The organism is Desulfitobacterium sp., assembly GCF_982384815.1.
Genome location: NZ_CEVWNY010000014.1, coordinates 1 through 40,803, shown reverse-complemented (window position 1 = coordinate 40,803; position 40,803 = coordinate 1). Strand labels below are relative to the sequence as shown.

Sequence of the window (40,803 nt, the reverse complement as noted above, 5' to 3'; positions counted from 1 at the left end):
AAGAAGATGAAAAGGTAGAAATGCGCCAACAAGAAGAGGCAGTAATGAGCCAAATCGGCCTTTTGCGGTGAAATAGTGAAACAAGGGGACAGGTACTCTGTTTCATGCATAAGTGAAGTGAAACGAGGAACCTGTCCCCCTGTTTCAGTTAGGAAGATTAATGTGGCAAAATCTCAAAAGAAAAGTTCTGAATGGCAAAGCTTTCGGGCCGCTTTCCGCGGAATTTTCTATAATTGCAAAACCCAGAGGCATTTCCGCTTTCATTTGGTTGCCGCGGCTATTGTTATCATAGCAGCCGCACTACTTAAAGTGGAACGATGGGAATGGGTGATTTTACTCCTGACCATCGGCAGTGTGATGACGGCGGAGGCCTTTAATACAGCTATAGAAATCGCCGTTGATTTAGCCGAGCCTAATTTTAATTCCTTAGCCGGCCTAGCCAAGGATGTAGCAGCCGGTGCTGTCCTAATTACAGCCATCATTGCCGTTATTGTAGGTTTAATTATCTTCCTCCCTCACCTACTCTGAAAAGTTGAGACGTGACTGCAAGGCTACTACACTCGGTCGCACCGGTGCTACTCACTTGCGGCTACACGACCAAGACATTTTCTATAGTCTGATTTGGCGAGAAGCGGCATGGGGTAACTCTACAGTATGTTGAAAGGAAGGTTACTGTGGAAAAAACACAAGATATTTCCCCTGAACAAGTCCAAGAATTGGTCCGACTTGCTCAAGAAGCATATAGAGCTGCTTATGTTCCCTATTCTCATTATCCGGTAGGGGCAGCCACCTTATGGGAATCAGGGCGTATTATCACCGGTTCCAATGTTGAAAACGCCAGTTATGGTCTAACCCTTTGTGCAGAGCGTAATGCCGTTTTTCAGAGTATCCACCAGGGGGAACGCAGCCTCAAGGCCGTGGCGGTTGCTGTGCCCACCGAGGATTTTCCCTCGCCCTGCGGTGCTTGCCGACAGGTTATGCGTGAATTTGCTCAAGATTGTTTGGTAATTTTAGTCAACGATAAAGGGCAAACTAGGAAGACTAGCCTCAGTGCCTTATTACCTGATTCTTTTGGGCCGGAATTTCTCGACTAAGCCTGGTAGCCACGGGGACGTTTCCCTTGGCATATTACATTGAAGTCAGGGAATCTTCCACTTGGCCCTTTGAAACAATGTACCTGTCCCCCTGTTTCACTGAGGCTGTCGATTAAACATGAGGAAGTGATAATAATTTGCTAAATAAAGAGCTTAATAAAGATTTTCGATCGGGATTTGTTACGGTGATTGGACGTCCCAATGCCGGAAAATCAACCCTACTTAACCAACTTCTTGGCCAAAAAATCTTAATTATGTCCGATAAGCCCCAGACCACACGGAATAAGATTCATTGTATCCTTACCGAGGAAAGAGGTCAGGTAATTTTCTTGGATACGCCGGGGATTCACAAACCCAAGCATAAGCTGGGAGAGTTTATGGTGGATTCCGCTTTAGAATCCCTCCGGGAAGTTGATCTGATTCTTTATATGGTGGATGCCTCAGTTGATTTTGGGGCCGGTGAAGAGTACATTTTAGAAAATCTTAAACAGGTTAAAACCCCTTGTATCCTATTGTTGAATAAAATTGACTTAATCGAAAAAGATAAATTATTAAAGCAAATAAAAGATTACTCCGAGTTAAAAGACTTTTTAGCGATCATCCCCATCTCCGCCAAGACGGGGGAAAATAAGGAAGATCTTCTGAAGGTGATCTTTGAGGAACTGCCGGAGGGTCCCATGTATTATCCTGAAGACGAAGTTACCGATCAACCGGAGCGTTTTATTATGGCGGAGTTGGTACGGGAAAAGGTGCTGCACCTTACACGGGATGAAGTGCCCCATTCAATTGCTGTTGTGGTGGAAAGTGTAGAGGAGAAGAAGACCTTAGTTAAGGTACGAGCCCTCATCGTAGTTGAACGCGATTCCCAAAAAGGAATTATCATAGGCCAAGGAGGCAGGGTCCTTAGGGAGATCGGTAGATTGGCACGGCAGGATATTGAAACCCTATTAGGTAGTAAGGTCTTTCTCGAGCTCTTTGTAAAGGTCGAAAAGGACTGGCGAAACCGGGGTGCAAGTCTCCGGGAATTCGGCTATTCGGAACGTGATAGCAAAGGAGGAAAAAGGTAAAATGTCGAATTTTGAGGGGGTACGCCCCCAAATGATTGATCACACCTTACTTAAACCGGATGCTACGGAAAAGGATATTGTGAATTTATGTCATGAGGCAAAACAGTATAAATTTGCTACTGTCTGCATTAATCCTGCTTATATTTGTACGGCAGCGAAACTCTTGCATGGGAGCGGAGTGGGGGTGGCTACGGTGATTGGCTTTCCGCTAGGGGCAACCATGACGGAAGTTAAAGTCCAAGAAATCTTTGCTGCTAAAGCCCATGGGGCACGGGAAGTGGATGTGGTGATGAATATCGGCTCAGCGAAATCCGGAAATTGGGAAGCGGTGGAAAAAGATATTTCGCGGACTATTGAAGCAGCCCATTGCTGTGGAGTTATTGTAAAGATCATTATTGAAACTTCATTGCTCACTGAAGAGGAGAAACGTAAAGCCGCTGAGATTGTCAAAACAGCAGGGGCGGATTATATCAAAACATCCACCGGTTTCGCCGGTGGGGGGGCCACAGTGGAGGATGTACGCAATCTTAAAGCCTGGGTAGGGGAATCCGTCAAGGTTAAGGCTTCCGGCGGCATTCGTACCCGTGAATTTGCTTTACAACTGATTGAGGCGGGAGCGGACCGTCTTGGGACCAGTTCAGGGGTACAGCTTATTAACGGCTGAATATTTTAGGGATAGAAACTAGATATTTACAAAGACTATGAGGTGAGGATGTGGGAGTTTACCACGCCGATGCTTTGGTGATTAGAAGCCGGGAGTATGGGGAATCAGACCGTTTGCTCACACTGTTTTCGCGGGAATACGGGAAAATCCAAGCCGTTGCCAAAGGGGTGCGTAAGCCCAAAAGCCGCCAAAGGGCGGGTGCGCAGCTGTTCACCTACGCGGAATACTTAATACATAAGGGCAAAACCCTGGATACGGTAAATCAGGCCAGCCCCAAAGAGAGCTTTCCCCATCTGTGGGCGGACTTGGATATGAGCATGGCTGCAACGGCAATGGCGGAACTTCTTGATTTGGCAACAACACCTGAGCAGCCCTATCCGGAATTGTTTACCCTTACCTTTTCAGCTCTTTTCCTCATGGAAAGCAGTGATCCTGCCCTTATTCAGAGTGCCTATGCCTTAAAGCTTATAGCTCACCTCGGTTATCGGCCACGTTTGCAAGAATGTGCAGAATGTGGGCAAAAGGTTCAGGGTGAACGGATCTTTTTCAGTTCGGAATCCGGTGGAGTGGTTTGCAGCCAATGCCATACCCGGGCAAGTACCCCCATGGTTGGCCGCTGGGTAAGCGGGGGAAGTCTGGGGCTGATGGGCCGGCTTCTCCAGGGGGAACTAACAAAACTAAGTCGCCTACGTTGGAATGAATGGATGAAGAAAGAGATCCTTGATACCTCACAATTCTATTGTGAACAAATCTTAGATAAAAGGTTAAAATCCTGGAGCATGGGGAGCCGCTTGGTAAGCGTGGGACAAAATCCAAGCGGAAAGGATGATTTGCAGTATGAGCGAAGCGATGTGGACCGAACTGGAGAAGGTTGATATCTTGTGTGACCGGTTAAATTTAACTTACGATGAAGCGCGGCGCGCTTTACAGAAGGCCAATGGAGATGTGATCCAAGCCTTGGCAGATTGCGAGAAAGAGCTGGACCTTGAGGGAGGAACAGTCGGCAAAGTGTGGAATGGTACCAAAAACAGGGTCGGCCGTTTGTGGCAGACTCAAGTGAAGCTCAAGCATAACGACCGTACTGTTTTCAGCATTTCTGCCCCCTTGGGGATTGCCATTGGCTATATGGTATGGAAACGTCCGGCACTCCGAGTTCTCGGTTTGGTGGGGACAGTAGCCGCGGTTATGCAGAACTATGAACTTGAACTGGAATCAATGATGGATGATGAAGAGCTTGAGCCGTATTATCATGCATCTTACCCTGCGCCTTATCCGTCAGAGGAAATCGGCCTTCAATAGGCAACAGGCTTCGAAGACTTATTCTTCGGAGCCTGTTTTTATATTTTAGAAGGAAAGACTTTGTGAAACGTTGAATTAAACTGAATTTATTGACAATTACTGTTCCCTATGGCAAAATGTTATCTATAATTTCAATTAAGTTGAAAAGTTTAACAATCCTGAAATTTAATTCACATATACAACATTAAAAACCGTTATTTTTCCCTTTATTACATTTACTATAGAAAATTCCCCACCTATAAGGAGGAGGGAATTGATATAAAACAGAGGATAATAATTGAGGAGGAGAGAAAATGGAAGTAACCCGCCGTGGGTTCCTCAAGCTTTCCGGGGCATCCTTGTTTGCCTTGGCTTCCGGTCTTGGATTTGATCCTGAGATCGCCCAAGCCCAAGGCTTTAACCTCAGAATTGAAGGAACCACCAAAATTCCAAGCATCTGTCACTTCTGTTCCGGCGGATGCGGCTTATTGCTTCACATCAAGGATGAGAAGCTGGTTTACCTTGAGGGCGATCCTGACAACCCGGTAAACAACGGGACTCTTTGCCCGAAAGGTGCAAGTCTGAGTCATGTTGCCCATGCGGAAGATCGACTCATGAGGCCCAAGTATAGAGCTCCCGGTGCCAGTGATTGGCAAGATATTTCCTGGGACGAGGCGATCCAGAAGATTGCCTCCAAAGTCAAGGAAGTACGCGATAATACCTGGGTAGCTACGGAAGAAGTCGGAGGTCAAACCTATAACGTAAACCGTGCCGATGGTATCGCCGTTATTGGATCAGCGGAAGTCGATAATGAAGAATCCTATATCATCAAAAAATTCTCGGAGATTATCGGCACACCCTATAACGAACACCAGGCCCGTATATGACACGCTCCTACGGTGGCAAGTTTGTCACCTTCCTTTGGTCGTGGTGCAATGACCAACTCTTGGCCGGATATGCAGCATACAAAGTGCTTCTTAATTGCCGGCAGTAACTGTGCTGAGAACCACCCTATAGCGATGCGCTGGATTAACAAAGCCAAAGAAAAAGGGGCCAAGGTAATCGTAGTTGACCCTCGATTCACCCGAACCGCTTCTCAGGCAGATATTTTTGCTCAAATTCGCCCTGGAACGGATATTGCCTATTTAAGCGCAATAATTAATTATATTCTCCAAAATAAGCTTTATGATGAAGATTTTGTCCTAAACCACACTAACGCTCTCTATAAGATAAGTAAGGATTTTAAATTTGAAGATGGACTATTTTCCGGTTTTGATGAAAAAACCAAGAAATACAACTTTGACACCTGGGCATACCAGCTGGACGCAGATAATAAGCCTATAAAAGCCACTAGTTTGGATGATCCGGACTGTGTCGTAGGTAAGCTAAAGGAACATTTTTCACGTTATACACTGGAAACTGCCGCAGACATCAGCGGTATTCCCGCGGAAAAAATTAAAGAAATCGCCGATACTTTCTGCAACACCAGACCCGGCAGTATCCTTTATGCTCTGGGCATGACCCAACATACAACCGGCGTTCAGGGAATTCGTTGCTATGCTATTATTCAGTTGCTCCTGGGTAACGTAGGCAAAGCCGGAACCGGTATTCAGGCACTCCGCGGTGAGCCCAATGTTCAGGGCTCTACCGATATGGCCAATCTCTTCAATAACTTGCCGGGTTATTTGGCGGCACCGGTTCATACAGATAAAGACCTGCGCAGTTATCTGGTTCGTAGTGGATCAGCATTTGAAAGACATATCGTTTCGCAACTAAAAGCTTGGTTTGGTGAGAAGGCTACCAAGGAAAACGATTATTGTTTTAATTATCTGCCCAAATATAACGCTACGAAAAACTACAGCATGGTAAAACTTTGGGAATATGCCAATGCGGGGCAGTTTAAACTATTGCTCAATTTTGGTTCTAACTCCATGGTATCAATACCCAATCGGCAAATTGTTCGTGAAGGGTTGGCTAAACTTGACATGTTGGTCATAGCCGACGTTTATGAGGTCGAAACAGCCCAATTCTGGCGTGAAAAAGATCCCACAACCGGCAAACTCCTAGTAGATCCGGCAAAAATCAATACGGAAGTCATTCTCCTTCCGGCTGCTTTTTCTTATGAGAAAGCCGGTACCTTATCTAATTCCGGACGCTGGATTCAGTGGAAAGATCCCGCCTTGAAGCCTCCCGGTGAATGCTTGCCGGATTTAGATATGCTGGATCGCATTTACAAGAAACTTAAAGAGCTCTATCAAACCAGCACCGATCCCAAGGATGCACCGATTCTCAATGCTCGCTGGAATTATGGGGAACATCCGGATCCCCTTAAAGTTCTCCAAGAACTCAGCGGCTATGACGAGACCACCGGTAAATTGTTCCCAACTTTAGCTGACTACTTAAAGGCCCCAATTGGCACCGGCTCTTCAGGCTGTTGGATTTATGCCGGTGTCACAGGGAACGGAAACCTGGCGGCCCGCCGCGATAATTCAGACCCATCAGGACTTGGTTTGTATCGTAACTGGAGTTTCTCCTGGCCGGGTAACATCCGCATCCTCTATAACCGTGCTTCCTGCGATATGAACGGTAAGCCTCTTGATGAGAACCTCAAGCTTATTTGGTGGGATGGTGCCAAGAATTCTTGGGAAGGCAACGATGGCCCCGATGTCCCGGATAAAACCAAAGGACCGGATACACCGGAAGGAAAACAGGTTTTCCGCATGAACCCGGAGGGAGTAGGACGACTTTTCACTGCCAAGTATTTCAGTGGAATTCCCGCAACACCTCCCGCCGATGGTCTGCCGCCGATGGGGGTGCGACCTGCCGGTCAATGTAATGACGGACCATTACCGGAATTCTATGAGCCTGTCGAAAGCCCCACCGACAATGTTTTGCACCCAAATGTAAACTCGAACCCGACGGTTCCTGTCCCGAACTTCCTGCCCGGGGTTACCAATGTGGGAACCAAGGAAGAATTCCCCTATGTATTGACAACCTATGCTGTCGTTGAACATTTCTGTGCCGGTGGAATCACCAGAAATAATCCGGTGCTTAATGAATTGATGCCTCAACCTTTTGCTGAGATCAGTAAGAATCTTGCCCAGAAGATTGGAGTTAAAGAAGGGGATATGGTGGAAGTATCCTCTGCTCGGGGAGCGGTCAAGGTCGTTGCGCTGGTAACCGATCGGTTACAGACCTTGAAAGTCAACGGTAAGGATGCAGAAACTATCGGTATGCCTTGGAGCTGGGGATTTGCCACACTTAACCCGGGACCAAGTGCCAACAACTTGACCATCGGTGCTATTGATCCGACTGCCGGCACACCGGAATATAAGTGCTGTTTAGTCAACATAAGGAGGGCGTAGACGATGAGTAAAAAGATGATTTTAGTCGACACCTCTAAGTGTACCGGCTGTAAAGCCTGTTCCGCAGCCTGCAAGGAATGGAATCAACTGCCGGCGGTTAAAACTTCCCTTGTTAAAAGCTATCAATCGACAAAAGATTTTGATCCTGACACCTACACTTATATCGCTTTTGATGAAAAGTATGAAAATAGTAAAATGCACTGGCTAATGCGCAAAGCCCAATGCTTTCATTGCGCAGATGCTGCTTGTTTAAAGGCCTGTTCCTCGGCAGCTATATCGAAAACAGATACCGGATTTACAATCATTGATGAGGACAAATGCATCGGCTGTGGCTACTGCGTCACTAACTGCACCTTTGACATAGTTAGATTGGATAAGGAGACCAAAAAAGCCAAAAAATGCACCGGTTGTGCGGAACGGGTAGAGAATGGTCTGGAACCCGCCTGTGTGGCCATTTGCCAACCGGGAACACTTACCTTTGGTGATGAACCGGAAATGATGCAAAAAGCCGAACAACGCTTAGCGGAACTTAAGCAGAAATATCCCAAGGCAAATCTCTACGGAAAGGATATTGTCGGAGGAACACTTTATAAGTATATCCTCTTGGATGCGCCAGAAGCTTATGGCTTACCGGCGAATCCCACCGTTCCTTTCACCTTAACCCTTTGGAAAGATATCGCCCGCCCCTTAGGGGCAGTTGCCATCGGCGGTGCAGCTGCCGCTGTCCTTGTGGGTACCTTGGCCAATGCTGTGAAAGGCAATTATAGCAAAAAGCATTTTGCCGATGAGGACACCCATGGGAAAGGAGGGGCACTATAATGGCACAAAATCCTAAACAAGTCCCAGCCGGAAAGGTTTTGAGATTTACAGGCGGGGAGCGGTTCAGTCACTGGGTCCATGCAATATCCTATTTAATTCTTCTTTTTACGGGCTTGGCTGTTTTGTCTGTAACCTTCCGTCCAGTCATGGCGATTGTCGGGGGCATTGATAATGCCAGAATAATCCATCGTGTTATTGCTGTAATTTTCGTTGTCGTTGTGGGATCAAAGTTCATTATCGGGGATACTAAACATCACTGGCAATGGTTACGTTCCGCCTTTACTTGGACTAAGGCTGATGTTGCGCATGTAAAGGCCTTTGCCGCGGAATTCTTTGGCGGCCACGGAAATTATCCACCCCAAGCGAAATATAATGGTGGGGAAAAAATCAACTCTTTGTTTACTATATTTGGCTCCATTTTTATTACTATCAGCGGTTTGATTATGTGGTTCCCACAATACTTCCCCATCGGACTTGTGCATATAGCCTATCCGATCCATGACCTAGCAATGATCTTTATGACCACTGCCTTGATTGGGCATCTGTACCTTTCGTTATTGCACCCGGAATCACGGGTCGCGTTACAGGGTATGCTCAAAGGTTATGTTCCAAAAGCTTTTGCCAAGGCCCACCATGGTGCTTGGTATGAAGAAATTCAAAAGCAAGAAAAAACGGGTAAATAGTTAGTTAAATTAAGAGGTCTGTTGCAAACCTAACTCCGGAGCTTAACAGGGTTTGCAACAGACTCCCTTTGACTTAATAAGAAAGTAAAAGCTGCAGGCGCATAATTCTGGTTTTCTTTGAGGAGGGTAAAAGATGCAGGAAAATATTGAACTAAAAGAGCAGCATTTGGCTATAGTCAGGGAAAATTATCTTAAGTTTCAGGCTGAAATAAAGTTATGGCAGGAGGAGCAAGGCCCTCTAGTGGCAGCCAGCGTTCAGCTGGCTCATAGCTCTCCCCTCTTTACTTTGGATAGTTTACCTGAAAAACTTATTATTGATTTGTGGCAAAGGCTGAATCGGGTTGCAGGTGAACCACAAGAAGCTAGTGACTTGCTCACTCTCCTCCGGAAATTTAAAAATAACGAGACTCTGGATAACTCTTTAGCGGCCCGGTTGCAATTAGCTTTTTCAGGTGTTGCCGAGCTGGCTTGTCAACAGTTGATCCCACTTCCGGGAGAAGATAATCAACCGTTTGGAACCTGCCCTGTTTGTGGTGAGAAACATTTTATGACGGTCCTGGTTCCACCGGTCGGCAAGCGTTACCAAAAGTGTTTAATATGTAGTTATCAAAGACCTGTCAATGTGTCAGGCTGCGCTAATTGCGGCAGCGAAGATGCTAAAAAGCAAACCTATTTAAAATTTGAAAAATATCCAGGTCTTGAGGTGGCAGTCTGCTCTGACTGCGGTTCGTATTTTAAACAACTGGATCAACGGAAGTTGAATGCCGGCGATCTGGTTTGGGAGGATATACGCACCATGCCCCTTAATTATGCAGCCGAAAAATGGCTTGCCGGGCAAAAAGGATGGAATTAAACATTTTTAATTATTCGATTTTACTATAAAGAGCTGCGTTGGTATGATATAATCTATGCATGGGAACGGATGGATCCCGGTGGGTTCTGCGGACTTCAAATCCGTTGTCGGGTGGGTGATCCGGCCGAGGTAGGTTCGACTCCTACACGTTCCCGCCAAAGTTTATTTGTTGGAGTTAAAAATTTTTTATAATAGATAATTATTGGACATGAGAAGAGCGGATGTGTTTCTGCTTAATCATGTCCCTTTCATTAAACTACGGCAAAAATAAGAAGGAGGCACTTCATTGGAAGATAACTGCTTAAAGGCACTACGGACTATTGCCCCTATGAATGAAATCCTAGACCATGTGGATATTGCACCGCTGGCAAATGATATAGGCAAAGCTTTGCTTTGTGACAACATCGCCATGGCTATAGATGAATATAGAGATCAGCTCCGTAATGATACCTCCTTCGCTGCATCCATGTCACTCCTTACTCGTGAGGAGATTACTTCATATTTAGTGCAAAAACTTAAAAATAAGATTTTTAAGGAGCAAAATGCCAACTTAAAAAGAGTAATCAACGCTACGGGAATCGTACTTCATACGAATTTGGGTCGCGCTCCTCTACCATTTCAAGCGCTTGGCCTGATGCAGGAAGTTAATGAAGGTTACAGTAATCTTGAGTTTGATCTGGAAACCGGTAACAGAGGCTCCCGTCACGCTCATATAGAACCCCTGATCTCGAAGTTAATCGGGGTCGAAAGTGCTATGGTCGTAAATAATAATGCAGCTGCGGTATTCCTTAGCCTTAATACCCTTGCCAACCAAAAAGAAGTTATTATTTCTAGGGGACAGCAGGTGGAGATTGGCGGAAGCTTCCGAATACCGGATATTATCACTCGCAGTGGCTGCCATATGATTGAAGTTGGTACAACCAATAAAACGAAGCTGCAGGATTACAACCGTGCTATTTCTGAGAGTTCGGCTGTTTTATTAAAAGTACATACCAGCAATTATAAGATCTGTGGTTTTACGGAAGAGGTTCCTCGTGAGGACTTAGTACGGTTAGGCAAAGAAAAACAACTTTTAGTAATGGAGGATCTAGGCAGCGGCTGCCTTTATGACCTAAAAGAAATCGGACTGCCTTATGAGCCAACGGTACAGGAAGTCATTGCAAGTGGAGTGGATCTGGTCACTTTCAGTGGGGACAAGCTTTTAGGCGGCCCGCAGATTGGGGTGATTGCCGGCAAGAAGGCTCTCATCGATCAGATAAAAAAGAACCCTCTCGCTCGTATTGTTCGTTGTGATAAAACATCAATTGCTGCCTTAACGGCGGTATTGAAAATATATATGAATCCGGAAAAAGCAGTTGAGGAAATTCCCATTCTGCAAATGCTCGCCTTAACGGAAGACGAATTAAATTACAAGGCCCAAGAGCTAAGAAGACAGCTTTTGGCTGCATTTGGCGATCGGTGTCAAATGGAGATTGAGGATGTAAGTGATGAAGCAGGAGGCGGTTCTTTACCGGATGTTCAGTTAAAGGGCAAAGCCCTATCCCTGGTGATCAAAGGTTATTCGGCAAACCGGCTCCAGGATCGCCTTAGGGAAGGGGCAATTCCTATTATATGTCGAATCCATAAAGATAAAGTCCAGTTAAATGTTCGAACCTTACCGGAAAAAGAATTTCCCCTGATTACGCAAACCTTGAAAAGCATCGTGGGGTGAAGAGATGAAAAAGATTGTTTTAGGGACTGCCGGCCATATTGACCATGGCAAAACATCACTGGTGCGAAAAATGACCAATGTGGACACAGACCGTTTAGAAGAAGAAAAACGCCGGGGCATGACTATTGAACTGGGCTTTGCTCCCTTGACACTTCCCTCAGGTCAGATCATTTCCATTATTGATGTTCCCGGTCATGAAAAATTCGTTAAGACTATGGTTGCCGGTGTCACCGGCATCGATCTGGTAATGCTGGTGATCGCCGCTGATGAGGGCATCATGCCCCAAACCAGAGAACATCTTGATATACTGAATTTGCTCAATGTCAAATCCGGCGTGATTGCCTTGACTAAGACCGATCTTGTTGACGAGGATTGGCTGGAAATGGTCATTGAAGATATCCAAAATACACTCCAAGACACGACCTTAGCGGGAAGCCCGATTATTCCTGTTTCTTCTGCTACAGGGGAAGGTATCAATATATTGTTGGAAACCCTGGATCGGCTTGCTTTGAAGGTACAAGAGAGGGAGGGTCAGGAACTTTTTCGCCTGCCTATCGATAGGGTGTTTTCCATGACCGGACACGGAACCGTAATAACCGGGACCATTGCTAATGGCAAGGTGAGCAAGAACGATTCTTTAGAAATTTTCCCCTCCGGACTGATCGCGCGAGTCAAGGGAATTCAAGTGCATAATACCAGTGTTGATGAAGCGGCTGCCGGAGATCGATGTGCTCTAAATCTTACGGGAATCGAAAAATCAGAAGTTCGGCGTGGTGATACCATTGCCCCGGAGGGGTCCCTAAGCCCTATCTGGATTGCGGATGCTGTACTCTATATTGTTAAAGGGAAGGGCAGTTTGGTCCATAATCAGAGAGTCCATGTTCATACAGGGACGAAGGAAGTGTTGGCCAGGGTTAGGATTCTAGGAAGTGATGAGATCCCGGAGGGAAACAAAGGTTATGTTCAGTTACGCTTTGAAGAGCCGGTTGTAGTACTGAGAAAAGACAGGTTTATTATCCGCAGTTACTCACCGGAAATCACGATTGGCGGCGGTTGGATTCTCTATCATCTAACGAAGAACCGACGGCGGTTTGCTGCGGAAAGTCTAAATATAATGACCAGCGGTGAAAATGGCACTTTGGCGGAATTAATCCCGATTGTAATAGATTCCTTGGCAAAACCCCTTAGTCTTGATGAATTATGGCGGCTACTTAACGAAGATAAGAATAGACTCCTGGAAACTCTGGATAGGGAAGTGTTATCCGGAAAGCTTGTATTATTCAAGGAAGTAAATAAGTATCTGAGCACCGGCCTAATTGCCAACTACTCTGATAAAATAAAACAGACCTTTAAGAAATTGTACGAAAATTATTCCTATCGCTATCTGATCGATAAGGAAGAAATGAAGAGCGGAGTTTTTCCGGATATAGATCCCAAAGACTTTGGGGCTCTTATTAATTATATGGTTAATAAGAAGCGTTTGCGTATGGAGGGGAACTCCCTTTCCGAACCGGATGGCATTGCCTTAGAAAGAATCCGGGCCTTAAAAGAAATTACTTTAGTGGAGGAAAAGTTTTTGTCCTACGGCATAGGCACGGGAACTATTCAGCAAGTCGCCAGGGATACGAATATAAAAGTTACTGCTATCGAGGAAATCGTTAAATATTTGCAGAAGTCAGATAAACTTTTGGACCTGGGACAAGGCATTCTCATTCATCAAGAACCTTTCCAAAAGGCCTTCGCAGTAGTTCGTTCCTTCCTTGATACCAATGGAAGCATTACCGTCGGGGAAGTAAGAGATTCCCTAAACGTTGGCAGGAAAATAGTGATCATCTTTCTCGAGTATTTGGATTCTCAAAAAATTACCCGAAGAAAAGAAGACCTTCGGGTACCGGGAGTTCGTTACGAAGAGTATATAAAAGATAAATAGTGGAAAAGGCTTCGAAGAGATGTTCTCCTCGAAGCCTTTTTAGCTAACCAGACTTCCATGCCCCTTTGGAGCTTATATTTCCGGGACAGAGAGTTTAATTTTCGGAAGTGGCATTAAGATGGGATGGAGTTGGCAACCAGAGCTTTGTATTGCTCTTCCGTCAGGTCACAATGATAGAACAGCTTATAATACCGGGCTGTTTCTTCGTAAAGATTGTATTGTGCTTGCTCGGGATAGAGAAGCTGGGTCATCCAGATCATGCCAATATAGCGATTGACTGAAGGGGGGTTGCCCATCCAATTATAGGGGCCGGATGGAACTTCATAGTACTTGCCGTTTTTAATGGCTTTTAATTGCTGCCAAGCTTTATCCTTAGACGCCGTACCGTAGATACTATCCGGTGCGAAAATTATTACGTCAGGATCCCAGAGGATGATCTGTTCCATATCTACGGGGTTCCCTGTCCCTTTACTGGAGATATCATTAACAACGGCCAAATTATTGCACATTTGGTCGAGGATTTCAGTATGAAAAGACCCCTTTGCCAGTACATTCAGGCCATTCTCACCGACACAATAGAGCAAATTGATTTTTCCCTCTTCCCCGACCTTGGCCATAATAGCCTCGGTCTCTTTAAAGACTTCTTCACAATACTTGGCAAGAACTTCAGCCTCTGCCTCGCGATTCAGCAGCTTACCTAAGGTTCTATAGGCATCGGGCATAGTTTCTGTGGTCGCTTCGATATGAACGGTGGGAATCCCCACTTGATTCATTATGTTATTCATATCTTCGGCAATACTTGATTTCGATTCTCCTATGTCAATGATGATCTGGGGATCTGCCTTAGCGATTTCTTCAAGATTAAGATCGCCTTTACCATAAAATTGTCCAAGTACCGGTAGGTTAAAATATTTTGGATTCAGATATTGCTCCGCGGTGGGATCCCATTTACCGGCTAAGCCCACAAACAGGTCGGCGGCTAAGGGGAAGAGCACTATCTGTGCCATAGTACCCGAGGCTGCAACCCGAGTAATATTGCCCGGAACTTCAACAGTACGTCCTGCCGAATCGGTAAAGCTGATCGCTTCGGCTTTGGCAGGATTTGAGGCTGCAGGGATGGATTCGTTGTTGTTAGGGGTCTTTGCGTTGGTGCTGCAGGCAGTTGTGAAGGTTAATAAGAGTGAAACCGCCAGGAGCATAGAGATAATCTTTTTCCGCATAGTGTGAATTATGCCTCCCTTTATTTATATTTAAGAGCAGTTCTCGCGGAGATAATCCGTTTTAACGATGCCCTTTGGGATACAGACTCTTACTTGATCTTCGTAGAGACTCTGAATCTCTACATCCACTCCGTAAAGGGTTTTCATCAGGTTTTCTGAATATATTTTATTAGGTTGTCCGTAGGCGAGCACTCTGCCATCCTTCATAGCTAACACCTTGTCGGAAAAAAGAAAAGTTTGATCAGGGTTGTGGGTTGATTGCATAACAGTGTACCCGTCTTTGGCCAGAGCCTTTATCTGGTTTTGAACGCGGATTTGATTGCCAAAATCCAGGTTTGCCGTAGGCTCGTCGAGAATGAGTATTTTGGCTTCCTGAACCAAGGCCCGGGCAATGAGCACAAGTTGTCTCTCCCCGCCGCTTATCTGGGTATAGCCTCTATTCTTAAGATGGGTGATTCCCATCCTTTCCATGGCTGCCTCCGCTAGATCAATTTGCTTTCTTCCGGGTCTGGAGAGGGTGGAAATTTGTATGGCAGTTCCCATCAGCACCATTTCGGATACGCTGTAATTAAAAGAAGGGTAATGGGATTGTGGGATATAGGCTACATATCGTGCCATTTCCTTAACGCCCATCCTTTTTATGTCCTGGTTATTCAAAGTGATATGCCCCTTATACCCTTGGAGCAAACCGAGTATACAACGAAAAAGCGTGCTTTTCCCTACTCCGTTTGGGCCTAAAATCGATAACAACTCGTTATTCTCCGCTGAAAAACTAATATCGTTGAGGATAAGACGTTGATCATAGCCAAAAGTAAGGTTGGATACTTTGATGCTCAATAACTCTCCCCCTTTCGGGTAATAAGGTAGATAAAGAAGGGAGCCCCGATAAAGGCGGTAAGAATTCCTAAGGGAATCTCTGTTGTAAATAGATTCCGGGAAAAGTTATCGACAATAAGGAGAAAGGTTGCACCAAAAAGCATTGTGGCAGGCATTAATGTATGGTAGTTATTCCCCACAAGTTTTCTGGCAAGATGGGGAATGACCAAGCCTACCCAACCGATCATGCCGCTTACAGAGACACTGGCCGCCGTAACAAAGGTGGCGCAGATAATGATCAGCAGCCGGATTAATTGTGCATTTACTCCCATGGTTTTAGCCTCATCATCACCGAGGGTGAGGACGTTTAGCCGCCAACGGAGGAGAAGTAAGGGAGTCAACCCGATGGCCATAGGGATAATAGCGAAAGTAATATCGCTCAACTTTGCTCCGGTTAAGCTGCCCATAAGCCAATAGGTAATTGCCGGAAGCTGATCATTGGGGTCCGCGACTAATTTGATAAAAGATGTACCTGCTGAAAAAAGGGAACTAACCATAATTCCCGCCAGGATCAATCCGAGTACGTTTTTTCCTTTCGCTCTTTTACTGATTAAATAGACTATAGCGACGGTTAGGAGGCTGAAGCAGAATGCACTAAGGGCGATTAGGGTACTGCTTCCGTGCTTAAGAATAGCCAGGGCAGCGCCAAAAGCTGCTCCTGCCGAGGCCCCCAAAATATCCGGAGAGGCCATCGGGTTTTGAAAAACCCCTTGATAGGCAGCCCCGGCGGCCGAGAGGCAGCACCCGACTAAACAGGCCAAAAGAATCCGTGGTAAACGAATGTTTATTAGTACAATCTCTAGGCGGTCGGCCCAAAATTGCTCAATAGGCAAGATTTTTGAAAAAAGAATCCCAAACAATTCCTTTGGTGGAATAGGGTAACGACCAAGCTGAAAGGAGATGAGTATGGTAATCAGTAAGATAATCCCCAGTCCCATGACGATGGAGATACCTTTGTCTGCATGCTTCATTTTTTAACCGCCTTCTAAATAGTGAAATTCTGATTGAGATTTTTTTCTTTAATAGAAATAGGAATGGACTAGGAATACGGCTTGGAAGTATTGGCTTTTATTTTAATAAGATTATACAAGTATAAAAAACTTAAGTCAATAGATATAAACGAATTAGAACTAACATAAATGGACTGAGATAAGGTAGAATTTAGGTCTATTTAGTTGTAAGATATAGATGAGTATAGTTATATTCGGTCCATATATCTTATTATGTTTTTATTATGCCGGGAGAAGGGAAATTGTACTGGGCAAAGAGAATAAGAGGAGGTTATTCAATGAGACTTATTAATGTGCTGAAAAAGTGAAGATTTATACTACGGGACAGAAAGTGAGCCCGAAAAAATAAGCGGGGAGGAACAGGGATGAATTTCGACTGGAATGAGAGCACGGTGGGGTGGTATAGGGATGCTGATAAGTACACCGGCTTCTTCAAAAATATCGCGGAGCTGGTTGCACCCAAATTATCGGGATATACTACCCTTTGTGATATAGGCTGCGGTATAGGACTGGTGGATCTGGAACTAAGCAAATACGTGGAAAGGATCACCTGTATCGATATTCATCCTTATGCTGTCGGCGCGCTGAAGCAAAATGTACAGGCCGGGAACATAACGAACATAACCCCCTTACTCATGGATTGCAACCAGATCAAGGAGCATTGGGATGTTATCTATATCAGCTTCTTCGGAAGTCGTGAACTGGAACAATTTTTATCACGTTGTAAGAAACTCATTGCTGTGGTAGGCAGAAGGAGCGAGTCGGAACTCTATCCCGACAAGTACCGGAAATTTGAGAAGAATACGGCGAAAGAAGTAGAACAAGAGTTGGTCCGTAAAGAAATACCTTATTCCCTCACTGAAACCGACCTTGAATTCGGTCAGCCCTTCCGGTCGGAAGCAGATGCTCGGGATTTTGTCAGGACCCAATCTCATCATATTAGTACTGAAGATTTGGAAGGTTTTCTGAGAGAGCGCCTTGTAGAAACAGGAGAAAAGGAATTTCCGCTCTATTTACCGCGTAAAAAGTCCTTGGGGATATTCGAAATCGAAGGGATGCTGTAAAAATCATGCACATTTTTTTAACCGGTGGGATTCAAGTGGGTAAAAGCACGGTCATTGATAAAACACTGGCTATTTGCAATGTAAAATACGACGGCTTTAGAACCTACTTTGGCTCGGACAGGGGTTTACCTAATCAACGGCTTTATCTGAATTCTGCTTCCGGAGGAAAGGTTTACCGGGAAAAATATATTGTGGTTCGTTTTCGGGAAGACGGGCCTCCGCAAGTTCTCACGGAGCGGTTTGACGGTTATGGCGTTGAACTTATTCGCCGGGCAAGAACCCAAGCTCCACTCATTGTGATGGACGAATGCGGCGGTTTGGAACGCGATGCTTATGCTTTTCAGCAGGAGATTTTAGAGGCTGTAGAAGGTTCTACTCCGATACTTGGGGTAATTAAGCAGGCCGGCAGCGGTTGGACGGACCGGATAAGAAAACACCAAAAGGTTAAATTGATTACCGTGAATAAGGAAAACCGAGATGCCTTGCCCCAATCGATTGCTTTATATTTGCGTCAATTTTTTTGATCTAGATTGACAAAAGAACCCGGTCATATTATAATATTTCCAAATTAAATTTTCTGTGCGATGATAAGAGGAAGGTTCGTCTATCCCTTAAGCGAGCTTGGGCAGGTGGAAGCCAGGTGGGTAAGCGGGTCAGGGCGCTTGGAGTACCTTATTGATTAAGTGGATCTCTTCAAAGTTATCCTGGCTTTGGCTTAGGGTTTAAGATAACTTTCTTTGAGATCAAACAGGGTGGAACCGCGGGAGCATACTCTCGTCCCTGTAGCTTGAGGCTACGGGGGCGGGAGTTTTTTATTTATAAATATTAGGAGGTATACCATGAAGTTTCAGGACATGATCCTATCCCTTAATCGATTTTGGGGAGAACAAGGCTGCATCATTGCCCAGCCCTATGATATGGAAAAAGGGGCCGGAACCTTTAACCCCAATACCTTTTTACGCGCCCTTGGCCCAGAGCCTTGGAAGGTCGCCTATATTGAGCCTTCCCGGCGGCCGACCGACGGACGCTACGGGGAAAACCCTAACCGTTTGCAACACTATTTCCAATACCAAGTCATTATTAAGCCTTCACCGAACAATATTCAGGAGCTTTATCTGCAAAGTCTGGAGCGGCTGGGGATTAACGCCAAGGAACATGATATCCGTTTTGTCGAGGACAACTGGGAATCCCCGACCCTTGGTGCCTGGGGGCTAGGTTGGGAGGTCTGGCTGGATGGCATGGAGGTAACTCAATTCACCTACTTCCAACAATGCGGGGGCATTGACTGTAAACCGGTCTGCGCCGAGATCACCTATGGCCTGGAGCGTTTGGCTATGTATATCCAGAATAAAGAGAGTGTCTTTGATATCGAATATGTGGTAGATATCACCTACGGTGATATCTACCTGCAAAATGAGATTGATTATTCCCATTATAATTTTGAAGCTGCCGATGTGGAATCTCTGCAAGTTTGGTTTGATATGTACGAGAAGGAAGCCATCCGCATCGTGGAAAAGGGTCTGGTTCTTCCGGCTTATGATTATGTGCTTAAATGCTCTCACACCTTTAACCTGTTGGACGCCCGCGGAGCCATCAGTGTGACGGAGCGGACCGGCTATATTGCAAGGGTTCGGAATTTGGCTCGGCTTTGTGCCCATGCTTATGTAGAACAGCGGGAAAAGTTAGGTTTTCCCTTACTCAAAGGTCAATCGGGAAAGGAGGTTGAATAAGATGGCAAAGGATTTTTTACTGGAGATCGGCACGGAAGAAATTCCGGCTAAATTTGCCCCCGGTGTGATCAGCCAGCTTCTGGAGCAAGCCAAAAAGCATTTAGAAGAATTGCGTCTGGATTATGCCGACCTAAAAGTTTACACTACGCCCAGGCGTTTTGCCGTGCTTATTCAGGACCTCGCTGAGAAACAAAAAGATTTTAGCGCAGAAGTTAAAGGACCTGCCGTGAAAGCAGCCTATGATGCAGAAGGTAACCCTACTAAAGCAGCCCAAGGTTTTGCCCGGGGGCAGGGGGTAGATCCTAAAGATCTTTTCGTTCAGGAACTAAACGGCGTTCCTTATGTTTACGCTCGTAAATTCGAAACCGGTCGGCCGACTCTTCAGCTTTTGCCTGGGCTTTGCCATGATCTGATCACTAGCCTTCATTTTCCCAAGCCAATGCGCTGGGCGGATCTGGAGTTCCGCTTTGCCCGTCCCATCCGTTGGGTTGTGGCCTTGTTTGGCTCGGAGGTCATTCCTTTTGAATTTGTTGGTCTTGAGGCGGGCAAAACCTCCCGGGGACATCGTACCCTAGGTGGTCCGGTAACCATTGAAAGCCCGGCCGAGTATGTAGAAAAAATGCATAAAGCCTATGTTATGGTGGATCCGGAACAACGCCGTCAAACAGTCCTGAAGCAGATTCATGTTCTTGAGGAAAAAGTGGGTGGGGAAGTTGAAAGGGATGAGGATCTCTTAGATGAAGTAACAAATATTATCGAATACCCCACAGCCCTCTTAGGAGAAGTTGCTCAGAATTATATGCATCTGCCTGAACCGGTCATTACCACGCCCATGAAAGAACACCAACGCTATTTCCCGGTGCGCAGCAAGGAGGGAAAGCTTCTGCCTTATTTTGTCACAGTGCGCAATGGTGATGATTATGCCTTGGATAAGGTTAAAGCCGGGAATGAAAAGGTGCTGAAAGCTCGCTTAGAAGATGCTGCCTTCTATTATCGGGAGGATCAAAAGACGCCGCTGGCCGAATTAGTAGAAAAGCTCGAGAAAGTCACCTACCATGAGAAACTGGGCAGTGTTCGTCAGCGGGTGGATCGGATCTTTGCCTTAGCCGGAGAAATCGCTACTCTACAGGGTATGGATGAGAATCAGAAAACTCTGGCTCAGCGCACAGCCCTTTTGGCCAAGGCGGATTTAGTTACCCTAATGGTCTATGACTTCCCGGAACTACAAGGAATCATGGGAGCGGACTATGCCCGCCTCAGTGGAGAAAGGGCTGAAGTTTGCGCCGGTATTCTTGAGCATTACCAACCCCGCTTTGCCGGTGACGAGCTGCCCAAATCCTTTACCGGTCGGGTCGTCAGTGTAGCGGATAAGCTGGATGCCATCGTTGGTGCTTTTGGGATTGGGATTCAGCCTACCGGTTCCCAAGACCCCTATGCCTTAAGACGTCAGGCTCAGGGGATTGTGGGTATTCTTCTGGAAGCGGGTTGGGATCTGTCCTTGGCTCAATTGCTCGGGGCAGCTTATCGGAACTTTACCAGTCAAGGGATGAATCTCCTTGCTTTTACGGAGATCCAAGGTGCCCTGCAGGAATTCTTCCAGCAGAGACTCCGTTTTGTTCTCCAGGAACACGGACTGCGCTATGACACGATTGACGCCATACTTGCTCAGGGCAGCGACAGAATTACCCGGGCGGCCAAGAAGGCCCAAGTACTGGCGGAAAAACGGGAAACTGAAGAATTCGAGACTTATTCCCAAGCTTATATTCGCTGCCTAAACCTAAGTAAAAAGGCTCAAGGCCGGCCTCTCGACATCAAGGTCCTCATCGATCCCTCTGAGATCGCTTTGGCTGAAGGAATCGCTCGGAGAAAAGAAGTCTTCACCGAGTTAGTCGAACAAGGCGAATATGAAAAAGCTTACGCACTGGCTTCCGAACTCATTCCTCTGATCGAAGCTCTCTTCAATGCTGTCATGATCATGGTGGATGAGGTAGCTCTCAAGGAAGCCCGCCTGGCCCTTCTCAGAGAATGTGTGGCCATTCTTGGCTGCATCGGTGATCTAAGCCTCTTAGCCTGACAACTTTGGCACCCTGCATAATTTTTGTATGGGTGCCATTATTTTTTTTCTATTGGACAATCTAATTTGAAGGAAATTAAAAAAAAGTGTGGAATAATTATCTGTTTATCGTTTAATAGTATGTCACATTTGCCATAATAGCTGAATATATGTATATGCGAATAATAGATGAGGTGAAAAAGGGTTGGAATTTACGGAACGGCAAGAACGAATAGTGGAGATCGTAAAGAATTCAAGCCCAATTACCGGAGAGCAAATTGCTGCAAAGCTTGATTTGACGCGAGCCACGTTGCGTCCGGATCTGACGATTTTAACAATGGCAGGTGTCCTCGAAGCACGGCCAAGGGTAGGCTACTTTTTGAAGGAACAGAAAGAAGCCTCGCCCTATATGGAGCGATTGCGGCAGCTTAGAGTTGGGGACTTTAAGTCTCTTCCTAATTCGATCCGGGAAAATATCAGTATTTATGATGCGATTGTCACCATGTTTACACAAAATGTGGGGAGTCTAACCGTTGTAGGTGAGAACCAAACGCTCAAGGGAATGGTGTCGCGTAAAGATTTACTTAAATCCGCCCTTGGTAAAACAGACCTGCAGCAGGTCCCGGTCAGCATCATCATGACACGGATGCCAAATATAATTATGACCACTGCAGATGAGCCGGTTCTTGAAGCGGCACGTAAATTGACCATGCACCAGATTGATTCTCTGCCGGTGGTGGATGCCTTTATTGATGAAAAAGGTGAGGAGCGCTACGAGGTAATTGGCCGCTTTACTAAAACTAATGTGGCAAAAATACTTGTTCAACTGGGTTCACTGGGAGCAGATTAAATTCTCCCTTAATCAAATTACTTTGGAGGTGCAGCGTGACAAAGGAAATGCCTATCATATATATCATTTCGGACGCATTGGGCGAAACAGCGGAATATGTAAGCCGTGCCGCTGCCGCTCAGTTTGCAGGAGTACGGACAAAAATCCGCAAAGTTCCTTATGTGCAGGATGAGGTACATATTGACGAAATAATAGAGGAGGCGGTTAAGGAGCATGCTATTATTGCTTATACCCTTGTACTAAAAAAACTTCGCTCTTATTTAGAGGAAAAGGCTGAAGAGAATGGACTGAGTACCGTTGATATTCTTGGTCCCCTTATGAGAATTCTTACGGAAAAGACAGGTCTTTTGCCTAGTTATACCCCTAACACTACTCATTTGCTGGATGAACAGTATTTTCGTAAGGTCGAGGCTATTGAGTTTGCGGTGAAGTATGACGATGGTAAGGATCCTCGGGGAGTGCTCTTAGCGGATGTGGTGTTGATCGGGGTTTCCCGTACTTCTAAAACCCCTTTAAGCATGTATTTAGCCCATAAAGGTATCAAAGCTGCTAATATTCCATTAGTCCCGGAAGTATCTCCGCCGCAGGAGCTTTTTAAAATCCCCGCCAATAAAGTGGTTGGCCTTACTTTGAAACCGGATCTATTAAATCAGATTCGAACTGAGAGGCTAAAAACCCTAGGTTTAGGGGCCACTGCTGACTATGCTAATTATGAGCGAATTGTAGAAGAATTGGAATATGCACGGGGAATTATGCGTAAAATAGGCTGCCCAGTCATTGATGCCACGGGCAAAGCCATTGAGGAAACGGCATCGAGGGTGTTAGAGATTTTATTTAAGGGGGAGCGAAATGTCTAAGAAGTTTGTTTACTTATTCCGTGAAGGTCAGGCATCTATGCGAGACTTATTAGGAGGAAAAGGGGCCAACTTAGCCGAGATGACCAATATTGGTCTGCCGGTGCCTCCCGGATTTACGATTACCACAGAAGCTTGTAATGAGTACTATGCCAATGGCCGTAGCTTCCCTGAAGGACTTTGGGAACAGATCGGTCCTGCCTTGGCTGACGTAGAAACTGCTACCGGAAAGAAGTTTGGTGATACGGATAATCCGCTTTTGGTTTCCGTACGTTCCGGTGCGAAATTTTCCATGCCCGGTATGATGGATACTATTCTTAACTTGGGGCTTAACGATGATACTGTAAAAGGGCTTGCTGCTTCTACCCAAAATGAGCGTTTTGCTTATGATAGCTATCGCCGCTTTATCCAAATGTTTGGGGATGTAGTTCTGGAAGTAGAACATCATGAATTTGAAAGCATCCTTGAGGAAGCTAAAGAAAAGCAAGGCGTTAGTTTTGATTCCGAGCTATCGGCGGAGAGCTTAAAAACAGTTGTTGATGGATATAAAAGACTCATTCAACGTCGCACAGGAAATCCTTTCCCTCTTGAGCCGATGAAACAGCTTGAACAGGCAATTTTGGCAGTTTTTCGTTCCTGGAATAATGATCGGGCGATCATATATCGCAAAATTAATCAGATACCGGATAATATCGGTACGGCCGTAAATATTCAATCCATGGTCTTTGGTAATATGGGTAATGATTCCGGTACGGGAGTTGCCTTTACCCGCAACCCATCCACCGGTGAAAAGGCTCTCTACGGTGAATACTTAATGAATGCTCAAGGTGAAGATGTGGTGGCTGGAATTCGTACACCCCTACCAATTAAAAGCCTCGAGAATGAAAACCAAGAAATCTATGCTCAGTTTGTGGAGATATCTAATCGTCTGGAAGCTCATTATCGGGATATGCAGGATATCGAGTTTACCATTGAACGTGGCCGCCTCTATTTCCTCCAGACTCGTAACGGAAAACGTACGGCTCCTGCTGCCATTCGGGTTGCAGTAGAGTTGTGTAAGGAAGGAGTAATCGCCAAGGAGGAAGCTATTGTTCGCATCGAGCCCGGTCAACTGGGACAATTGCTCCATCGCCGTATGGATAGTGAAGCTAAGCTGGACGTAGTAGCTAAAGGCCTGCCCGCTTCCCCTGGTGCGGCTTCCGGAAAAATCATCTTTGATGCCGATGAAGCTGAACGGTTAGGCCATGCCGGTGAGAAAGTCCTTTTGGTACGAACTGAGACCACACCTGATGATATCCATGGCATCCTTGTTTCCCAAGGGATATTGACCAGCCGGGGAGGAATGACCAGCCACGCAGCAGTAGTAGCCCGTCATATGGGAAAGCCCGCCGTTTGCGGCTGTGAGGCCCTCAAAATTGATTATACCAATCATACCGTAATTATAGACGGTGTTACCTATCCGGAAGGAACTCTATTTTCCATCGATGGAGCAACAGGTCGGGTTATCAAAGGTGAAGTTCCCATGATCGATCCGGAGCTTAGTGAAGAGTTCAAGGAATTGTTGGGATGGGCTGATGAGATCCGTGCCCTTAATGTCCTGGCTAATGCAGATAATCCCCGGGACGCTCAAAAAGCCCGGGATTTCGGTGCCCAAGGGATCGGTTTATGTCGGACCGAGCATATGTTTATGGATCCCGCTCGTATACCTATTGTTCAAGAAATGATTCTGGCCCAATCCCTCGCAGAAAGGGAAGAGGCCCTGGCAAAACTCCTACCCATGCAGGAAGATGACTTCTATGGCATTCTTAAAGTTATGCAGGGCTTCCCGGTAACCATCCGACTTCTTGATCCGCCCCTCCATGAATTCCTCCCCAATGTGGAGGAACTGGTTGTGGAGATCACTAAGCTTAAAATGAGCGGAGAAAATGAGGAAGAACTCCAGGAGAAGGAAGGCTTGTTAAGAAAGGTTCGGGCTCTGTCGGAAATGAATCCCATGCTCGGCCACCGGGGCTGTCGTCTGGGAGTCACTTTCCCCGAGATTTATGCTATGCAAGCCAGGGCGATTTTCCGGGCTGCCGCTCGGCTTGTTCAAGAGGGCTATGAGATCCATCCGGAAGTCATGATACCGCTGGTGATCCATGTCAAAGAGCTGGAGAAGCTTCGTAAGCTTACGGTCGAGACAGCTCAAGCCGTCATGGCAGAACAAGGAGTGAACTTCGCCTATAAAGTGGGAACTATGATTGAAGTTCCCCGCGCAGCTCTAACTGCTGATGAAGTAGCTTCTGCCGCTGATTTCTTTTCCTTTGGCACTAATGACTTGACACAGACCACCTTAGGCTTCTCTCGTGATGATGCGGAGGGTAAATTCCTCCCGGCCTATCTTGAGCAGAGTATCCTCGAAAACAACCCCTTTGCCGTTCTCGACCGCAACGGTGTTGGTAAGCTTATGAAGATGGGAGTCCAGCTCGGTCGAGAGGCTAATCCGGAGTTGAAGGTTGGTATCTGTGGCGAACATGGCGGCGACCCTTCCTCTATTGAATTTTGTCATCTGATCGGTTTGAACTATGTTTCTTGTTCGCCTTTCCGGGTGCCCATTGCCCGTCTGGCAGCCGCCCAAGCGGCTGTGAACAACAAAGACTAATCAAAGTAAAATTAGAATAAACAACTAGAAAAAGGGTATCGCTCATTTAATTTTAAATGGCGGTACCCTCTTTATATTATTTATCAGGTGAGCCTATGGAAAAACGTGTTATAATGAACATCAGTAGATAAATGTGAAGCAAAGATTATTTATATTTGGCGCGGTGTAAGAGAATGAAACAGAAATATAAAACGATTGTCAAAGTGGTTGTGGTTTTAATTATTGGGTTTTGGATACTTTCTAAAATCCCATTTAACAAAAACATAAATCAAGAAGTACTTGCAAGTATATACGAAAATGGAGTTGTGACCGGCGAAACAACTGTTTTCATAGACGGAGAAAAAAGCAACTATCTCTTTCATGATGATCAGTCATTTAATGGGAAGTTTTACATCCTATCATATGAAAAAACAGGTAGAGACGGTATGTTCGCACACATTACTTGGGACAACGATAAAAATATACAGGGGTTACTTTACTATCAAAATGCAACTTTTCCACCTATGGATCTAATTAATACGATTATTATCAATGAAAAAATGACACAATTCGCATTAATGTTTACAGATGGTACTGTTATTGCAACATCTGATGAGATATATAAGCTTTATACACAACACATTTCTTATGATCCTGACTAATCCCAAGGCGGTGCCGGTTCGGTTGGTCGGAGGTAAAAAGTCCTTATGTAGCAAGAATTTGAGGTAATATAACAAGTCCTTTTATTAATCAAAAAGTATAAGTTTTGGGGACTCCCTTTGGTTGATTAAGGGCTTGCTTTTTGGAAAAAGATTTAATATAATTAGTACAGAACATATGTTCTGGTGGAAAAATTGTCAGTGAGGTCTTGTAATTATGAAAAAGAAAAAAGGAAACGAAATCACTATACATAGTTCAGCAGCTGAATATCTGACTTTTGTGGCAGCATCAGGCGAAAGTGAAAACAGTATGGAGATGCGATATGAGGATAAGAATATCTGGCTTACGCAAAAAATGATGGCAGAGCTTTATGATGTAAGTGTTGCTGCAATTAATCAGCATATCAAAAAAATATTTGATGACTGTGAGCTTGAGCAGGAATCAGTTATTAAGAAATACTTAATAACTGCTGCGGACGGTAAAAATTATAATACTCAGCATTACAGCCTCCAAATGATTATCGCCGTCGGCTTTAAGGTGAATAATGAGCGGGCGGTGCGTTTCAGGAAATGGGCAAGCCAAATTGTAAAGGATTACACTATTCAAGGCTGGACGATGGATGTTGACAGGCTGAAAAAAGGTCATATGTTTACGGATGAATACTTTGAGCGTCAATTGCAGTATATCCGTGAAATTCGCTTGTCCGAGAGAAAGTTTTACCAAAAGGTAACAGACCTCTACGCAACCGCTTTTGATTATGATAAGGATGCTAAAACTACGCGAGAGTTTTTCAAACTTGTGCAAAACAAGATGCACTGGGCTGTTCATCGGCACACTGCCGCCGAGTTGATTGTGGAGCGGGCGGATGCGGAAAAGGAACATATGGGGCTTACCACATGGGAAGCCGCCCCGCACGGAAAGGTTATAAAAGCTGATGTTTCGGTTGCGAAAAACTATTTGAACGAAAAAGAGATACGCTATTTAGAGCGTATCGTATCCCTTTATCTGGATTATGCAGAACTTCAAGCCGAGCGAAAAATCCCTATGTCCATGGAAGATTGGGCAAAAAGACTTGACGGATTTTTAGAGTTTAATGGCAACGAGATTTTGACCGATGCAGGTAAAATCTCGCATGAGCAAGCAAAGCTTCACGCAGAAACGGAATTTGAAAAATACCGCATAGTACAGGATAGGTTGTTTGAGAGTGATTTTGACCGATTTATTGAGATGGAGAATAAGGTAAAAAGGTAAATATATACTTTATAGCGATACAGTTGATAAGCTCGAAGGAATGAAAGCTCTCATTGTCAAGCTGGATTATGTTGATGCTGAGCGATTTATTATGCTCATAAATAAAGAACCTATTTCTGAAATAAGCATAATTCAATCTGCCAAATAGTGTTGGGTTACGGTTATGAGTGAAGAACGTCGATTTAATCCAATAGGTGATTTTAATTTTTCGGTGCTTGATGACCCTAATTTGCTTGAAGATTCAGTCGGAGAGGAAATGCTGTCGCCGTTTCTAAAGACACTTGGTTATTCACTTGCTATACAAAACGGTTGATTTTACATTTTCCTCAAGATTTTTCACACTACGGTATTTAAAATACTGTTTTCCGCCCTCAGCTTGTACTTCAAAAATAACTCTTTTAAGAGTGATACTGCAATTTGTATTTGTAAAGGAAGAGAGATCGCCGTTTAACAAGGCCTTTTCTGCTTCTTCAAATTCTCCTTTTTGACCTGTCCAATAGGAATCGGGAACATTTACGCAGTAAAAATCGCCTGTCGTACTGCCGTCGCCGTTATCCCAGACATCCTGGGCAATTACAAACATGGTGTTGTCAAAGCTCCAACCCGTCGCTCTGATTTTATCTGTGCCCGGTATTATTTCGGTCGCACCATTGTTGAAATTTTTTATATCCCGGCCGAAGTATTTTTGAGTAATGGCATTATACTCTTCTTTTGTATGGCCGTCTTGATAGCTGTAGTGATCCATTTTCAAAACTGCATAGATTGCCATCTGGTCATCGGTAAAATCGCCCGATGGGCTGCCAAGTACCTTGAATGCCGTGTCATTTCCGAACATCTGATAATACCATTTCATTTCGGGACGGTCGGTCATGATATGCGCGATAAATACCGGCTCACCGTTGTCGTTGAGATAATATGCAAAGGTTTCCCTCTGCAATGATACCAGAGAAGAATAATCGCCGTTCGATATTTCCGCCCTGATCTTTACCATATCTTCGTCACTTGCTATACTTCTGTCGGCTAAATTGCATTTAATCATCGTGGCTTCATAAACAGTTTTTCCGTCTTTGGTGCTTACCCTAAGATCGGTAAGAACATAAATAGGTTTATCTTTAATACCCGACGGAACAGCGGTGTAGTTTTTCCCGTCAAAATTCCAGGCCTTCCGCTGGGCTTCATGGACTATGTTTTTTATCCCAAAGTGTTTCTTTATGACATTTTCCACATACGTCTTTGCCATGATGCCCTTGTCGGCGCCCCAATGGTCCAAATTGATGGCAAAAGCATAATAAAGATACTCGCTGCTGCTTTGCGGCGCATTGCTTTCAGCAAAAAACGGTACATAATCAAAACGATATTTGATTGCAAAATCAAACATACTTGCAAGCTGCGTGCTATTGACCGAGGCTGAGGTCAAAAGCATCTGATTATAACTCCGGGCGATCCATTCCGGCGGTGTCAGGCTATAATCGACGGTTGACGCCGGTAAGTTTTTATTAAGCTTTATGCCGCCCCATTTGCTGCCGTCAAAAACAAAGACCGTATTAGGAACGTTATAAACATCCATTGCAAGATAACCCCATTGAGATTTGATAACCATGTTGCCGTTATAATCTATCGCACCATATTTACCGTCTTCTATCACAGCGATGATTGGCCATACCTCTTCATAGGTATTAATCTGAATGTCCTCAAAGGCTTGGGTTTGCGGATTTGTAAGGGTTTCTCCCTTGGCGCTGATAAGCCCCCAATAGTTGCCTGCCCGGCCTTTCATAATTCTTGTGGAAAGCCTTCCGTCAGGGTACTTTTCGCAGAAAATTTCGTCGTAAGAAATGCTTGACACCTTTGCAAGAGTCTTCTTGTCCAGCAGATCATATTTGCCATTTGTTTTTACCCCATAGACATAAGGCAAGGGGATAACATCCTCACCGGAAATGATTTCCTTGTTATCTTCAGTAAGTAATGCTGCCAAACCACCTGTAGTTTTCTTAATATAATTCTCCGTATAAATTCCGCTCTCATCGGAGTATTCGAGAGTGATATTTTCTGTTGCGGTATCGGGAAATTCATCGGAAATAGCCTTTGTGCCCTGCGTAGCATTGGGAAGTAATAAAACCGCCGCCGCAATGACTGCAGTAATTGCCGCTATACTCACCCAAAGGGCGGGCTTTTTATAGTTCAGCACATTTTTGATTCGGCCTTTTACTCCGGTTTCACCAAAAGCAAGCGGAGAGATCAGGCCGTTTTGCTTGGCCGAAAGGGACAGCAGCGAGTTGGAATAGTCACGGCGAATGTCACTGCCGTAATGCTCCAGCACACTTTCATCACAGGAAAGCTCCATATCGCCCATAGCAAGATAATATGAAAACCATATGACGGGATTAAACCAATGGACACAAACCGCAAGAAAGGCAAGGGGCTTGATAAGATGATCGCGCCGTCTGATATGCGTTTGCTCGTGCTTGAGGATATAGTCCATCTCCCGCTCGGAAAGAACGGCGGGCACATAAATTTTCGGACGCACAAAACCTAGTACAAAGGCCGTTTTTATCCGGTCGGTTTCATAAATGTTTTCCTGTACTGGAATTGCCACCCGCAAACGGTATTTCAAACGAAAATAGGAAACAAGGGCAGACAAAAGCAGCGCCGCGATACCCGCAAGCCATATGCAGGAAAGAACAAACACTGTAACCTGCATTGGGTTTACGCTTGCGGCAGGATTTGCAGGAGGGACCGTATTGGTAATCACCCGGTTTAGGGAATGATCCACAAACGGAATGCCGCTGTCGATGGACGGAGTCTGAGAATATATGATATTCTGCGGTACAGGCTCGGCTTTCACAGGGATAAGGGATAACGCCGTTTCAATCGTGAAAGGACAAAGCAATTTGAAAAGAAGGATTGCCCAAAGCGCATAAGAAAAGACCTTGGGCGCCTTTTTGAGCGGAATCCGAATTAAAATAATGCCCAGCGCAACAAAGGAGGCGATAAGGCTCATGTTGAGAACGGCAATAAACACATTGGTCATTTTGTCGCCTCCTCAATCATCTTTTTGAGCTTTTCTGCTTCGCTTTTAGAGAGTTTTTTATCCCGCAAAAAAGCTGTCAGAAACACCGGCAGCGAGTTGTCAAAGGTTTTTTCAAGCAAAACCTCGCTCTCGTATTTCTGCACATCTTCTTTTTTCACCAAAGCCACTACAATGGCCTTTTCGTTTTTCAGAACACCGCGCTCACCGAGTCTTTTGATCATAGAATATGTGGTGGATTTCTTCCACTCGAAACGGTCAAAACAAAGCCGTACAAGCTCGGTAGAGTTCACCGGTTCATGCTCCCATAACACGCACATAAAACGGTATTCGGCATCAAATAATTTCAAATTGTCCATATTCAGCCCCCCTCAACAAGGTCGGATGCATCAGACCTTGTTGCTAGTCTAGTGCATCCGACCTTGTTTGTCAATGGAAAGCACTGTTTTGTTAGGGTTCACATTCTTCTTATTTGGCGCAGTTAGTCAGAATAGCTATAACTATAAGGTTACAAAAAGTGTTCCATAATGTGCAAAAATGTGATTGTACTAGTTTGTTAGCAGCCGCCCAGGCGACCGTGAACTTTTATAAATATGCTGCATCTGGAGGGATAAAAATTGCCTAGTCTCTTTCGCATTGGTGCTTATTTAGTGACATAAAAAGGGTATTGAAAAAGCTTAACATGTATGATAACATAAATTTGATTTTTATGGACGGAGGGTTGCTTAAGAATGTGTGGAATTACATCTCGATTAAAGTAACTAATTAAATAGTACTTAAGACTCTACCTGTGTAGGGTAATCGGGATTGGTCTATCTATTTTTAAGAAAACCTTGCGGTGATATGTGTATGCGTTTAAGGATAGAGACAAAGCTATCCTTTTGTTTTTCTTTAAAAACAAATGATAATAATTGAAAGAGTAACATTGTTAAACAAGGGACTTCTTTGATTTTTGTCATCTTCTTTCCATTACTTAAAGCACAGGCAGTTAGCCTGTGCTTTTAATTTTCTTGGTAAAGGAGGTGGATAAAATGCGCTAGGAAAAAGGACACTTAATGCTCTATTTCAATTTCGAACAAACGTCCACGAATAAATTAAATAATAAAGGAGATTAGATATTATGATCCATAGCATTGAAAATAAAAGAGTATGGTTCATTACCGGAGCAAGTAAGGGTCTGGGATATGCATTCACCCGTTCTGCTCTGAAGGCTGGGGATAGGGTTGTAGCAGTCGCAAGAACTATCGGCAAACTGGAAAAGCTAAAGGAAGAGTATCGGGATACTTTATTGCCGTTAAAGCTGGATATAACAGATAGAAAAGCTGTTTTTTTCGCGGTTGAAGCGGCGGTAAAGCATTTTGGCTGCCTTGATGTTGTTGTTAATAACGCGGGCATAATGACCCTGGGTATGATTGAAGAACTAAGTGAATCCGATGCCAGAAATCTGATGGAGACAAACTTTTTTGGAGCTCTTTGGGTCTGTCAGGCAGTAATGCCCTATTTACGTTCTCAAGGCTCCGGACATATCGTTCAGATTTCCAGTATTGGTGCAATTGTCTCGGGTCCTATGAGTGGTATTTATAGTGCAAGTAAATTTGCTCTGGAAGGCATGAGTGAAGCTCTGGCAAAGGAAGCAGCCCATTTCGGGATAAAACTCACCATGGTAGAGCCTGGTGGGTACTGGACAAACTTGTACACCTCGATGAGTTACAGTAATCCCCTGGAATCTTACAGAAGCCTTCGTGAGGAACTGGCTCGTCAGTATTCAGAGGATTCGGTGGATAGCGATCCTTCCCTGGCTGCAGAAGCACTTATGAAATTAGTGGATAGTGATAATCCTCCTCTCAGGCTTATCCTTGGCAGCATGGTCTACGATGTAGCTATAGATACGTTAAAGGAACGAATAGTTGCCTGGGAGGAGTGGGAAGAAGTTAGCCGGGCTGCCGAAAAGGGTATTCCCGCTCCTGAGGGGTATGGAGTACCCGAGGAGTAAATTCATCTTTAACTGAGCTTGAATTTTAAATCATTAGAATAAAGCCAAAAAGCTTGTGAAATATAATCACAAGCTTTTTCACATGCGAAGTACATGGGGAAAGTCCTAATAGAACTGGGGGCATTAGTAGAAGTTGGAGCCGGAAGGCAAGTAAGTATGGATGGGTATCACCTTTGAGCCTTTTATTCAACCGGATTAAATTAATCACCAAGAATTGACAGAGAAATCTTTTTGGATTAGAATGAACGTAGCCATTTAATGTACAGTGTACATAAAGGCGACATCATCTATAACTCTTCTGAAATTTTCTTTTATTAGGGAGGTGAAAAAATAGTAATGAAATTAAGGGAAAAGCAAAAAGCGGAAGTTAAATCCGCTCTTGTGCGAGCCGGTGAAGAACTTTTTAGGAACAAGGGGTTTACAGAAACGACAATCGAGGAGATAACGGTCGCGGCCGGCGTAGCAAGGGGAACCTTCTATAATTATTTTCAGACAAAAGAAGATTTGGCAATCGAGATACTTTACGATACAGAAGAATTAACACCAAAGCAAGTTGGCGATTTTTTTGTCACGACTTTAGGAACAAAGAATCAAATTGAGGCAATCATAGCGAATAGCGTCGAGTGGACCCTAAGAAGACCGGAACTTTTCCTGGTTACCTTAATTGAAAAGATGAAGCGCGGATCAACGCCTGAACATCCAAGCGGGACTCTCTTCAGGAGGATGATCACAGAAGCCTTTGAACGTGGCCAGATTGAAGGAGTTGTAACCAGGGAACGGCGTGCACAGGAGTTTGCACATGATATTGAGGGGTTATATATGGTTCACATGGTGAGATGGTACCATTATGGTAAACAGGATGACCTCTTATCCGTTATTCTATCCGCTGTTAACACATACTTATCAGGTGCGCTGATAAAACAGCAGAAATCAGATTAAAATGTGGGGAGGTAGAAATATATGCCCCTTTGGGAAGCTAAGGGATTCTGGATGCGGGATAATATTCATTGGCCGCGACCGGTACACCCACTTTTTGTTTCTTATGGACTTACTCCGGTGGAGATAGGCTCAGTTCACGCTTTCGAGGAATTTTCCATCCCTTCCCTTAAATATGAGTATCTTGTTCTCCATGGCTATGTCTTTCAGCGTATTGAATCAATTGGCGGAGATCCCCCGCCTATTATGGAGCGGTTTCCCTTTCTCTTTCATTTGTGGCGGATTAATCCGCAGCTCCGTAGTCGGGTCTTGGGGTTTGAAAAGTTTCTTAAGGAAAAAGGGTTTGAGAATCACGTTCATGCCTGGAAGGACGTATGGGAACCGGAAGCTCAGGAGCGTCTCAAGCCGATCCGAAATTTTGATCGTGCAAATGCCGGCAGGGAAGAACTAGCCAATCATTTGGAGCGATGCTATGACTATTTATGCTGGGCTTGGAATCCACATAATAAAGTTGTCATGGTCGGTATGTACATCCGGGAACGCTGGATAGAAGTATGTAAAAGAATGTTCAATCTAACGGAATTTGAAGCTTACGAATTAGTTCAGATGAATGATCCTGCGTTCTTTAACACCATGAATTGCCTCTTAACCTTAGCACAGCGTGCCGCCGCAGACCCAACGATTAGCAATATTTTGCCTCTGCCAAGTGAAAAAGCATTCAAGCAGCTAGCCAACACCTGGTTTGAGGAAGAACTCGAGCGATTCTTGGAAGCTGAAGGAGATCGGCCCGCAGACGGCTTCGAATTTGAACCCACCTGGAGAGAAATGCCGGAGATGGTGGTGGGGATTATCAAGTCCTTAATGGACACAGATTACCCTATGACTGAAGACTCTGATTTTCAAGCATACCGGCTGCGGCGGATCAATGAACTCCGCAGCACTTTAGCTGGAGAAGAGAGGGAGGAGTTCGATACTTGGCTTAAATTAGCAGAGCAAGTTCAGCCGTTAAGCGAAATCCATGACTATTTATTAATGAGTGTTCCCCTCAGCCATACCCGTTATGCCGCCCTTGAGGCTGGTAAAAGATTGGTTCAGGCGGGTATTCTGGATTGTCCTGGGGACACTTTATTTCTATACCGGGAGGAATTGCTATCAGCCCTAAGAGAGAATAACGCCTTTACTAATTTAAAAGGATTGGTGGCCGGGAGGAAGGCTGAACATACCCAAAATTACTCTTTAATGCCACCCCAAACCATTGGAAAAGCGCCCATCGTCCCCCCTTTGCATGTATTTCCCCCTCTTGCAGCGGAGGGGATGAAGATTTTTCTAAAACAATATTCCCTCATTGAGGTACAAAAAGAAGTGTCACTGGAACTATCTCCCGAGGGAGAGCTGTTTGGTACTCCGGGTACTCCGGGTTCTCCGGGAGTTGCCGAAGGACCGGTGCGGATTATCCATACGGCTGATGAATTCCATTTGGTTCAAGAAGGAGAGGTTTTAGTCTGCCCTCTTACCACTCCAACGTGGACAGTATTATTCCCGTATGTGGTGGCGTTAATCACCGATTCCGGGGGAGCATTGTCCCACGCGGCAATCGTTTCTCGGGAATACAGACTCCCTTCGGTGGTCGGAACGATTAATGGAACCAAACTGTTGCATAATGGACAACGGGTTCGTGTGGACGGGTCGGCCGGAGTAATTCGCGTCTTGGATTAAAATAGATGAAGAAATATCACTAAACGGAGAAAAATGTGATGAGATATATACGGCTGCTTCAAGAATTAAAAAAAGAAGACCTATCTTTAGCCGGCGGAAAAGGAGCTAATCTGGGTGAATTAGTGCGCGCTGGGATGAAAGTACCCCAGGGTTTTGTCTTGACTGTTGAGGGATACCGCCGTTGTATAAAGAATGTCTATTTACCGCAAATCAACTTCAATGACTTACGCGCTTTACAAGATGCAACATCTAGAATTCGAATAGAAATAGAGAATTCCGACTTGCCTAATGAGATAGCGGAAGAAGTTTTTGAAGCTTATAGAAGGATGGGCAGTCCTAAAGTGGCTGTTCGTTCCTCCGCTACAGCCGAAGATCTTCCCAGTGCAAGTTTTGCAGGGCAACAAGAGACTTATCTTAATATCCAGGGGGAAAGTGAAGTTCTTAATGCAATAAAGAAATGCTGGGCTTCACTTTGGGCTCCCCGAGCAGTGCAGTATCGTTCGCTAAAAGGATTTAAAGAGAGTGAAGTTGCTCTGGCAGTGATCATTCAGGAAATGGCACCATATGAGGTCTCGGGAGTGGTCTTTACAGTTAACCCGCTTGGGCATGATTTAAGCGAGCTGCTTATTAATGCTACATACGGTGTAGGGGAGGCTTTGGTTCAGGGAGAAATTGTTCCTGATCAATGGCTCGCCAGACGTCCTGATGGCGCAGTTCTTCAATTCACTCCTGCACCGCAAAGGGGACAACCGCCTTTGTCCTTCATTCGTACACAATACCCTACCCGAGGGTGTTTAACTTCCCAACAGGTCCGGGAGTTGGCTTGTCTATGTCTTCGCATAGAAGACCATTTCAATGGAGTGCCTCAAGACATTGAATGGAGCTATGGCTTAGGGGAATTTTACCTCCTTCAAAGCAGGCCGATTACGACACTTAAAGTCGATTGATATTGGGAACGAGGCTTTGCTTTTTTATACCCTTTGTAAGCTAAGGAGAGAAGGGACTAAACTCGATGATCAAGATTTTAAGCCGCGGTGGTCTTGAATGGCGGGGAACTTTCTATCCATTGGAAGAATTAAAAAAACATGGTTTTTAAATAAATCTCATTCTTTATTTTGCCGGTGACATAGCTTTATCGGAATTAGAGGCTCTATAGATAGGGGCTTCCGTTTCACCCTGCATCCTTGAAAGCTGAAGCACAGCCAGCCAAACGATCGCGAAACCGAACCATTGGCCTATGTCAATGGTCTGATGTAAGATAAGCCAGTTGACCAGAATACCTGTTGCAGGGAAGGCAAGTTCGGCAATGGTCGCATAGGAGGCCCGCACATTGTTCAACCCACGATAATAAAGAAGCATACTAATTAAACTGGGAACAATGGTCTGATATAAGAGATTTCCCCAAACTGGAGCGAAGGTCAGTGCTTGGCCCAAACCATGCCAGTCTGGGTTTTTAGTAAGGACGATAATCGTTAACAGCGGCAGTGCTAATCCAAATCTAAGGGCAGTCATGGTCGTGAAGGACAACTTGCTAACAAGTCGTTTGCCCATAACAGTTGAACCGCCCCAAAGTATAGCAGCTCCTATGGCGAACAGGGAACCGATAAGCTTGTCGGTTCCGCCTGCGCCATTGGGAATATGAAAACCGAATGTCAGCAGATACGCACCAAAGAGTGCAGCGACAAAGATGGGCCAAAAGGCTTTACGTACACGCTCTTTGAGCAGCCAGGCAGCGAGCAGAACTACAAAGATGGGTTGCAGTTTCTGCAGGATTAAAACGACATTGGGATTACCGTAAGTAAAGCCGGCAGTAAACAAAACTGAGGCAATGGCTGAACCGCCCCATCCTACGAATAGGGCAGCAAACCAGTCACCTTTGTTGAGGCGCTTCAGTTCTTCGCGTTTCCAGTAAAGTACTGGGGCGGAGAAGAAAAATAACAATAGGTGTTCGAGCCAGACAATCTGGGAAGAAGTAATATGGTTTAATAACGATACGATAAAAACACCATCGAGGCCCCACAGGGCGGCTCCGAGTGCAATCCACCAAAGGCTTTTGTTTAATGACTGTTTTGTTTCAAGCATTGTAACACTCCTCGTAATTGAAATATATCTTGAATGAATAGTTCCGGACACAACTATGCCTCGAGAGAATTAATTGATTCCTCGAGGCATTAACATTCAGCTGCAATTAGCACAAGCTAAAACAGTTTTACCTTCTTCCATCCGGACTTTACCGTCGGCCTTGGAATTTCACCAAGTCAGTCGATGCGTACTGCATCGAGTTGCGGGCTGGACTGCAAAGCAATCTTCACCGCCGGTAGGGAATTTCACCCTGCCTCGAAGGTTCTATTCAATTTTCGACAAAAATAAGTCTAACATAATTCGTTGATGATTGGTAGATTTATTTATCTTAGCCTAAAATTATAAACATTATAAACATTATAAACATAAATAAAGGGGTTCACTACAAAAAAAGGGGTATTGTCTGGCTAAAAGACAACCCCTTTTTCGGCTATAGTATTATGAACAGCGAACTAAATATTGCAATTAATTATTGAACATTATACATCCCGTTAGCTTTCATATAGTTAAACAGAATTTCCCCATGTTCCTGCTCTTCTTTTTGGATATGGTTCAGGGTCTGACGGGCATTAGTATCTTGGAATTCAAAAATCGCAGTGTTATAAGTTTCGGCGACATGCTTTTCAGTGGAAAGCAAATCAGCACACAAGAAGGCATCGTTTTGGTTACCTTGTTGTCCTTGACCAGATTGGAGATTTTGTTGTTGATATTGTTGGGTTTGTTGGCCTTGGCTCTGTCCCCCTTGATTCATAGGTGGAACTTGCCCGCTCAAAATTTGTTCGATAGTTTGTAGATGTTGCTGTTCTTTTGAACTTAGGTCTTGGAATATTTGACTGAGTTTAGGATCTTGAGCCTCTTGGGCATATTTGCTGTATTTTTGGATGCAAATTTCTTCGTGGCTTTTAAGATCGTTTAGTAACATGGTTTCCTTTTGACTTAATTGAATTTGTTGCACTATGGGCACCTCCTAAAAGTGATAGTCTATTATTTGTCGGTTTTGTAAGAATTATACTTTTGAATATTAACTCATGTGCAGAAGCGGATATCGCCCTTGCGTATATGACTAAGATATAAGGAATTTTTAGTGAAGAGTTTGTTAAGAAAGTTTTAATAAATTGTGATGAATTTGTTAATGGGCTTCTTTGCGCATTTTTTCTATAATTTAATCAGGAGGATATATGCAAATGAGGAAATACACAAGCAAGGTGAGAAAGGGGGGAAAACATGAAATATAGCGGATTGGAACATGAAAAACCCGGTATCAATGGCGGTCCACCCAAAAAAATATCCAGACGAGCATTAATTCTGGGCATTTTAGCGGCATTATGTTTGGTAGGGGTTATAGGGGTACAGGGCATGCATGCTGTAACCAAGGACTCGAGCTTTTGCGTCTCATGTCATGTAATGCAGCCTGTTTATGGAACCTGGAGTCACTCATCCCACCGGGAAATAGCCGGCTGTAACGATTGTCATACCGATCAGACCAATTATGCGACCAAGACATATACAAAGGCTACGGCGGGAGTTCAGCATCTTTACCACAATACTTTTGGTAACATCACGGGGCCAATCCGAATTGCCCAAAAGGATACAGAAATGGTACAAAATAATTGCTTAAGATGCCATCAAGATGTGGTAAGGAATTTAAACATGGATTCTAGTCGACGATGTTTTGATTGTCACCGCTATACCCCTCATAGTAACTATCGATAAGGGAAAGGTAGGTAAGAATTGTGAGAAGACGTGGAATAATTCTCCTTGGATTGATGGTCATAGTGGCCATCAGTATGATTGCCGTTGGCTGTTCATCCACTACCCAGCAGCCGGTTGCTTTCCGGGCTGATATCGCACCCGGAACCGTGAAGTCGGAAGAATTTAAGAAATTCTATCCGAAGCAATATGATTCTTACATGAAGAATGCAGAGATGTCTAATGAAGGCAGTAAGTATGGCGGTTCCGAAGAATACGATAATTTGGTTCAATGGCCGTTCTTAAAAGAGATTTTTGCCGGTTATGGCTTCGCCAAAGAGTATAATGAAGACCGTGGCCATTTTTATGCTATTGAAGATGTTACTAAGATTAAACGAATTAACGAAAAAAGTATCGCCTCTTGCTGGACATGTAAATCCCCTCAAGTTGCCGGTGTAGTAGCAGAAATGGGCGATGCTTATTATGCTGCCAATTTCCATGATTTGAAGGATAAAATTACCGAACCTATTGGTTGTGCAAACTGCCATGATCCTCAAACTATGAACCTAGTAATTACCCAGCCACCTTTAAGAAATACTCTGACCCGTTTGGGTAAAGACCCCGATAAATTGACTACTCAAGAACTTCGTTCTTATGTCTGCGGTCAGTGCCATGTCGAGTATTATTTTGCCGGAGATAAGAAAATTGTTACTTTCCCATGGGATAAAGGCTTTACCCCCGAGAGCGTTCTAGAATATTATGAAGAAATCGGCTTCTCCGATTGGGAGCACCCGAAGGCCGGTATAGGCGAAATTAAGGCTCAACACCCTGAGTTTGAAACATTCCAGGGTAGTACCCACCAACAAGCGGGCTTGGCTTGTGCCGATTGTCATATGCCATATACCATGAACGGTGGCGAAAAGGTTTCTTCCCACTGGATGACCAGTCCTATGAAACACTTAAATGAAAGCTGTACTACTTGTCATCGGGAAGGAGAGCAGTGGCTAAGAGACCGGGTATCCTATACTCAGGATAAGGTCGCAAATATGATGGCTCAGGTCGGTAAAGTGAACGTAGAGGCTATTGACACTATCGATGCTGCTGCTAAAGCTCAAGGCGTTAACGCAGCTCTCCTTGATGAAGCTCGTAAATTACAGCGTAAGGCTCAATTCCTGGTTGACTGGGTAGGAGCAGAGAACTCCATGGGCTTCCATAATCCTCAATTGGCTTTTGATACCTTGAATAAATCAATGGATTATGCGTACCAGGCCATTAATAAAGCTATTGAGGCCAGAACCGGTGTGTCAAGTTCCGAGTGGAACGTTGAGCAGCCTAAGATAAATACGGAAGCTGTTAAACTTATGGAAGCGAAGAAGTAGTACTATATTGCTCCCAAGAATTTGATATCTCAATCGACGCTAAAAGCAGAGGGAACCCCTCTGCTTTTTATTATTTTTATTTAAAAATAAGGTAATTTCTAGAGATAAATGGATCATACTCTAAGATTTAGAATAAAACTTAAATAAAAATATTGAGATCGATCACAAAAAGGTATAGAATCATTATAGGATAGGATTAAGTAGTGGCTTATATAGTAGAGAGATTAAAAGGGTAGAGGGGATGGTGGTTTTGTGCTAGATGATGAAAAGGGGTTGTATAGTATCGGCACGGTGGCCGAGCTTATTGGAGAACATCCCGAAACGTTGAGGG

Annotated in this window: 33 protein-coding genes, 1 tRNA gene, 2 pseudogenes and 1 riboswitch; of the genes and pseudogenes, 29 read left to right on the top strand and 7 right to left on the bottom strand. The window is 44.7% G+C overall.

Annotated features, from left to right (window positions below):
• The first annotated feature begins 162 nt into the window (after positions 1-162).
• The 13 genes and pseudogenes from AC1U9U_RS04255 to selB all read left to right on the top strand — a co-directional run bounded on the left by AC1U9U_RS04255 (position 163) and on the right by selB (position 13,464).
• A complete protein-coding gene (locus tag AC1U9U_RS04255; RefSeq protein ID WP_479959305.1) occupies positions 163-528 on the top strand; it encodes a diacylglycerol kinase family protein in 366 nt (121 codons plus the stop codon).
• A gap of 119 nt (positions 529-647) precedes the next feature.
• Positions 648-1,094, top strand: a pseudogene (locus AC1U9U_RS04250) (cytidine deaminase); the annotation flags it as partial.
• Positions 1,095-1,231: 137 nt separating this feature from the next.
• Complete coding sequence (gene era, locus AC1U9U_RS04245; protein WP_479959304.1) at positions 1,232-2,161, top strand: GTPase Era; 930 nt, start codon at positions 1,232-1,234, stop codon at positions 2,159-2,161.
• Between the two features lies 1 nt (position 2,162).
• Entirely contained in the window at positions 2,163-2,825 is a 663-nt protein-coding gene (gene deoC / locus AC1U9U_RS04240; protein WP_479959303.1) for a deoxyribose-phosphate aldolase, read from the top strand.
• A gap of 50 nt (positions 2,826-2,875) precedes the next feature.
• Positions 2,876-3,700 carry a DNA repair protein RecO gene (gene recO / locus AC1U9U_RS04235; RefSeq protein WP_479959302.1) on the top strand — a complete coding sequence of 275 codons (825 nt, stop codon included), beginning with the start codon at positions 2,876-2,878 and terminating at the stop codon, positions 3,698-3,700.
• On the top strand, positions 3,663-4,124 hold the full coding sequence (locus tag AC1U9U_RS04230; protein WP_479959301.1) for a DUF4342 domain-containing protein: 462 nt from the start codon (positions 3,663-3,665) through the stop codon (positions 4,122-4,124). The genes recO and AC1U9U_RS04230 overlap by 38 nt, the downstream gene beginning before the upstream one ends.
• 293 nt (positions 4,125-4,417) lie before the next feature.
• The gene (gene fdnG, locus AC1U9U_RS04225) at positions 4,418-7,468 is read left to right on the top strand and encodes a formate dehydrogenase-N subunit alpha (RefSeq protein WP_479959300.1); all 3,051 of its coding nucleotides are present in this window, start codon (positions 4,418-4,420) and stop codon (positions 7,466-7,468) included.
• A 3-nt stretch (positions 7,469-7,471) separates the two neighbouring features.
• Complete coding sequence (locus AC1U9U_RS04220; RefSeq protein WP_479959299.1) at positions 7,472-8,287, top strand: 4Fe-4S dicluster domain-containing protein; 816 nt, start codon at positions 7,472-7,474, stop codon at positions 8,285-8,287.
• Entirely contained in the window at positions 8,287-8,970 is a 684-nt protein-coding gene (locus tag AC1U9U_RS04215; protein ID WP_479959298.1) for a formate dehydrogenase subunit gamma, read from the top strand. Before AC1U9U_RS04220 ends, AC1U9U_RS04215 begins: the two co-directional genes overlap by 1 nt.
• 133 nt (positions 8,971-9,103) lie before the next feature.
• Entirely contained in the window at positions 9,104-9,823 is a 720-nt protein-coding gene (locus tag AC1U9U_RS04210; protein ID WP_479959297.1) for a formate dehydrogenase accessory protein FdhE, read from the top strand.
• 61 nt (positions 9,824-9,884) lie between these two features.
• Positions 9,885-9,981, top strand: a tRNA-Sec gene (locus tag AC1U9U_RS04205).
• 128 nt (positions 9,982-10,109) lie between these two features.
• Positions 10,110-11,534, top strand: a complete 1,425-nt coding sequence (gene selA, locus AC1U9U_RS04200; RefSeq protein WP_479959296.1) for an L-seryl-tRNA(Sec) selenium transferase — start codon at positions 10,110-10,112, stop codon at positions 11,532-11,534.
• 4 nt (positions 11,535-11,538) lie between these two features.
• Positions 11,539-13,464 carry a selenocysteine-specific translation elongation factor gene (gene selB, locus AC1U9U_RS04195; protein ID WP_479959295.1) on the top strand — a complete coding sequence of 642 codons (1,926 nt, stop codon included), beginning with the start codon at positions 11,539-11,541 and terminating at the stop codon, positions 13,462-13,464.
• 113 nt (positions 13,465-13,577) lie between these two features.
• On the opposite strand, the gene AC1U9U_RS04190 is transcribed toward selB, so the two are convergent.
• From AC1U9U_RS04190 to AC1U9U_RS04180, 3 genes are read right to left on the bottom strand one after another with little or no spacing between them, the layout of a single operon-like run.
• Complete coding sequence (locus AC1U9U_RS04190; RefSeq protein ID WP_479959294.1) at positions 13,578-14,684, bottom strand: ABC transporter substrate-binding protein; 1,107 nt, start codon at positions 14,682-14,684, stop codon at positions 13,578-13,580.
• A 30-nt stretch (positions 14,685-14,714) separates the two neighbouring features.
• Positions 14,715-15,521: an ABC transporter ATP-binding protein gene (locus tag AC1U9U_RS04185; protein WP_479959293.1), complete on the bottom strand. Its 807-nt coding sequence runs from the start codon at positions 15,519-15,521 to the stop codon at positions 14,715-14,717.
• Positions 15,518-16,531 carry a FecCD family ABC transporter permease gene (locus tag AC1U9U_RS04180; RefSeq protein WP_479959292.1) on the bottom strand — a complete coding sequence of 338 codons (1,014 nt, stop codon included), beginning with the start codon at positions 16,529-16,531 and terminating at the stop codon, positions 15,518-15,520. Before AC1U9U_RS04180 ends, AC1U9U_RS04185 begins: the two co-directional genes overlap by 4 nt.
• Positions 16,532-16,935: 404 nt before the next feature.
• Here AC1U9U_RS04180 and AC1U9U_RS04175 point away from each other — a divergent pair, with 404 nt between their 5' ends.
• From AC1U9U_RS04175 to AC1U9U_RS04135, 9 genes are all read left to right on the top strand, one after another.
• Positions 16,936-17,634, top strand: coding sequence for a class I SAM-dependent methyltransferase (locus AC1U9U_RS04175; RefSeq protein WP_479959291.1), 699 nt, complete (start codon positions 16,936-16,938; stop codon positions 17,632-17,634).
• A gap of 5 nt (positions 17,635-17,639) precedes the next feature.
• Entirely contained in the window at positions 17,640-18,158 is a 519-nt protein-coding gene (locus AC1U9U_RS04170; protein ID WP_479959290.1) for a nucleoside-triphosphatase, read from the top strand.
• A 315-nt stretch (positions 18,159-18,473) separates the two neighbouring features.
• Positions 18,474-19,364: a glycine--tRNA ligase subunit alpha gene (glyQ, locus tag AC1U9U_RS04165; RefSeq protein WP_479959289.1), complete on the top strand. Its 891-nt coding sequence runs from the start codon at positions 18,474-18,476 to the stop codon at positions 19,362-19,364.
• Between the two features lies 1 nt (position 19,365).
• Positions 19,366-21,438 (top strand): glycine--tRNA ligase subunit beta, encoded by a 2,073-nt coding sequence (gene glyS / locus AC1U9U_RS04160; RefSeq protein WP_479959288.1) that lies wholly within the window; start codon positions 19,366-19,368, stop codon positions 21,436-21,438.
• A gap of 184 nt (positions 21,439-21,622) precedes the next feature.
• Complete coding sequence (ccpN, locus tag AC1U9U_RS04155) at positions 21,623-22,267, top strand: transcriptional regulator CcpN (protein WP_479959287.1); 645 nt, start codon at positions 21,623-21,625, stop codon at positions 22,265-22,267.
• Positions 22,268-22,302: 35 nt separating this feature from the next.
• Positions 22,303-23,124: a pyruvate, water dikinase regulatory protein gene (locus tag AC1U9U_RS04150; protein ID WP_479959286.1), complete on the top strand. Its 822-nt coding sequence runs from the start codon at positions 22,303-22,305 to the stop codon at positions 23,122-23,124.
• Entirely contained in the window at positions 23,117-25,762 is a 2,646-nt protein-coding gene (gene ppdK, locus AC1U9U_RS04145) for a pyruvate, phosphate dikinase (protein ID WP_479959285.1), read from the top strand. The genes AC1U9U_RS04150 and ppdK overlap by 8 nt, the downstream gene beginning before the upstream one ends.
• A 173-nt stretch (positions 25,763-25,935) precedes the next feature.
• Positions 25,936-26,403, top strand: coding sequence for a hypothetical protein (locus tag AC1U9U_RS04140; RefSeq protein WP_479959284.1), 468 nt, complete (start codon positions 25,936-25,938; stop codon positions 26,401-26,403).
• 214 nt (positions 26,404-26,617) lie between these two features.
• Complete coding sequence (locus AC1U9U_RS04135) at positions 26,618-27,652, top strand: virulence RhuM family protein (RefSeq protein ID WP_479959283.1); 1,035 nt, start codon at positions 26,618-26,620, stop codon at positions 27,650-27,652.
• 289 nt (positions 27,653-27,941) lie between these two features.
• Here the strand turns inward: AC1U9U_RS04135 and AC1U9U_RS04130 are convergent, their stop codons facing one another.
• Together AC1U9U_RS04130 and AC1U9U_RS04125 are read right to left on the bottom strand one after the other, a co-directional pair.
• The gene (locus AC1U9U_RS04130) at positions 27,942-30,680 is read right to left on the bottom strand and encodes a M56 family metallopeptidase (protein ID WP_479959282.1); all 2,739 of its coding nucleotides are present in this window, start codon (positions 30,678-30,680) and stop codon (positions 27,942-27,944) included.
• A complete protein-coding gene (locus AC1U9U_RS04125; RefSeq protein WP_479959281.1) occupies positions 30,677-31,036 on the bottom strand; it encodes a BlaI/MecI/CopY family transcriptional regulator in 360 nt (119 codons plus the stop codon). The genes AC1U9U_RS04130 and AC1U9U_RS04125 overlap by 4 nt, the downstream gene beginning before the upstream one ends.
• A 761-nt stretch (positions 31,037-31,797) precedes the next feature.
• Here AC1U9U_RS04125 and AC1U9U_RS04120 point away from each other — a divergent pair.
• The 4 genes from AC1U9U_RS04120 to AC1U9U_RS04105 all read left to right on the top strand — a co-directional run bounded on the left by AC1U9U_RS04120 (position 31,798) and on the right by AC1U9U_RS04105 (position 36,269).
• Positions 31,798-32,670 (top strand): SDR family oxidoreductase, encoded by an 873-nt coding sequence (locus tag AC1U9U_RS04120; RefSeq protein WP_479959280.1) that lies wholly within the window; start codon positions 31,798-31,800, stop codon positions 32,668-32,670.
• 336 nt (positions 32,671-33,006) lie between these two features.
• Positions 33,007-33,609: a TetR/AcrR family transcriptional regulator gene (locus tag AC1U9U_RS04115; protein WP_479959279.1), complete on the top strand. Its 603-nt coding sequence runs from the start codon at positions 33,007-33,009 to the stop codon at positions 33,607-33,609.
• Positions 33,610-33,630: 21 nt separating this feature from the next.
• Complete coding sequence (locus AC1U9U_RS04110) at positions 33,631-35,322, top strand: PEP-utilizing enzyme (RefSeq protein ID WP_479959278.1); 1,692 nt, start codon at positions 33,631-33,633, stop codon at positions 35,320-35,322.
• A gap of 38 nt (positions 35,323-35,360) precedes the next feature.
• Positions 35,361-36,269, top strand: coding sequence for a PEP/pyruvate-binding domain-containing protein (locus AC1U9U_RS04105; RefSeq protein ID WP_479959277.1), 909 nt, complete (start codon positions 35,361-35,363; stop codon positions 36,267-36,269).
• A 163-nt stretch (positions 36,270-36,432) separates the two neighbouring features.
• On the opposite strand, the gene AC1U9U_RS04100 is transcribed toward AC1U9U_RS04105, so the two are convergent.
• Together AC1U9U_RS04100 and AC1U9U_RS04095 are read right to left on the bottom strand one after the other, a co-directional pair.
• On the bottom strand, positions 36,433-37,404 hold the full coding sequence (locus tag AC1U9U_RS04100; RefSeq protein ID WP_479959276.1) for a DMT family transporter: 972 nt from the start codon (positions 37,402-37,404) through the stop codon (positions 36,433-36,435).
• 125 nt (positions 37,405-37,529) lie between these two features.
• Positions 37,530-37,671: riboswitch (FMN riboswitch) on the bottom strand.
• A 202-nt stretch (positions 37,672-37,873) separates the two neighbouring features.
• A complete protein-coding gene (locus tag AC1U9U_RS04095) occupies positions 37,874-38,326 on the bottom strand; it encodes a spore coat protein (RefSeq protein WP_479959306.1) in 453 nt (150 codons plus the stop codon).
• Between the two features lie 302 nt (positions 38,327-38,628).
• Between AC1U9U_RS04095 and nrfH the strand changes: the two genes are divergently transcribed.
• From nrfH to AC1U9U_RS04080, 3 genes and pseudogenes are all read left to right on the top strand, one after another.
• Positions 38,629-39,117: a cytochrome c nitrite reductase small subunit gene (gene nrfH / locus AC1U9U_RS04090; protein ID WP_479959275.1), complete on the top strand. Its 489-nt coding sequence runs from the start codon at positions 38,629-38,631 to the stop codon at positions 39,115-39,117.
• Positions 39,118-39,137: 20 nt separating this feature from the next.
• On the top strand, positions 39,138-40,472 hold the full coding sequence (locus tag AC1U9U_RS04085) for an ammonia-forming cytochrome c nitrite reductase subunit c552 (RefSeq protein WP_479959274.1): 1,335 nt from the start codon (positions 39,138-39,140) through the stop codon (positions 40,470-40,472).
• 252 nt (positions 40,473-40,724) lie between these two features.
• A pseudogene (locus tag AC1U9U_RS04080) lies at positions 40,725-40,803 on the top strand (MerR family transcriptional regulator); the annotation flags it as partial.

Bases quoted from the DNA above. Each gene is read 5' to 3' on its own strand.
- AC1U9U_RS04130 (WP_479959282.1), bottom strand. From the start codon at position 30,680: ATGACCAATGTGTTTATTGCCGTTCTCAACATGAGCCTTATCGCCTCC.
- ppdK (WP_479959285.1), top strand. From the start codon at position 23,117: ATGTCTAAGAAGTTTGTTTACTTATTCCGTGAAGGTCAGGCATCTATG.
- glyS (WP_479959288.1), top strand. From the start codon at position 19,366: ATGGCAAAGGATTTTTTACTGGAGATCGGCACGGAAGAAATTCCGGCT.
- AC1U9U_RS04170 (WP_479959290.1), top strand. From the start codon at position 17,640: ATGCACATTTTTTTAACCGGTGGGATTCAAGTGGGTAAAAGCACGGTC.
- deoC (WP_479959303.1), top strand. From the start codon at position 2,163: ATGTCGAATTTTGAGGGGGTACGCCCCCAAATGATTGATCACACCTTA.
- AC1U9U_RS04135 (WP_479959283.1), top strand. From the start codon at position 26,618: ATGAAAAAGAAAAAAGGAAACGAAATCACTATACATAGTTCAGCAGCT.
- AC1U9U_RS04110 (WP_479959278.1), top strand. From the start codon at position 33,631: ATGCCCCTTTGGGAAGCTAAGGGATTCTGGATGCGGGATAATATTCAT.
- AC1U9U_RS04125 (WP_479959281.1), bottom strand. From the start codon at position 31,036: ATGGACAATTTGAAATTATTTGATGCCGAATACCGTTTTATGTGCGTG.
- glyQ (WP_479959289.1), top strand. From the start codon at position 18,474: ATGAAGTTTCAGGACATGATCCTATCCCTTAATCGATTTTGGGGAGAA.
- AC1U9U_RS04120 (WP_479959280.1), top strand. From the start codon at position 31,798: ATGATCCATAGCATTGAAAATAAAAGAGTATGGTTCATTACCGGAGCA.
- AC1U9U_RS04230 (WP_479959301.1), top strand. From the start codon at position 3,663: ATGAGCGAAGCGATGTGGACCGAACTGGAGAAGGTTGATATCTTGTGT.
- AC1U9U_RS04210 (WP_479959297.1), top strand. From the start codon at position 9,104: ATGCAGGAAAATATTGAACTAAAAGAGCAGCATTTGGCTATAGTCAGG.
- AC1U9U_RS04215 (WP_479959298.1), top strand. From the start codon at position 8,287: ATGGCACAAAATCCTAAACAAGTCCCAGCCGGAAAGGTTTTGAGATTT.
- AC1U9U_RS04190 (WP_479959294.1), bottom strand. From the start codon at position 14,684: ATGCGGAAAAAGATTATCTCTATGCTCCTGGCGGTTTCACTCTTATTA.
- selB (WP_479959295.1), top strand. From the start codon at position 11,539: ATGAAAAAGATTGTTTTAGGGACTGCCGGCCATATTGACCATGGCAAA.
- AC1U9U_RS04180 (WP_479959292.1), bottom strand. From the start codon at position 16,531: ATGAAGCATGCAGACAAAGGTATCTCCATCGTCATGGGACTGGGGATT.
- AC1U9U_RS04140 (WP_479959284.1), top strand. From the start codon at position 25,936: ATGAAACAGAAATATAAAACGATTGTCAAAGTGGTTGTGGTTTTAATT.
- AC1U9U_RS04100 (WP_479959276.1), bottom strand. From the start codon at position 37,404: ATGCTTGAAACAAAACAGTCATTAAACAAAAGCCTTTGGTGGATTGCA.
- AC1U9U_RS04175 (WP_479959291.1), top strand. From the start codon at position 16,936: ATGAATTTCGACTGGAATGAGAGCACGGTGGGGTGGTATAGGGATGCT.
- AC1U9U_RS04220 (WP_479959299.1), top strand. From the start codon at position 7,472: ATGAGTAAAAAGATGATTTTAGTCGACACCTCTAAGTGTACCGGCTGT.
- AC1U9U_RS04115 (WP_479959279.1), top strand. From the start codon at position 33,007: ATGAAATTAAGGGAAAAGCAAAAAGCGGAAGTTAAATCCGCTCTTGTG.
- nrfH (WP_479959275.1), top strand. From the start codon at position 38,629: ATGAAATATAGCGGATTGGAACATGAAAAACCCGGTATCAATGGCGGT.
- AC1U9U_RS04105 (WP_479959277.1), top strand. From the start codon at position 35,361: ATGAGATATATACGGCTGCTTCAAGAATTAAAAAAAGAAGACCTATCT.
- AC1U9U_RS04095 (WP_479959306.1), bottom strand. From the start codon at position 38,326: ATGTTACTAAACGATCTTAAAAGCCACGAAGAAATTTGCATCCAAAAA.